The sequence below is a fragment of the Pseudomonas sp. MF6747 genome (assembly GCF_963890955.1).
Taxonomy (GTDB): Bacteria; Pseudomonadota; Gammaproteobacteria; order Pseudomonadales; family Pseudomonadaceae; genus Aquipseudomonas.
Map to the genome: position 1 here is coordinate 1 of NZ_CAWPSZ010000011.1, position 55,507 is coordinate 55,507.

A 55,507-nucleotide genomic window follows, 5' to 3' on the forward strand; every position below is an offset into this window, starting at 1 on the left:
CACCCGCTTGGCCATCGCCGCGTCATGCATCACCACTTCCATTTGAGCTGCCAGGCATCAACTGTGGGAGCGGGCTTGCCCGCGAAGGCGGTGTGTCAGTCAGCGCCTAGGTTGGCTGACACTCCGCCATCGCGGGCAAGCCCGCTCCCACATTGCTTTTTTGCGTAGGAGGAACCGAGTTCAGCTCACGGCTTGCCAGGGTGCGGGTCCGGGTACTGCGCCGCTACATCCAGCGCTTTGGCATACGGCCCCTCCCACAATTGCGCATGCAGCTCGCCCACCCGCTTGGCCATCGCCGCGTCATGCATCACCACTTCCATTTGAGCTGCCAGGCATCAACTGTGGGAGCGGGCTTGCCCGCGAAGGCGGTGTGTCAGTCAGCGCCTAGGTTGGCTGACACTCCGCTATCGCGGGCAAGCCCGCTCCCACTTTGCTTTTTTGCGTAGGAGGAACCGAGTTCAGCTCACGGCTTGCCAGGATGCGGGTCGGGGTACTGCGCCGCTACATCCAGCGCTTTGGCATACGGCCCATCCCACAATTGCGCATGCAGCTCGCCCACCCGCTTGGCCATCGCTGCGTCATGCATCACCACTTCCAGGTTGCGCGAGTTATCCAGGTACCCGCCCAGCCAGTTGCTGGTGCCGACCCATGCTACTTGCCCGTCAATTTCCATGGTCTTGCTGTGGATCACCCGCGCGTAAGGGATAAACCCCTGCTTGGCCTGCGGCAGCGTGACGATTTTGACCTCTACGTTCGGCAGCACGGCGAGGCTTTTGAGGTAGGGCAGTTCCAGCGAGTCGGTGTTCCAGTTGGACACCATCAGCTTGATCGACACCCCACGCGCGGCGGCGGCGCGCACGGCGTTGTCGATCACTGCGTAGTACGGCCGGGTTCGGTCCGGCCCGTAGGACAGCGGTGCGTAGTCGAGCAGTTGCACGCGCACTTCTTTCCTGGCCTCGCTCAACAGGCGCGGCAGTTCCAGCTGTGAATCGCCTACGCCGGGCGGGTTGTAGCGTTGCGGGCTGGCCACCAGATAGTTACCGGTGCGTGCCGGCTCCTGGCCCGCAGCCGGCAGCGGCACGGGTTGCTTATCTGCAAGCGCGGCCTGGGCCTGCCAGTCCTGATTGAAGATCGCCTGCACCTGGCTGACCACGGTGGCATCGCTGATGCGCAAACCGGTCTCGTGGATATGTTCCAGCGAACGCCAATCGAAGTTCTGGCTGCCGACAAACGCCTGCTTGCCGTCCACCACCATGTACTTGGCGTGGATAATCCCGCCGCTCAACTGCCCATAGGCCAGCACACGGAAGGTCAGGTTGGGAATCGCGCGCAGGCGTTCCAGGGTAGAAGCCTCCGACAGCCGAATGCCTTTTTCCTCAAGCAAAAAGCGAATCTTCACACCACGTTTTCCGGCAGCTTCCAGATGCTCAATCACCGTGTCCATCACCGAGCCAGGATGGTCGGCCGCGTAGAACTGGCCGATATCAATGCTGTTTTTTGCGCCATCAAACAACGCGATCCACACCGGCCCCGGCTGGCGCAAATCGGCCGTGCCCAGCGCGGTGTCCACTGGCACGGTGTGCACCAGTTCAAAGCCTGGAATTGAAAAGTCCGCCTGGGCCAGCGGACTGAGGAGCAAGCCGGTGAGGCCGGCAATACGCAACTTCATCGAAAGGGACATAGGCGTCTCATCGGGCAAAAAAACGGCGAGCGCAGGTTGCGCCCGCCGTGGGAGGGTCACGCCGTGCGGCTGTGCAACGGCGTCGGCACCAGGTGCGGCACTTCACTCTGCACGCGGGCACCGGTGGCAGCACGAATCAGCAGGATTTTCAGCTGGTCGTTGATGCGCTCCAGGCTGTCCTGGAAGAAGTTGTGGAACACCACGCAGAACAGCGCGATGGCGATGCCCAACCCGGTGGCGAACAACGCCGTCCCGATGCCACCGGAGATCTGGCCTGGGTCGGACACGCCGGCACTGGCCAGCGCCTTGAAGGTGTCGATGATGCCCAGGATGGTGCCCAGCAGGCCGAGCAGCGGCGCGGCGGTGGTGATGGTCTCGATGATCCACAGGCTGCGCGACAGCGGCGCGCGGGTCTTCAGGTACTGGGTTTCGATTTCGTCGTCCAGGTCCTTGCGCGAACCCTGAGAAGCCTTCTGCGCCAGCACCGGCAGCACCATGTTCAGTGGCAGGCTGTCGCGACGGGTCAAGCCTTGCGGCAAGTCGCGCTCGCTGTGCACGTTGGCGCCCAGCACCTCGGTCAAGGCCCGCGCCTGGCGACGCACGTAGGCGAAGTAAATGCCGCGTTCGATGGTGATGAAAATCGCAATCGCCATGGCGGCGTACATCACATAAAAGGTGATGTCGTGAAGCAGGTTCATGTCCATGATCTATAGCCTCGCAGTTAGAAATTCGCTTCCAGAGAAACAGTGACGGTACGGTCCAGGCCAACGATGTAGGCCGGGTCGCCATCGCGGAAACCGCTGTAGCTCGCCGCGTTGGTTTTGGTGGTGTACACCCCGTCCAGGTACTTCTTGTCGAACAGGTTGTCGACGTTCAGGCGCAGGGTCGCGTCCTTGACGACTTTTTTATCCACGGGCAGGTAGATACCGGCGCCGAGGTTGAAAATGGTGCGCGCCGAGATGGCTTCGTCGTTGGTCAGGTCGCCATACAGCTTGCTGGTGAACTTGCCGCCGAAGGTGCCGTAGAAACGCCCGTCGTCGTAGCCGACGTTGGCCGCCAGCATGTTGGTCGGCACGTTGGCGAACTGCTTGCCACTGGTGGGCAGCACGATGGGTTTGCCGGCGCTGAAGACGGTCAGGTCGTCCTGCTGCTTGGAGCTGGTGTAGGTGTAGGAGGTGTAGTAATTGAAGTGGTGGGGCAGCTTGCCGCTCCACTCCAGTTCCAGGCCTTTGTTGATCACGGTGCCGGCGTTGATGTCGGCCGAATCCCCGTTGCTGTCCAGGGACGTGAGCTGGCGGTTCTTGAACTGCATGTAGAACAAGGTGGCGGCCAGGGTCATGTCTTCGCCGGTGTAGCGCCAGCCCAGTTCCTGGTTCCAGCTCAGTTCCGGTTTGGAGTCCAGCGAGCCGACGCCTTTGTCGTACAGCACGTAGTTCTGCGGAATTCGCATGTTGCGCGACAGGCTGTAGAACAGTTGGTCACGCTCGTCGAGCTGGTACTTCAGGCCGGCATTGGGCAGCAATTTGTTGTAGGTCTGGTCGGCTTTGCCTGGTTGCTCGGTGAGGCTGCCGTGGTTGGTGCCTTCACGCTCGACATTCATGTAGGCAAGGCCGGCGATCAGGGTCCAGTCCGAATTGATGTACCAGGTGTCCTGGGCCCAGACTTTTTGCGCAGGCGTCACGGTGTAGCGGTCGCGGCCTTGTACGGTGTTGCCGTTGGCATCGACCACCGAGTCGCCATCCGGCCAGGTGTCGCTGGGCTTGCCGCTGTTTTTGAGGGCAATGAACGGCTGGGTCTGGCTTTGGCGCGCGCGTTCGTACCAGTAGCCGAACTGCAGGCTGTGGTCGCCCAGGTCCCAGTTGAGTTTGGTGGTGATGCCCGGGCGCCAGGTCTGTGTGCGCGAAGGGCGGTAGTAAACGCCCGTGGTGGACGAACCGTCGGCGTTGTACTGGGCCGCCGTCGGCAGGTTGCCGAGGTCGAAAACGCCGCCCTTGTTCGAGCCGCTGTTGAGCGCATAGGCAGAGGAGCCCACGCCGCTGCCGTTGCCGTAGTAGTAATACGGGATCACCGACAGCGCCAGGTTGTCGCTCAGCTTGTACTGGGTGTTGAGCACGGCGGTAAAGGTCTGGAACGGGTTCTGCGCGAGGTCGTAGTAGCTGCTGATCTTGCCATTGGCGCCCAGCGCCGGCTTGGCCGGGTAGGGGTCATACTTGCGGCCGAACTGCTGGAACTGCGCCTTGGTCAGCTGGCTGTAACTGTTGTTGTCCTGCTCGTGGTACTTGAGGATCAGGTTGGCGGTGTTGCCGTTGCCAGCGTCGAAAAAGCTGTTCCACTCCACCTTGTCCGCCCGCACGGCGCCCGAGCCACGCCACATCTGGCCTTCGGTGTGGGACGCCGACAACCAGTTGCTCAGGCCGTTGACCTCACCGGTGTTGAGGCGCGCAAAGGTCTTGCGCGTGGCGTTGCTGCCGACCACTTGTTTAACGAAGGCCCCGGTTTCCTTGGTCGGGCGAATGGTCACGATGCCGATGTTGCCGCCGCTGGAACCGATATGCGGGCCATCCGCTTCCGACGAACCCTGGGTGACAAAAATCTGCTCGATGTTTTCCGGGTCGCCCAACAGGTTGGAATACAGCGCGTAGTTGCCGGAGTCGTTGATCGGCATGCCGTCGACCGACATACCGACCTGGTCGGAGTTCATGCCGCGCATGGTGAAGCGAAAGCCCGACAGACCGGTATTGTCCTCGCTGGAAATGTTCAGGCCCGGCGTGTACTTGAGCTTGTCGATGGCGTTGCCGGTGGCGGTTTGCTTGTCCAACGCTTCCTTGGTGACGGTCGAGCGGCCCTTGGCGCTCTCTTCCTGGACCATGTAACCGCCCCCCGCAGTTGCCTTGCCCCCCTGTACCCCAATAGTCCCGACGTCACTGTCACTGGTATCTGCCATGACCACTCCGTGGCTCATGCTAGTCGCGGCAACGAGTGCCAGATGAATACGGGTGAACCTCATCACTGTCGTCCTGGTGTCGGGTGCTTATTGCACGCTGTAGTTGAAGGTGGCGGTGAAGCGTTGCTCGTTACGTCCACCGAAGGCTTGTTCGGGGAACGGCTTGACCTGCTTGATGCGACGCAGGCTATTGGTGGCGGCCCGATTGAGCAGCATGCTCGGCGCCGGGGTCTGGATCCCCGCATCGAGCACGCGACCTTGTCGGTCCACCATCAACCAGACCACCACCTCGCCACTGGGGCGTTCGAGAGATGCCTGGCGGCCGGTGGGGTATTGCTTGTACGTATCCAGCTCGTTGCGCAGGCCTTTGAGGTAGCCGCCTTCCAGTGCCTGGCCATCGACTTTGGGCGGCGCCGGCGGGGCGGGTGGCGCAGGTGTCGGCGCTACGGCGGCCTGTACCGGCTTGGCGGCAACCGGCGCCACTGGCGCTGGCGCTGGCGTCGGTTTGGCGGCGACCACCGGCTTGGGCTTGGGCACCGGCTTGGGTTTGGGTTCAGGTTTTGGCAACGGTTTGGGCGGTGGCGGCGGCGGGGCCGGTTCGGCCTCTTCATCCTCGATCACCGGCGGCGGTGGCTCCTGCTCCACCACGGGCTCGGGCACCACTTCTGGCTCGGGCTCGACCAGGGCAAGTTCAACCGCCGACTCGTCATACTGCGGCTGGATTTTCAGGGGTTGGGACTGGATACCCAGTGCAATCAGAACCAGGGCGATCAGGGCCGGGACACTGCCCAGCAGCCGACGCGCACGAAACAGGGCATACATGATCAGGACTTACGCGTGGCGATGGACACGGAGGTAAAGCCACCCAGGCGCAGGGTGTCCATGACTTCCACCAGGCGCGCAACTTCCACGCCTTTGTCGCTGTTGACGATGATGGTCGACTTGGTATCCGGCTTTTCAGCGGCCTTCAGCGCAGGGACCAGAGCGTCGACCGTGAGGTCCTTGCCATCGAGTTGCAGCTGGCCTTGCAGGCCCAGCGTGAGGATGAGTTTGTTCTGCGGCTTGAGTTGCTGCGCGCTGCTGGCGCTGGGCAGTTGAGTCTTCATGCCGAGTGCCGGAATCACGTTCAAACTCACCAGTACGAAAAACACCAGGAGGAACATCATCACGTCGATCATCGGGATCAGCTCGATGTGCGCCTTGCGTTTCTTGGGTTCATCCCAGGTTCTCATTCTGTTGCCCCGTCATTGAATTAGGGGCGACACGCTAACAACCAAAAATGACCGAATGGTTAACTTTAATTGACGTTTTGAAGGCTCTAGGACGCGTCTTTCAGGGGATTTGCCTTGCAGTTTTATGACGTAATGCAATTGACATGAAGGCCATACATTCTTGAAGAATTTATCTCCAGAGCCTGCTCGTATGCCCACTGCATTGCCGCATTTACCCACCTCGCGACTACTATTGCGCGCGCTGCAAATGGACCAGGCCGAGGTGCTTTACAGGCTCGCCAATGGGCCGAAAATTGCTGACAACACGGCCAATATTCCGTCGCCCTATACCTTGCAGACCGCCCAGGACTTTATTGCCGGGATCGCCGAAAAATACCGTGCGGGTGAGGTGCTGAACCTGGGGATGCATGTGCGAGCAACCGGCGAGCTGATCGGCATGGTCAGCCTGCGTCTGAATGCCCGTCATCACGCCGGGCATTTGGGTGGCTGGGTGGCGGCGCACGCTCGCAACCAGGGGTATGCGGCGGAAGCGGCGAGTGCGGTGATGGACTTCGGGTTTGCCACGCTTGGGCTGCAGCGCGTCGGCAGCCAGTGTTTTGGTCGCAACAAGGAGTCGGCGCGGGTCATGCAGAAAATTGGCCTGCACTATGAAGGCTGCCTGCGCGAAGCGTTTTTCAAGAACGGTGTGTACGAGGATTTGCTGACATTCGCCAGCGTGCGCAGCGACTGGGAGCGAGCGTTGTGAGTGGCGCAGTGGATCATGATCGGCGCCGGCTGCTCGCCGGGCTGGCGGTTGCCACTGCGTTTTCGATCCTCAGCCCGTTTGCGCGCAGCGCCGGTGTGGATTACCCGTTCACCCTCGGCGTGGCCTCCGGCGACCCGTTGCCGGATGGCTTTGTGATCTGGACGCGCTTGGCGCCGCTGTTCAATGCTGCGGACGGGCGCGGCGGGTTGAGCCGCGCCGTGCCGGTGCGTTGGCGCGTGGCCAAGGATGCGGCGATGACGCGTATCGTCAAGCAAGGCGAGGTGATGGCAACGCAGCATTTTGCTCACTCGGTGCATGTCGAGGTGGCGGGGCTGGAGGCTGGCAGGCCTTACTGGTACCAATTCGACGGCCTCGGCGCACAGAGCCCGGTGGGCCAGGCACGTACCGCGCCGCCGCTGCACGCGATGGCGGCGGCCACCGTGGGGTTTGTCTCCTGCTCGCACTGGGAGCGCGGTTATTTCAGTGCCTATCGCCACCTGGCGGCGGAGCAACCCGACTTGGTGTTTTTCCTCGGCGACTACATCTACGACAGCTCGTACGCAGCGGACTCAGGCAAGATCATCCGCCCGCACGGCAGCGGCAATGCCGTGAGCCTGAGTGATTACCGTAACCGCTACGCGCTGTATAAAACCGACCCGGACCTGCAGGCTTTGCACGCGGCAGCACCCAGCGTGGCCACGTGGGACGACCATGAGGTGCAGAATGACTACGCCAACCGCTGGTCCCAGGACCCGAAGATTCCGGTTGAGCAGTTTTTAAGGCAACGGGCGGTGGCGTACCAGGCGTTTTACGAACATATGCCACTGCGTGTCAGCAGTGTGCCGAAAGGGCCGGACATGCGTATTTACCGGCGCCTCGATTATGGCCGGCTGGCGCGTTTTCATGTGCTTGATGGCCGCCAATACCGCTCCGAGCAGCCGTGTATTCAGGCTAACGGCAGTCACCAGGGGCATATCGCCGCCAACACCTGCAAGGACCTGCGCGACCCCGGCCGCACGATGCTTGGCTGGCAACAGGAAGCCTGGCTCGACCAGGGTTTTGCCCAGTCGAAAGCGCAGTGGAATGTGATCGCCCAGGACTTGCTGGTGGCGCCGCTGATCCAGCGTGACCTGACCAGCCATCAGGTCGGGCATTGGACGGATGGCTGGGACGGCTACATGGCCAACCGTACTCGGATGCTGGCGTCCATCACGCGCAATCAGGTCAAGAACCCGGTGTTCTGGGGCGGTGATATCCATTCGTTCTGGACCACCGACCTGCATACCGATGGCAATAATCCGGACTCGCCCATTGTCGCAACCGAATTTGTCGGCAGCTCGGTGACCTCCGACGGCCCGCCCTTTGACGCCTTCAGTCAGATCTTGCCGCTCAATCCGCACGTGAAGTTTTTCGACAGTCGCCAGCGTGGGTACGTGTCGGTGAAGCTTGAGGCGTCAAAGATGCTGACGAACTTCCGGGTGATCACTGACCCACGTGACCCGGCGGCGACGGTGTCAACGCTCAAGTCGTTTGTGGTGGAGCCGGGGAGGGCGGGGGCGATTGCGGTTTGATGCACAGTGGGGTGTGTGCAGGTTGGGTGTGGCGAGCGGGCTCGCCACAGGAGGCCCTGTCGCTGGGATTTTAGTCGAGGCTGTAACGCACCGACAGAGCGCCCTTTTTTTCCGACAGGGCCAGGATGGTCACCTGGCCCAGTTCGCTCAACGCTTGCACGTGCGTGCCGCCACAGGCGTAGGCCGGCAATGCGCCGAAACCCACTTCGCGGGTGCCGTCTTCCAGTCTCATGTGGCGCGGGTAGTCGGCGGCGATCCATTGGTCGATTCGGGTTTGAAACGCCTCGGCGTCCACGGCTTGCGCCGCTTGCCCGCGGATAAAGGTGATTTTGCATTCGCCCGGCCAGTGATGGGCTTTGATCGGCATCCAGCCCAAGCTCTCCCCGGCATTGCCAATCAGATGCCCGGCCGAATGCAGGCGCGTGTACAGGGCGCGGCGCTGTTCATCGACCCGTGCGGTGATCGGGCCGGGCGCCACGGGGCGGTCAACATAGTGCACGACGCGATCGGCCTCCTGGGTGACGCGCACCACCTGGCTGTCGCCGAGCCAGCCGGTGTCGAACGGTTGCCCGCCGCCCTGCGGGTGGAAGAGGGTTGACTGCAGCGTGACGGCAAACTGGTCCTCGTGCGGCGTACAGGTCAGCACTTCAAGCTCGGCGGTCAGGTGGTCATGGGTAAAAAACAGGCGCTCGGTCATCATCTACATCCGCATCAGGGTTCTACGGGCAGTATAAATAGTGCGTAGATGGGTGATAATCCGTTCAATTATCAATGGACCTGTGCGTCATGAGCATCAATCTTCCTCTGTCCCTGCTGGGTGAAATGGCGATTTTCGTCAAAGTCGTGGAAACCGGCAGCTTCTCTGAAGCCGCGCGGCAACTGAGCGTTTCACCCTCGGCGGTGAGCCGCAGTATTTCGCGTCTCGAACAGGCCCTGGCCACGCGGTTGCTGCAACGCACTACGCGCAAACTGCGCCTGAGCGAAGGGGGCGAAGAGGTGTTCAAGCGTTGCCAGGAAATGGTCAACGCGGCGCGTTCGGTGATGGAAATCAGCGGCCAGTTTACCCATGAAGCCGAAGGGCTGGTGCGGGTCAGCGTGCCCAAGGCGGTCGGGCGATTCGTGGTGCATCCGCACATGCCGGAGTTCTTGCGCCGCTATCCCAAAGTCGATGTGCAGCTGATTCTTGAAGACCGCCACGTGGACTTGATCGATGACAATGTCGACCTGAGTATCCGCATCACCGACAGCCCACCGCCTGGGTTGGTCGGCCGACAATTGTTGCCCATTGAGCATTTGCTGTGCGCGACGCCACAGTACCTGGCCGAGCACGGCACACCGGGCCATCCGCATGATTTACTCGAGCACAGCTGCATTTACCTGGGTGAAACCCCAGGCGATTCGCGCTGGAAATTCCGCCAGGGCGCCAAGGCGGTGACGGTCGGCGTGCGCGGGCGGTATGCGGCGAATCACACCGGGGTCCGGCTGGATGCGGTGTTGCAGCATGTGGGCATTGGCAGCTTGCCGTACTTCACTGCGCGGCATGCGTTGGAGGAGGGGCGTTTGGTGCAGGTGTTGCCGGCGTGGGATTTTATTGCCTCTTATCATGGCGAGGCGTGGTTGCTGCATTCGCCGACGCGGTATCTGCCGCCGAAGTTGCGGGTGTTTATTGATTATCTGGTCGCGTGTATGGCACGCGAACCGACACTGCGTCGAAGGTAGGGAACGCGGTAGAAAGGTGGGAGCGGGCTTGCCCGCGATGGCGGCGTGTCAGTCAACGTTTTCAGCGACTGATCCGTAGCCTTCGCGAGCAAGCCCGCTCCCACATTCAGAGGGGCAGCGGTCTGAAAAAATCAGTGCTTGCTCTGGTCTTGCGGCATGGCCAGCAGCTGCTTTTCCTGGTTCCAGTCGAACGGTTCGTCGTTCTGTTCGGCCTCGAAGCGCCGCTCTTCCAGGGCCTGGTACAGGTTCAGTTCTTCATCCGGCATGAAATGCAGGCAATCACCGCCAAAAAACCACAGCAGGTCGCGCGGCACCAGGTGGGCGATCTGCGGGTAGCGCAGGATGACTTGGCTCATCAGGTCCTGGCCCAGGTACTGGCTCTCGATCGGGTCGATCGGCAGCAGGGCGCGCAATTCGTCGAAGCGCTCCAGAAACAGGGTGTGGCTTTCCTCGGGCACCTGTTCGGCTTCGCCGACGGCAACCAGGATGCTGCGCAAGTGGTCGAGCAAGACGAGATGATCGGCAACGACGTTGGACACGAGATAAGTCCTCTAAAGCAAAAACGGGCGCGAGAGTATATAGCTCAAGCGCCCGTTTTTATATGACCGCTGGTATCAGCGGACTTTACCCTCAGCCTGGGTCAGCTCTTCCTTGCTGAAATCGTCCACGTCGATCACCTTGCGCCGTGCAGCTTCGGCGTCGCGCAGGGTTTGCGCTTCGCCCGGTTGCAGCACGCCGGCCTGCAGGGCGGCGTCGATGACGTGTTCGCCAGCGGTGGGTTTGACCTGACCGCTTTTGAGCGCCGCGTGGAGTTTTTTCTGCAGCGGATGGCTGGCACCGAGCAGGTCGTAAGCGTGTTGCAGGGCGCCGACCGGGTCTTCTGCCGAACGCGGGCGGTAGCAGCCCGCCAGCAGCTCTTCGAGGGTCGGGTCGCCTTTGGCACGACCAATCACCGCGGCCACCTCGGCGTCCAGTGCATCGGAGGGTCCGGTGTGGCGGCGCCCGAACGGGAACACAATGACCCGCAGCAGGCAACCGAGCAGCCGGTTCGGGAAGTTGCTCAGCAGCTCATCCAGCGCACGCTCCGACTCGCCAAGGCTTTCTTCCATGGCCCAGGCGAACAGCGGTTCCAGATGGTCCGGCGAATCCAGGTCGTGGTAACGCTTGAGCGCCGCCGACGCCAGGTACATATGGCTCAGCACATCGCCCAGGCGCGCCGACAGGCGTTCGCGACGTTTCAACTCGCCGCCCAGCAGCATCATGCTCAAGTCAGCGAGCAGGGCGAACGCGGCAGCCTGGCGGTTCAGTGCTCGGAAGTAACCCTGGCTCAGGCGGTTGCCCGGCGCTTTCTCGAAGTGACCTACGCCCAGGTTCAGCACCAGCGTACTGGCGGCGTTGCTCACGGCAAAGCCGATGTGTTGCATCAGCAGGCCGTCGAATTCCTTCAATGCCTGATCGCGGTCTTCGCGGCCGGCCAGGGCCATTTCCTTGAGCACGAACGGATGGCAGCGAATCGCGCCCTGGCCGAAGATCATCAGGTTGCGCGAAAGAATATTCGCGCCTTCCACGGTGATGAAGATCGGTGCGCCCTGCCAGTTACGGCCCAGGTAGTTGTTGGGGCCCATGATGATGCCCTTGCCGCCGTGCACGTCCATGGCGTGGCTGATGCATTCGCGGCCGCGCTCGGTGAGGTGGTACTTGAGAATGGCCGACAGCACCGAGGGTTTCTCCCCCAGGTCGACTGCATTGGCGGTGAGGATGCGTGCGCTGTCCATCAGCCAGGCGTTGCCGCCAATGCGCGCCAGGGCTTCCTGGATACCTTCGAACGCCGACAGCGGCACGTTGAACTGCTCACGCACCTGGGCGTATTGGCCCGTTACCAGGCTGGTGAACTTGGCCGCACCGGTGCCGACCGCAGGCAGGGAGATCGAGCGGCCCACCGACAGGCAGTTCATCAGCATCATCCAGCCCTTGCCGAGCATTTCCTGGCCACCGATGAGGAACTCCAGGGGGATGAACACGTCTTTGCCGGAGTTGGGGCCGTTCATGAACGCAGCGCCCAGCGGCAAGTGACGACGGCCGATTTCCACGCCGGGGGTATCGGTCGGGATCAGCGCCAGGCTGATGCCCAAGTCTTCCTTGTCGCCCAGCAGGTGGTCCGGGTCATGCGCCTTGAATGCCAGCCCCAGCAGGGTCGCGACCGGGCCGAGGGTGATGTAGCGTTTCTCCCAGTTCAGGCGCAGGCCAAGGGTTTCCTTGCCTTCCCATTCACCTTTGCAGATCACGCCGGTGTCGGGCATGGCGCCGGCGTCGGAGCCAGCCAGCGGGCCTGTCAGCGCAAAGCATGGGATGTCATCGCCACGCGCCAGGCGCGGCAGGTAGTGGTTACGTTGCTCGTCAGTGCCGTAATGCAGCAGCAGCTCGGCCGGGCCGAGGGAGTTGGGCACCATCACGGTGGACGCCAGGTCGCCGCTGCGGGTCGCGAGTTTCATCGCAACCTGGGAGTGGGCATAGGCGGAGAAGCCCTTGCCGCCGTATTCCTTGGGAATGATCAGGGCGAAGAAGCCGTGGGTCTTGATGTGCTCCCAGGCGGCGGGCGGCAGGTCCATGGCCTGGCCGATTTCCCAGTCGCTGACCATCGCGCAGAGTTCTTCGGTGGGGCCGTCGATGAAGGCCTGTTCTTCTTCGGTCAGTTGCGCCTTGGGGTAGGCCAGCAACTTGTCCCAATCAGGGCGGCCGCTGAACAGTTCGCCATCCCACCACACGGTGCCGGCGTCAATCGCGTCGCGCTCGGTCTGGGACATCGGCGGCAGGACTTTCTGGAACCAGCTGAACAGCGGCTTGGTGAAATATTGGCGGCGCAGGTCGGGCAGCAGCAAGGGCAGGGCCACGGCCGCGATCAACACCCAGAAGACCAGCAGCAGCCAACCCGGTGCGTGGCTCCAGGCGCCCATCGCCAGCAGGTAAACGGCGACCACGCCCAGGGCGGGCAGGGGCGCAGTGCGGCGGTGTGCCAGGTAGGCAATGCCGACCACCAGAACCAGTATCCACAACAACAGCATATTCAATCCTCCGTGAAACCAGGGGCGAAACCACCATGGAGCTTAGTCGGCATCCGAAAAAGCGCGGTGATCAGGGTGTAACGAGTTGTACGCGAAGCACCGACCACCAGGCGCCGACATTTGGCCGAATCGTCGTTATCTCTGCGCCAAATCAGTCGTTAGACTCAAGGCTTCCTTCGGAGATAACGCGCATGGATACGTACCTGAGTCCCAGCCGCTTCATCGATAGTGACCACCCTGCGGTGGTGGAGTTCGCCGAAAAACATCGCGGCCCGAGCGCGGATTTACGTGACCAGGCAGTCAGTCTTTATTACGCCGTGCGTGAGGCGATTCGCTACAACCCTTACACCTTCAGCCGCGACCCAGGCACTTTGAGCGCCAGCTTCGCCCTCGCCGCCGGTGAGAGCTACTGCGTGCCCAAGGCCACCCTGCTGGCCGCGTGTGCCCGCCACTGCGGCATCCCGGCACGCATCGGCCTGGCGGATGTGCGCAATCACCTCTCGACACCGCGCCTGATCGCCCTGCTCAAAAGCGATGTGTTCGCCATGCACGGCTACACCGAGTTGTACCTGCGTGGCCGTTGGGTCAAGGCCACGCCGGCGTTCAACCAGCAGCTGTGCGAGGTGTTTGATGTACCGCCGCTGGAATTCGATGGGATCAACGACAGCGTGTTTCATGCCTTCAACCGCCAGGGCCGGCGCTCGATGGAGTACGTGCGGGACCATGGGCAGTTTTCCGACGTGCCGGAGGGTTTTTTCTTCGCGCATATTCAGCAGTGTTACCCGCACCTGTTTGCCGAGGACATGCCGACCCTGCTGGGGGACATGCAGAGCGATTTAAGCCGCGCCTGAACCGGCGTATGCTGCTGCGTTCATCAAGCCATGTTCATCAACGATAAGGCGCGGTCATGCTGAAAATCTGGGGTCGTAAAAATTCATCAAACGTCAGGAAAGCACTGTGGTGCGCCGAGGAACTCGGCCTGGACTATGAAGCAATTGATGCGGGCGGGGCATTTGGTGTGGTCGATACACCGCAATACCGCGCGCTGAACCCCAATGGCCGGGTGCCGATGATCGAAGATGGCGACTTCGTGCTGTGGGAGTCCAACACCATCGTGCGTTATCTCTGCGCCAAGCAGGCGTCGAGCTGGTACCCAAGCGACCTGCAAGCCCGGGCGAATGCCGAAAAGTGGATGGACTGGACCACCTCAACCCTCGCCGAACCGTTCAAGGCGGTGTTCTGGGGCATCCTGCGAACCCCGGCTGAAAAACAGAACTGGGACAGCATCAATGCCGGGCGCCAGGCCTGTATCGACGCATTAGGCACCGTGGATAAAGCCCTGGCAGAGCAGCCTTACCTGTCGGGCAACGAAATCGGCATGGGTGATATCCCACTCGGCAGCTTTATCTATGCCTGGTTCGAAATGCCTATCGAACGGCCTTCGATGCCCCATCTAGAGGCCTGGTATCACCGTCTGCAGCAACGGCCGGCGTACCGCAAAGCGGTCATGACCGCGTTGACGTAATACCCACTATTAATACGGGTGACTGTACTTGTGCGGCGCAGGCAAGCACCATGCCTGTCATGCGCCGCCGTTGAACTACCTGGGCTGCGCCCTCATCTATTGTTTCTATTCCCTTCTTTGGTGCGTATTCCGATATGAGTTCCGCTCTGTCCATCCGGCAGCTAACCAAAACCTACGGCAACGGTTTCCAGGCCCTGAGTGGTATCGATCTGGATGTTGCCGAAGGTGACTTCTTCGCCTTGCTCGGCCCTAACGGCGCCGGCAAATCCACCACCATCGGTATCCTCTCGACGTTGGTCAACAAGACCAGCGGCACGGTGAATATCTTTGGTCATGACCTGGACAAATCCCCGGCGGCGCTCAAGCGTTCCATCGGCGTGGTGCCCCAGGAATTCAACTTCAACCAGTTTGAAAAGACCTTCGACATCGTCGTGACCCAGGCTGGCTACTACGGCATCCCGGCGAAAATCGCCAAGGAGCGCGCCGAGCAGTACCTGACCCAGCTGGGCCTGTGGGACAAGCGCGACGTGCCTTCGCGTTCGCTGTCCGGCGGCATGAAGCGCCGCCTGATGATCGCCCGCGCGCTGGTGCACGAACCGCGCCTGCTGATCCTCGACGAGCCCACCGCAGGTGTGGACATTGAGTTGCGTCGCTCGATGTGGACCTTCCTCACCGAGCTGAACGAGAAGGGCATCACCATCATCCTCACCACCCATTACCTGGAAGAGGCTGAGCAGCTGTGCCGCAACATCGGCATCATCGACCACGGCACCATCGTCGAGAACACCAGCATGCGTAACCTGCTGGGCCAGCTGCATGTGGAAACCTTCCTGCTCGACCTGAAAAACAACCTGTCGGTGGCGCCGCAGCTGCTTGGCTACCCAAGCCGGCTGGTCGATGGTCATACCCTGGAAGTCCAGGTGGACAAGGCCATGGGCATCACCGCGCTGTTCACCCAATTGGCCGCCCAGAACATCGAAGTGCTGAGCCTGCGTAATAAAACCAATCGCCTTGAGGAGTTGTTCGTGTCCCTGGTGGAGAAAAATCTGGCGAAGGTGGCGGTATGAGTTCCGAACTGCAACCCAACATTGTCGCGCTGCAGACCATCGTCTACCGCGAAGTGAAGCGCTTTACCCGGATCTGGCCGCAGACGCTGCTGCCGCCGGCGATCACCATGGTCCTGTACTTCGTGATCTTCGGTAACCTGATCGGCCGTCAGATCGGCGACATGGGTGGCTTCACCTACATGGAGTACATCGTGCCGGGCCTGATCATGATGTCGGTGATCACCAACTCCTACGGCAACGTGGTCTCCAGCTTTTTCGGCAGCAAGTTCCAGCGTTCCATCGAAGAGTTGATGGTGTCGCCGGTGTCGCCGCACACCATCCTGATCGGCTACACCCTCGGCGGCGTGCTGCGGGGCTTGATGGTGGGGGTGATTGTGACCTTGCTGTCGCTGTTCTTCACTCATCTGCAAGTGCATCACCTGGGCGTCACCATTTTGGTGGTGGTGCTGACGGCGACGATCTTTTCGCTGCTGGGCTTTATCAACGCGGTGTTTGCACGCAATTTCGATGATATTTCGATCATCCCGACCTTCGTGCTGACGCCGCTGACGTACTTGGGCGGGGTGTTCTACTCCATCACCTTGCTGCCGCCGTTTTGGCAGACCGTGTCGCTGGCCAACCCGGTGCTGCACATGGTCAATGCCTTCCGCTACGGCATCCTGGGCGTGTCGGATATCAAGATCAGCGTGGCGATCACCTTCATGCTGGTGGCCACCGTGGTGCTGTATGTCGGCTGCGCGCGGTTGCTGGTGAGCGGGCGCGGGATGCGAACGTAAGCAGTCAGTTGCCATAAAAAAAGGCCTCTTTATGAGGCCCTTTTTTTTGGCGTGCAGAAAAGCCCTGTGGGCGCTGGCTTGCCTGCGTTCGGCCACTGGGGTTGACGGGGCCTATCAGATCAAAAGCAAGATCAAAAGCAGAGCACGGCGGCCTGGTAGCCGACCTGAGTGGTAGAAGCGAAAGCAGCACAACACCACATCAACCTGATACACAGAGATCCAAATGTGGGAACGGGCTTGCCCGCGAATACGGTGTGTCAGCTACACATGAGCGACTGACCGACCGCCTTCGCGAGCAAGCCCGCTCCCACAATTTAATCGAGTTCAGCGCTCAAGATCAGTGGGCTGTCAGGCTGCCGAGCTCTGCTTTTCTGTAGGCGCTGGGCCCTTAGTCTTTCAGAGCCAGCTCGATCAGTTCATGCAGTTCTTCAACCGGTAGCGGCGCACTGGCAAACAGGCTGCGGTAAACCGTGGGCGCGGCGATCAGGTTGAGCAACCGGTCCAGGCTCGGCAGTGCGTCGTGGGTGCTCTGGTAGCGGTCGAGAATGACCTGCATCTGGCCCATCAGGATGTTGCTGCAGTAGTCCCGGGGATGGCTGCACTGCACGTCGCGCATCATGTTGCGCCCAAGCTCGGAACTCATTTCGTCCAGGTATTGCTCGCCCCACGCACGCAAATCGCCGCGCAGGCTGCCGGTGTTGGCGGGTTCACTGTCTGGGCGCAGGCGTTCCAGCGCCACGTCGGCGAGCAGCGCAGACAAGTCACCCCAGCGGCGGTAGATGGTCGACGGCGTGACGCCCGCGCGCGCAGCGATCATCGGCACGGTGACGCTGGAACGCTCATGGGCTTCTAGCAGTTCGCGCGCGGCGTTATGCACTGATTCTTGAACCCGGGCACTGCGGCCCCCCGGGCGAAGGCCTTCTTTAATCGCCATGCGTAAAACCTTAACACAAAGAATTTGCTTTAAGCGCTTGCGGGTAGCACACTCTGCAAAAGCAAAATATTAGCTTTAGCGGAGTGTGCACATGTCTAGCGTCATTTCTCAACGTTCCAGCCTGGCGTTCCTGGTCATCACGATGTTGACCTTTCTGGCTGCGTCCAGCGCGCCGACGCCGTTGTATCAGGTGTATCAGGACAACCTGCATTTCTCCGCAGCAATGCTCACGGTGATCTTCGGCGTGTACGCCGTGAGCTTGCTGGCGGCGCTGTTGAGCGTCGGTTCGCTGTCGGACCACGTGGGGCGCAAGCCGGTGATTTTCGCCGCGTTGCTGCTGAATATTGTGGCGATGCTGCTGTTTATCAATGCTGACAGCACCGCCTGCCTGATTGCCGCTCGGGCGCTGCAAGGTTTCGCCACCGGCACGGCAACTGCAGTGTTGGCGGCAACGCTGCTGGACACCGACCGCCTGCGCGGGCCGATGCTCAATAGCCTCGCGCCGCTGTTGGGCATGGCCAGCGGCGCCTTGGGCAGTGGCTTGCTGGTGGAATACGCGCCACGCCCGACCCAATTGATCTACTTCACGCTGCTAGGCCTGATGGTGCTGCAGGCGCTTTACGTGTGGCGCATGCCTGAAACCGTCAGCCGCATTCCGGGTGCCTTGAGGTCGTTGGCGCCCACCCTGCATGTGCCTGCGCAGGCGCGCCGGGCCTTGTGGCTGGCGATGCCGCTGAATGTGGCAGTGTGGGCGCTGGGCGGGTTCTTTTCATCGCTGGCGCCTTCGCTGGTGCGAGCGGCGACGGGCTCGACCTCGCATTTGATCGGCGGCGGCCTGGTCGCAGTCGTGACCTTGAGCGGTGCGGTGATGATTTACAGCCTGCGCGATCACCCGGCACACAAGGTCATGCGTCTGTCGGCGGTCCTGCTGGCGGTGGGCGTGGCGTTGTTACTGGTCGCGGTGCAGAGCGCCAGCCTGTGGCTGTTCTTTGTTGCCAGTGTGATAGCAGGCTTTGGCTTCGGCGGTGGGTTCATGGGCAGTGTGCGCAGCATCGTCAGCTTGGCGTTGCCCCATGAGCGGGCCGGGTTGATGTCAGCTTTTTATGTGCTGAGCTACCTGGCGTTCTGCGTGCCGTCACTGCTGGCGGGCAACCTGAGCCGCGTGTTTGGCCTGATCGCCACCACCGATGGTTATGGCGCAGTGCTCATCGTGTTGGCGCTCGGCGCGCTGGCAGGCTTGCTGATGCAAGGGGCGGCGCGGGCCAAGGCTACGGTTTAGCCGACCTCCCTATATTGGCAAAGTAGATAACAGATAGAGATATTACCCGTTATATAGATATTCAATCCGGCTCTATGATGGTCTCAACCTCATGCGAGGAAGAGGATTGCCATCATGACCTGCTCAACTGCCATTACTTACAAACCCTTCAGTCACCTGGCCCGTCCACGGGAAGTGATTCGCCAGTTCACGCCCAACTGGTTTGCCGCCACCATGGGCACCGGCGTGCTGGCCCTTGCGCTGGCCCAAGTGCCGGCCCACTTGCCCGGCCTGCACACCATTGCCGAAGGGCTGTGGATGTTCACCGTCGGCCTGTTCGTGCTGTTCAGCGTGTTGTACGCGGCCCGTTGGCTGATGTTTTTCCACGAGGCGCGGCGGATTTTCGGGCACTCCACCGTCTCGATGTTCTTTGGCACCATCCCCATGGGCCTGGCGACGATTATCAATGGTTTGCTGTTGTTTGGGCTGCCGCGCTGGGGCGCCAATGTGGTGCCGTTGGCCGAAGCCTTATGGTGGCTGGACGTGGCGATGGCCCTGGCCTGCGGCGTGCTGATCCCATTCATGATGTTCACGCGTCAGCAGCACAGCATCGACCAGATGACCGCCGTGTGGCTGTTGCCGGTGGTCGCCGCTGAAGTCGCTGCCGCCAGCGGTGGCCTGCTGGCGCCGCACCTGGCCGACGCTCACTCGCAACTGGTGATGCTGGTGACCAGCTATGTGCTGTGGGCGTTTTCCCTGCCGGTAGCCTTCAGCATCCTGACCATCCTGATGCTGCGCATGGCCTTGCACAAACTGCCTCACGCCAACATGGCCGCGTCCAGCTGGCTGGCCCTCGGCCCTATCGGCACCGGTGCATTGGGTATGTTGTTGCTGGGCGGCGACGCACCGACGATCTTCGCGGCCAACGGTTTGCCAGGCGTAGGGGAGATGGCCAACGGCCTCGGCCTGGTGGCCGGCATTACCCTGTGGGGCTTTGGCCTGTGGTGGATGCTGATCGCCGTGTTGATCACCCTGCGTTACCTGCGCGCCGGCATTCCGTTCAACCTGGGCTGGTGGGGTTTTACGTTCCCGCTGGGGGTTTATGCCTTGGCCACACTGAAGCTTGCGAGCCTGCTGCACCTGGGGTTCTTCAGTGTGTTCGGGTGCGTGCTGGTGGTGGCGTTGGCGCTGATGTGGCTGATCGTTGCCACGCGCACTGTGCAGGGCGCCTACAAAGGTGAGCTTTTTGTATCGCCCTGCATTGCAGGACTAGGGAATAAGTAAGCGGGATTAGGTAAAGTCGTGGCCTGTCTTTTTATAAAAAACCGGCAATCAAGCCTACCAGGCCACGCAGGAACACGGACGATGAGCCACCCCTCACAATTTACCTTGCTGCGCACACGGCGTTTCCTGCCGTTTTTCATCACCCAGTTGCTGGGCGCCTTCAACGACAACATCTTCAAGCAATCGCTGATCCTGGCCATTCTCTACAAGCTCACCATCGACGGTGACCGCTCGATCTGGGTCAACCTGTGCGCATTGTTGTTTATCCTGCCGTTCTTCCTGTTCTCGGCGCTGGCGGGGCAATTCGGCGAGAAATTCAACAAGGACGCACTGATCCGCGCGATCAAGATCGGTGAGATCGTGATCATGAGCGTCGGCGCCACCGGGTTCCTGTTCAACCACCTGGAGCTGATGCTGCTGGCGCTGTTTGCCATGGGCACGCATTCGGCGCTGTTCGGGCCGGTGAAGTATTCGATCATGCCCCAAGCCCTGCACGACGATGAATTGGTGGGCGGTAACGGCCTGGTGGAAATGGGCACGTTTCTGGCGATCCTGGCCGGCACCATTGGCGCCGGGATCATGATGTCTTCGACCCATTACGCACCGATCGTGGCCGTGGCAATTGTCGGTGTGGCGGTGCTGGGTTATTTGGCCAGCCGCAGTATTCCGCGCGCGGCGGCGTCTACCCCAGGGCTGCGCCTGAACTGGAACATATTCAGCGAATCGTGGGCCACCTTGCGCCTGGGCTTGGGGCAGACCCCGGCGGTGTCGCGTTCGATTGTCGGCAACTCGTGGTTCTGGTTTGTCGGCGCGATTTACCTGACGCAAATCCCGGCCTACGCCAAGGAGTGGTTGTACGGCGATGAAACTGTAGTGACCTTGATCCTCACGGTGTTCTCGGTCGGTATCGCCCTGGGCTCGATGCTCTGTGAAAAGCTCTCCGGGCGTAAAGTGGAAATCGGCCTGGTGCCCTTTGGCTCATTTGGCCTGACAGTGTTCGGGCTGCTGCTGTGGTGGCACTCCGGCGGCTTCCCGCAAAGTGCTCAGGAACATGACTGGCTCGGCGTACTCGGCTACGGCCAGGCCTGGTGGGTGTTGTTCGATATCCTCGGGCTAGGCGTGTTCGGCGGCTTCTATATCGTGCCGCTGTATGCGCTGATCCAGTCGCGCACCGCTGAAAACGAGCGTGCGCGGGTGATCGCGGCCAACAACATTCTCAATGCGCTGTTCATGGTGGTGTCGGCCATCGTGTCGATCCTGCTGCTGAGCGTGGCCAAGCTGTCGATTCCCGAATTGTTCCTGGTGGTGTCGCTGCTCAATATCGCGGTCAACACCTACATCTTCAGGATCGTCCCCGAGTTCACCATGCGTTTCATGATCTGGCTGCTCAGCCATTCCATGTACCGCGTGGAGCACCGCAACCTTGAGCTGATTCCAGACGAGGGCGCGGCGTTGCTGGTGTGCAACCACGTGTCGTTTGTCGATGCGCTGTTGATCGGCGGCGCAGTGCGTCGGCCGATTCGCTTTGTCATGTACTACAAAATCTACCGTTTGCCGGTGCTCAATTTTATCTTCCGCACTGCGGGGGCGATTCCGATTGCCGGGCGTCACGAGGATATCCAGATCTACGAAAAGGCCTTCGCGCGAATTGCCCAGTACTTGAAGGAAGGCGAGTTGGTGTGCATTTTTCCGGAAGGCAAGCTCACCGGGGACGGTGAGATGAATGAGTTCCGCGGGGGCGTGACGCGCATTCTGGAAGAAACGCCGGTGCCGGTGATTCCAATGGCGTTGCAGGGCTTGTGGGGGAGTTTTTTCAGTCGCGATCCGAACAAGGGGTTCTTCCACCGGATCTGGTCGCGGGTGGTGCTGGTGGCGGGTGAGCCGGTGACGGTCGAGGCGGCGACGCCTGCGCAGTTGCAGGAACAGGTGGGGGTATTGCGGGGGAGTGTCAGGTAGTTTTTTACTGACTGTTCGGGCCTCTTCGCGAGCAAGCCCGCTCCCACCGTTGACCGAGTTGTTCAAGCGAACGCGGTTTACTGTGGGAGCTGGCTTGCTGCGACAGCGACAGTGAATTAGGCGCTGATTTTAAGGCCAATCAGCCCGCAGATAATCAACGCCACACTCGCCAACCGGAACAACGCCATGGACTCGCCAAACAGGATGATCCCGGCGATCACCGTGCCCACCGCGCCGACACCGGTCCAGATGGCATAGGCGGTGCCCAGCGGCAGTTCTTTCATGGCAAGGCCCAGCAGGCCGAGGCTGATGGCCATGGCGGCAATCGTCAGGGCGGTGGGCAATGGCTTGCTGAAACCATCGGTGTACTTCAAACCGACCGCCCAGCCCACTTCAAACAGCCCGGCAAAAAACAGGATGATCCAGGACATGATGACCTCTCTTCTAAAAGTGGGGTCGTCCCCTGGAATAGCGCTCGACAGCGTCGCGGGGTCGTCCCCGCGAAGCTCGGTAGAGTGCCGAATATCGATCAGGCGATCAAGTTTTCGGCGTGTTTTCCAATACCCGGCGGTCTTCCTTTTCGCTCATGCGGCGGAAGTAGGTTGACAGCAACGCCCCGGAAATATTGTGCCAGACGCTGAACAGCGCGCTGGGTACCGCCGCCAATGGCGAAAAATGCGCACTGGCCAACGCGGCGCCCAGCCCGGAGTTCTGCATGCCGACTTCCAGCGCCAGCGACTTGCGCTGGGCCAGTGGCAGTTTGAACAACCGGCCGGTGAAGTAACCCAGTAAGTAGCCGAAGCTGTTGTGCAGCATCACCACGGCCATGATCAACAGGCCCGATTCGGCGATCTTGGCCTGACTCGCCGCCACCACGGCCGCAACGATGATCACGATGCTCACCACCGACACCAGCGGCAGTACTTGCACCGCATGGCGCACGCGCTCGCCGAGCACACGTTGCGCGATCACGCCGAGCACAATCGGTAGCAGCACCACTTGCAGGATCGACCAGAACAACTCCATGAACGACACCGGCAGCCAGGCCGACGCCAACAGCCAGATCAGCGCCGGCGTGAGGAGCGGGGCGAGAAGGGTGGTAACGGCGGCAATCGCCACCGACAGCGCCAGGTCACCACGGGCAAGCCAGGTCATCACGTTGGACGAGGTGCCGCTTGGGCAGCACCCGACAAGGATCACGCCGACGGCAATTTCCGGCGGCAGGTGGAAGGCCTGGCACAGCAACCACGCCATGCCCGGCATGATCACAAAGTGCGCGACCACACCCAGGGCCACGCGCCACGGATGGCGGGCAACCTCGGCGAAGTCTTCAAGTTTCAAGGTCAGCCCCATGCCGAACATCACCAGGCCCAGCAGCGGCACAATGGCGCCTTTCAGGCCAATGAACCAGCCGGGCTCAAGGAAGGCGAGCACCGCGAAAATCAACACCCAGTAGGCGAAGGTATTGCCGACGAAACGGCTCAAGGCGGCGAGTGCGCGCATGGGGATGTCCTTGTTATTAGTTAAGTTCGGTAACGCGGATGTCTGCTTGGAAACCCAATCAAATGTGGGAGCGGGCTTGCTCGCGAATGTTGTGGATCAGTCAACCTATCCAGTGACTGACCCACCGCATTCGCGAGCAAGCCCGCTCCCACATTTTTGACCTTGAGTCGACTTAGATGCCCTGTGGGGTTTCTTCGCCGCCCAGTGCCTCAACCAGCGCCGGCAGAAATTCGCCGAACGTCAGCATCATCAGGGTAAAGCTGGCGTCCAGTTGGCCCAGGGCTTCGTCGCCGCCGTCCTGTTCGGCCTGGTCTTGCAGCAGGTCTTCGAACTTCAGGCGCTTGACGGTCATTTTGTCGTCGAGCATGAAGGACAACTTGTCCTGCCAGGCCAGTGACAGTTGGGTCACGACTTTGCCCGTGGTCAAGTGCAGCTGGATTTCTTCACCGGTCAGGTCCTGGCGCTTGCAGCGCACAATGCCGCCGTCTTCATGGGTGTCGCGCAGTTCGCATTCGTCGAGGACGAAGAAGTCATCGGCCGGTTTTTGCGTGGTGACCCAATCGGTCATGATCGCGGTTGGCGCGGTTTTTACCGTGAGCGGGCGAACCGGCAGGGTGCCGATCACTTCACGCAGGGTCGACAGCAGGTCTTCGGCGCGCTTGGGGCTTGCCGAGTTGACCAGGATCAGGCCCTGTTTCGGCGCAATGGCGGCGAAGGTCGACGAGCGACGGATAAAGGCGCGCGGCAGGAAGGCCTGGATGATTTCATCCTTGATCTGGTCGCGTTCCTTTTTATAGACCTTGCGCATTTGCTCGGCTTCGATCTCTTCGACTTTCTCTTTGACTGCGTCGCGCACCACGCTACCCGGCAGGATGCGTTCTTCCTTGCGCGCGGCGATCAGCAGGAAGTCACCGCTGACGTGAACCAGGGGAGCGTCTTCACCTTTACCAAAAGGGGCGACGAAACCGTAAGTGGTCAACTCCTGGCTTGCACAAGGGCGCGCCAGTTTGGTGGCCATGGCCGCTTCCAACGCCTCGGCATCAACAGGCAGATCTTGGGTCAGGCGATAGATAAGCAGGTTCTTGAACCACATGGGGTGAGTCTCTCCTTTATACAAAGGGGGGCATTATTCTCTTGATAGCGCTCGAGGCCAACCCTGCCTAAGCCATTGGAAGGGCTGAAAAAAAAGATTTAAGAAAGTGCTTGCCAGACCTAGGGTCGCTCCGTAGAATGCGCGCCACACCGAAACGAAGGGTGATTAGCTCAGCTGGGAGAGCATCTGCCTTACAAGCAGAGGGTCGGCGGTTCGATCCCGTCATCACCCACCATTCGCTTCATGTGTTACGCGCAGCGGTAGTTCAGTCGGTTAGAATACCGGCCTGTCACGCCGGGGGTCGCGGGTTCGAGTCCCGTCCGCTGCGCCATATTCGGTCACCTGGAACGCTGAACGCCAGGTCACCACAGGAAGCCCGCTCATCGAGCGGGCTTTTTGCTGTCTGGGGTGTGCGAAACCTCAAAAAACGCCGCCGATCATTTCCGATGATCGGCGGCGTTTTTTATTGGCCGGTTAGCAATCCCAGCGCGTGGTAACCATGACATTGCGTGGTTCGCCTTACCCGGCGCAGTTATAGAAACCGATGTCGGTGCAGTAGGACTTGTCGAAGCTGTGGTTGACGTTCAGCGTCGCCGAAATGTCTTTGGTGATCTGGTAGCGCGTCATCAGGTTCGCCAACCAGTAAGCGTTCTGGGAAAACGCTTCATATTTGCCGTGGGGGCTGTTGTGGATGTCCTGCCAGCCCGGCGCCAGTTTGCCGGTCATTTGCAGTTCATAACCCTTGGTCACCGCCTTGGTGCCTTTGCAGGCATAGCGGGTTGGGGTCGGCGTCTGGTTGTTGTAATCGTCGTCGGACACCGAGCGATTGTTTTCGTGGATTTCAAAATAGGCCGCGCTGGCGTTCAGGCGTCGGTCGAAGAATCTGCCTTGAGGCCCAGCTCGTAGTTCTGGCGCAATTTGTTTCGCGGTCGTGGTTGTAGCTTCTCTGGGGCCTGAAGAGGTCGGTGTAGCTGGCGTACACCGAGTAGGTTTCGTTGAGGTCGTGGATCGCGCCAATGTACGGTACGAAGCGCCCGGTAACCGCAATAGACTCGCGTTTGCGGGCCAGAGGCCCGGTTTTCCGGGGGCGTGCGCTGCGCTTATGAAAATATTTCAAATAAAGTGCATTTAAATCAAGACATTGCAGATTTTTGGTGTATGATGCCGCCCACACCGAAAGTGAAGGGTGATTAGCTCAGCTGGGAGAGCATCTGCCTTACAAGCAGAGGGTCGGCGGTTCGATCCCGTCATCACCCACCATTCGCTTCAACGTGTTACGCGCAGCGGTAGTTCAGTCGGTTAGAATACCGGCCTGTCACGCCGGGGGTCGCGGGTTCGAGTCCCGTCCGCTGCGCCATATTTGCTTCCACTAAGGCCCACTGAACGCCTGGAAGCTACGGAAATAGCGGCCTTGAGCCGCTTTTTTCGTTTTCTGAATTCCACTGGAATCCATCTCCAGCCACGGTTTTTAAGTACACATTTAAGTACACCGCTGGCACAGCCTTTTACGATTCCTTACGCATCAATTTTCGTATTGGTCCGTCTACCGCTGGGTTGTATTCCCCTCCTTGATGCAAAAGGAGGTGTCTGATGGCTCTGACAGATACAGCGATCAAGCAAGCCAAGCCCGCCAGCAAGCCTTATACGTTAACTGATGGGGATGGCTTATCTCTGCAAGTGCCCACGACGGGTTCGAAGCGCTGGCATTTCCGTTTCTATTGGCATGACAAGCAATTGCGTATTTCCCTTGGCATCTATCCCGACGTCAGTCTCAAGGAGGCTCGCCAGCGGAGAGAGGCTGCACGTGCGCTGGTGGCCAACAATATCGATCCCCGCTCACATCGTCGCGCCGAGCGCCAAAAAGCCTCTCACGCCGCCAACAACACGTTTGAAGCGGTTGCTGGTCGCTGGCATGAGTTCCGAAGTAAAAAGCTGACGAAAAGTAAGAAGGGCAGTGCAGGGCAAGCGAGCAAATACCTGAAGAAGGACATGCTGCCGTGTTTGGGCGATCTTCCGATCTCAGATATTTCTCGTGGTGACGTGCTGGAGCTCATTAGGCGAATTGAGCGCAGAGGGGCGCTGGTCTCTGCTCGGAAGGTGCGCACCTGGCTCAACCAGATCTTCCGTTTTGCCATGGCGGAAGGGCTCGTTGATGTGAACCCAGCAGCAGATCTTGATATCGTTGCCGAGACGCCGCGGCCAGTTCGCCATAATCCCTTCCTCCAGGTAAATGAACTTCCAGGACTGCTCAGGACCGTAACCCACTATGGGTGTGCAGAAGCGACACGGCTTGGTATTCGTCTATTGCTGTTGACAGGGGTACGTACAGGAGAGCTACGGGCGGCGACGCCAGACCAATTCGACCTCGACAAGGGGATCTGGCTGGTGCCGCCGGAGGGTGTCAAGCAACTCCGGAGTCGTGTTCGAACCCAGGGGAATGAGATCCCACCTTATGTGGTTCCGCTGTCTACCCAAGCAATTGCAATTGTGCAGCGGCTGATGCAGTTAAGGGCGCGCGGTGCGCGGTATCTGCTGGTTCACCGATACGAACCGCAGGAAATGATCAGTGAAAATACCCTTAACACCGCGATTAGCCGTATGGGTTACAAAGGAAGGCTCACCGGTCATGGCATCAGGGCTACCATCTCCACGGCGCTTAACGAGGTTGGCTTTGTAGAAGAGTGGATTGAGGCGCAGCTTTCACACGCTGATACCAACCAAATTCGGGCTGCATACAATCATGCAGAATACGTCGAGCCGAGACGTAGGATGATGCAATATTGGGCGGATTTATTAGATGCCCTAGAGGTCGGCTTTGCTCCACCTAGGCCAGAAGCATACATGGCGCAGAGCGGTCGACGTTCAATGGATTTTCTGAACGCGCAGCAGGAGTCTGCCGGTGATGGTATGGGGTGCTAGGGGTAGAGTGTTCGAATCACTCCGTCCCGACCATATTTTTCAATGACTTAGCCCAATCTGCGAAGGTTGGGCTTTTTCATGTCTGAAAAATTACTCCCGCATTTACTCCCACAAATTTTTTTGGTCATTTTTTGTGATGCATATTGTACGTGGACTCAGGTAGGCAGCGTCAACGAGGTGTGTGTGGAGGGAAGTTGCGCGCGTGCTGGGAGACACCAACATCGATCCTTTATCCCGCCCCTGGGAGTTGAAACCTGGTTTTTGGTATGCGGGTGCACTCCGGATGATGACTGGCCTTCAATTGGAGGTTGCGTCTGGGATAGCCCATCGGGTTGCCGAGTACACAGCGCAGGATTGCAGGTGGGGGGCTGGAGTGGCTGTTGAATAGTGCTTAGCGTATCTAGGTCAGCAGACTGTTTCTTGCCTTGTCTACGAGGTAAGCATAGATAACAGTAATTTAAGTGGGTATGATGCCCGCTTGGATGTATGGCGGAGCGAAGGGGCAACTGATGCGACTCATCAAGGCGGCTGCAGTTCAAGCGCTCACAGGGCTGACATCAGACCAGCTGAGGGAGTGGACATCTCGTCGACACCTTATCGTGCCCGATGAGAAGCCGTCTGGACCAGGTTCTCGCGCATTGTATTCATGGCAGACAGTGCTTTTGCTTCGACTGGCAGTTGTGTTGAGAGAAAAGTTCCATGTTGAGCTGACATCTCAGAAAAATTTGTTTCTGGGACTGGCGCAAAAGCTCAAAAATCATTCCTTCCCCGCTTTATATGACTCGGTGCTTGTGATTAAGCCTGGCGGTGAATTTACACTGTATCAGTATCGAGAATATTCAAGTTTTAACGGTGATGCATTAGTAATTAATATGAATCCACATTTAGAAATCCTTTCATCTGAGTTTGAGCCTTCAGATGAGTCGCACCAATTTCATCTTTTTCCAGCCATTGCAGTTAAGTAGATACGACATGAGTGGGATATTGCTATTTTGGTCTATGGACAACAATCATGCTGCTTGAGCAATGGCTTAGCGATCTAGCCTATATAAAGTTCCCGCACGAGCTGTACCGGGCCGGCGACAGTATTGGAACTAGGCCCTACGCATCTGAAATTGAGGAAATGCTGGAGATTGGCGGAGGAATTTCCGCGTCTGCAGTCTTCTGTGTAGGGGAAGTACCTACAGTTTGCTTTATAGACTCCCAAACATTACAGCTGCCGCGTCAGAAAAGAGTCGAGCAAATATGTCAGCGGGTCTGGAATCAGAACTTAGCATCGGTGGTTCTTGTTCTTGATCCTGATGGGTTGGTGGCGTATTCGGTAAACGATAGAGAAGCTGAGCCCGAGGTTCTATCACGTGAGGCTGTTGTTGCCCAAGGGTATTGGTCGGCCTACGAAGTGCAGTCTGGATTTATTAAGGATCGCCTCTCGCATTGGTTTTTGCCGGAGGAAAGGGTAGATCAACGTTTGCTTGCTAATTTAAGACAAGTTGTCAAGCAGTTGGCAAAAGAAGGACTTGGTAGTAGTCAAGCAGAAGCATTAATGGCTCAAGTCATTTTCTTATGTTACCTCGAACAAAGAGGTATTGTTGGTGAGGGATATCGTGCAACTCATAATCTTGAAAGGTTAGAAGATTATGTGGCTAAGTCAGATGGTGAGGGTGTTGACAGTCTGTTACGCCAACTAAAATTTGATTTCAATGGTGACTTTCTCAGCTCTAGAGATGGTGGCGCCCCAGATTGGGTTGTGCTCAATGAGCAATGTTTCAGATGTATAAAGCGCTTCTTAGAGGCTGTAGATTTTGAAACTGGGCAGGGGGCGTTCTGGCAGTATGATTTTAGTCATATTCCAGTTGAGCTTATTTCAGGTATATATGAGACGCTGTTGAAAGATCGACAGGGAGCGCTAGGAGCTTATTATACTCCTCGGCACTTGGCTAGCCTAGTTACTGAGCAAGCATTTGAGAGCTTTGATAATCCGGCTGGTTGCACCGTATATGACGGAGCATGTGGTTCTGGTATTCTTCTAACAAGTGCATTTAGGAAGATGCTCAGGCATGCGGAAGTAAGTGGAGGGAGACGACTTACATTTTCAGAACGCGTAGCTCTGATGGAATCAAATCTTTTCGGAAACGACATAGATGAAACGGCTTGCTGGATAACTGCGTTCAGTTTATACCTTTCTCTACTTGAAGGCTTAGATTCTGAAGAGGTAATGCGCCTTCAGACAGATAATAGCTTAAAACTTCCTCGTCTAGTTGGCTCTGGTCTAAATATTCAAAAAGGAGAGCTGTACGGAGATTTTTTCTCGGAAGATAATCCATTTTCAGGTAAGCGTAAGTTTGATATTCTTTTATCTAATCCGCCTTGGCGTGAGTCTGATAATAGTGAAAAGCCAGTCTGGGAGGAGTGGTGTCGTAAACATGTACCTCCTTACCCAGTTGGGCGTCGTCAAATTGCAGCTGGATACGCTTTTAAAGCCACGAGTTGCGTTAAAGTAAATAGTGTTATTGTTTTGATCATGCCTTTAAATCTTGTAATTGGTGCTAGTGATCAATCAGGTGATTTTAGACGGCGTTGGCTAGAAGATGTAAGAATCGAAAGGATAATAAACTTTGCTGATGTGAGGCGGCTACTTTTTCCGGCAGCTAAACATCCATGCGCTGTCGTCCGGGCTCGGCCGAGAAGCTTTGAAGACGAAATCATCTCACTTGGAAGTGAGTACGTCGAGTATTGGGCCCCTAAGACCGATGTAACACTGGCGTTGGGGCGGCTGGCATTACACGAGGCCGATAAAAAGATAATTTCAGCCAAAGAAATATATCAAGATAACTACTTGCTTATTTCAAGTTATTGGGGGGAAAAGCGCGATCAAAAATTACTTCGACGGCTTCAGCGTTTTGGGAGTGTCAAAGAAACTATGGAGTCACGTGAAAGTCCTTGGCTTTCTGGAAAAGGATTTCATGCTGCCAATCACAGTAATCGAGATCGCGAACTAGGTGTGCTAGCTGATCTCTCGTTGATGCCGGCAGATAGATTGCCTAGAGTCTATCCAATAGTTTCTGCTGATGCGCAACTTGCTCGGCTTGCAGATTTTTATCCTATAGTTGCAAGTCCTGGTGGAAAAAATGCGAAGCTTTACTCGGGGCCTAGAGTAATATTTCCAGATGGCTTGTCTGAATCTTATGTTATTAGGGCGATCTATTCAGAAGTCCCCTTTGCTTTTACCTCATCTATTGGGGCAATAGGCGGGGCATCAGTTGATGCTAATCTTCTTAAGTTTCTTATGATTTATCTTAGATCTCCGATAGCGACGTATATGTTGATAATGACAGGTTACTCGGTGATCGGTGAGCGTCCTCGTGTTGCGATTGATGATGTTGAGCGTTTTCCATTTTGCTCGCCGGAGGCGCACAAAAAACCAGAGCTTGCAAAGGAAATAATATTTAAGTCCTGTCAGCTGCTGGATAAGATTTCGGCGGAGTCTGAGTTGCATCGTGAATCAGCATATGATGCAGTAAAAGTTCAGCTTGATAATTTGGTTTTTGATTATTTCATGCTTGCTGAGGCTGAGCGTGTACTAATAACCGACACTGTCGACGTTATTGCTTCTTCAATTCAACCTTCAAACTATCAAGGTCTTACGACCCCTTTGCTTGATAGACCGTCGAACGATGAGATTGATCGTTATTTAACTGTTTTTAAAACAGAGCTTGCGCTTTGGCGCAGTCGTAGCAGAGGCGCGGGAGAGCTGACAGTGGAAGCTGTTATAGATGGAGCTAAGGGCTTTTTTGGGGCAGTTAGAGTTTCTGTTGGGGAGTCCAGCACCGGTGGGCTTAATGTTGCCGATTCTGCTTATCAACGACTGATCGGTGATCTCTATGCAGGGCTAGAAGCTAACCATTCGGTAGAGTCCGAGGGCAAATTATTCAATGTCCCCAATATTTTGGTTGCTGCAGGAGAAGCATTTTACTTTGTAAAGCCGTTAAGGCGTCGGTTTTGGCTTGCTAGAACCGCTCTTGCTGATGCTGACTTGATTGTTCAGACAGTTCAGGCCGCAGCTTGGGGGCGCAATTAGTTATGAGTTCCTCAATCTCAGCAGCTTGGTTTCGCCTATTTCCTGGGCCGAAGATACCTGATGTCCTCGTTTATATGAGTGATACTTGGTCTTCTCTATTGCAAACCTCGCCATCAGCAATTTCATTTGAGAAAGATGAGCCGACGTTAACTGATAATCTATGCGAGGCCCTAAGCGACGAAGACCGTCGTTTCGATTGGGGAATGGATTGTGACTTCCAGGCTGAAACTTGGGAGTTGCGCCGCGCCGCCAATGGTGATGTCTCTCGAATCGCCAGGGCAGATATTCGCGTAATTTTAGGCGCTCCAGGTACTCCGCACTTAGTTCTTGAATTCAAAAAACTAGATGGTTCAGCAAGTAGTAAATGGAAATATTGCTTTGACGGTTTGAATCGTTTTATTGACGGAAAATATGCTGTCGGTCATGAATATGGAATTATGTGCGCTTTTAGTCCATTGGATTTGATAAAGGAGGCAGGTGATTTGGCCCGATATATTGCTAGCGCCGATTATCCAAAAAGGCTGAATTGCATTCCAGCTCCCAACGGGGATGTAGCTGTTTCCCCTTCTATGATGGGAGGGCAGGTACATTTTGATACCAGTCATTTTAGAATAACGCAGAATCCGTCTCTTCCTATAGTTATTCTACATACGTTGCTCCCTTGCCCAGTTGTTTAGATTTTATGTGCTGAGCGAAAGTGTTGTTGCTGGTTGGTGGCGTTTCACTAATGCATAAATATATGTTTAAAGTTGTATATATTTGTTGGGCAGAAGGAGGATTGTTGTTAGTGACCCGTGGAGGCAATATCGTCGATTTTTAGAAAGGGGTTATCTGGGGGAGTCAGTTCAAAAAATAGCTTTGGTTCCTCAATCACATACCCCTTCAGAGTGGTTCTCTTCCTAGGGCCCTGCACTTGGCATGCCCAGATGTTCAGGCCGTTGTCTCGCTTCCTGTGGACCTTCAGATTCTCGAACTGCTTCTGTACCCAACGCCATTCTTCAATCTCTTGATCGACCCTCTTGGCTATGCCAGGAAACTCCTGGACATAACGTTGGAAGAGACCAGGAGTTACCAGAAATACAGTACCACTCACCGTGTGGATTTTGGCCTTGCTGTCATTGATGATCAGCTTATGGCTGAGGATCCCTTCCTTGACCCAATTCAGGAATGTCTGACCAGGGTTGTCCGATGAAGGATTTGAGATTTCGAGGGTGCCTGCTGACGATACATTGCTGACCTCAGACTCTTCCAGCTCGAACATATCCAACAACGTGCCGAGATAGTCGGCATTTTCCATCGTCATTGGATCGGGCTGCGATGGGCTTTGACGCGATCCTGCACTGACGGTCTCCGGCGCTGCTGGTGATGCCGGAGCGTCAGTCGGGTGGTCATCGACTGCCACGCTCACCGTTCCGCTAAAAGTTTCGGGGCGGTCTTCGCTCCCCCAAATCAACGCCGGTTGAAGGCGAAGAAATGTAAAGGTCTGCTCCCAGCTTCCCTGTGCGACAAGCGCGGTCCAGATGGCTTTGCCTTCTGGGGTGGACTCAACCAACCCATGTGACTGGAGTTCGTCGAACACCGCGAGGTTGGAGGAGGGAATGCCTTCTATCGCTTGCGACAGCAGATAAGCTCGCAGCTTGTCGGTGACCGTCTTGCTGACCAGCCACAGCGCGTCCTGAGTCAACCAACCCGCGGCCCCCGGCTGATTAAGTTTCAGCTCGTGCTGAACCAGATGACGTAGTCCGCTGATCAAGTGATGTTGCAGCGAATGAATCGGTGCTTGCAGCGCCTTGCTCGGGTTACCACCGATGTTCTGTGCGGTGGAAACACGGTCGGCCTGCATCACCAACTCACCGAGCACGCCGGCACGTTCGTACTGGCCCGCCAGGACATACAGCAGACTGGCCCACAGTGGCGGAAATCCACTGAGCCAATCGAGGATTGGGCGGTCGAGAATTTGGGTGTAGAGCAAGCCTGCGGCGGCGCCGTGCAGGTGGTAGTCACGACCCTTGATGTAACGAAAACGGTAGGGCTGATCCAGGGAGCCCTGCCAAGGATGCCAAACACGGCCATCCTGGCGTTCGACCAGCAGGTCCACGGCGATCTTGCCGATGTCATGCAGCAGGGCGCCATAGGCGATGCCAGCCGACCAGGCATCGGTCTGGGCGGCTTGGTCTTCGGGCGCGGCGCCGGTGGGAAGTAGATACGACTGACGCAGTTTCAAACTGCAAGCTACCAGCTCCAGGCCATGGTCAAGCATGCCACCGAGATACGCATGGTGGTGCGTCTCGCTGGCCGGGAGTTGCTGGACCTGCTCGGCGTAGCGATGAATCGGATTTAAATAAAGCTGGATGAACTGCGCGTGGGAGAGGGCGGTGTACTGCCAGATGCGATCGAGCAACTGGCGGCGGTGCTCCGCGGCTAACAAGCTGTGGGCCGACTCGATGGGCAGGTAACCTTCGGTGGCGCTCTGTGTCGGTGGCGGAGGGGGCTTCTGACTTTTGTGGCGAAACAGACTGAGCATCGTGACCTCCGGGAAGTGGCTGGGTCAGTGGCCTTTTAGCCTTTTCGGATAGCGCTCTTACCCTTGAGTGCCCATTCCCTTCCAACCCTTACCCGTCCTTTTTGGCTCGTGTCCCTTTGTGCGGCAATCGGAATATGGATTCTCCTAGGCATCATTTTTTGGGGCTAGTACGGAAAAGAAAAGAATCGATACACTGCGGTGCATATTTTTTAGGTCTTGCCATGAACCTCACTGACGCCACGCTTGTGCTGCTGCTCGCGGCACGTATCCATGGGACCGACGAAGCCGTCCGGGCCTCGGCGAAGAGCGTGGTCAAGAAGTTGCCGCGCAGTAAACGTGATCTGATCTACAAGGTAATCGATAGCCGAAGTCCGCTCGAGCTGGTGGATTTTCTGGCGCAGAACCTGGATGCGGAATGACAGGCTGCGAGTGTGTGCCCATCCCTGACTCTTTGCATTAGAGCACCGCGGCATGGGATTTTTCTGGGCGCATCACAGGGCCCAACTCGCGTTGGGCCCTGTGATGCGATTGCAACGGTGAGTTAACGCTCAAACTCCATCGTTCATGCATCGTGAGTCATCCATTACCATCTGCTTCAGTTGCTGCTCCAGGTTGAGTACATACTCCGAGGCGCTTCGGGCCTGACCACTGGCGCGAAAGATCGCGCGTTTGTCAGCCTTGAGCAGGCCGAGCCAGGAGTCGATGTAGCCCTCGTGCCGTAGCTCTCCCTGTATACCGGCGTAGGCACATAAAAAAGCTGCGCCCATCTCGGCGATCAACTCCTCAAACGCGTAGCCTGGCGAGCCGAACGGACAGGCTGACGTCACGCCTTCGCGCTGCAACCGAGAGTGATGCCCGGTCCAGTGCGTCAGCTCATGAAGTGCCGTGGCGTAGTACCCGCTTTCATCGTGAAATTGTGCCTTTGTCGGCAGTTGGATGAGATCCCTGATCGGATGGTAAAAGGCTTCGTCGGCAGGCCGATGAACGATGCGTGCACCTGAACTTAAAAGCAGATTTTCCGCGGCGCTGTTGGGCTGGAAGGGATCACTCTGTTCCGTCTCGAGCAGGGTGCCATTGAGCATTTCGAGCCCTTCCGTTTGCTCGATGTTGAACAGAAAATGTGTCCTGAGAATGCCGAAGTGAGCGACCTTAGGCTGACCGTTTTCATCGAGTACGGGTTGGCCTGACTCAGTCTGTTCCTCGCGCTCCCTAGGCTTGTAGAGCACAGCCAGAGTGCTGTGTTCACCCTTACGGATGTGCCCACCGGCCTTTTTAGCTTGGTTGAAGGTCAGCCAACGATCTTGAGTGAACCCCTGCAATCTGGCCTCGGCCCAGAGCAGCGGTAAATTGATGCCCGAATACGGACGTCGCGTGATGGCATTGATGGGGTAGGGTTGATGGCCGATGTAAGCGGAGCCACTTGAGGACCAGGGTTTGATCCAGGGAGCAACGCCTTGGTCTAACGCGGTAACGATCTTGTCTGTCACGTCTTGGTAGATATCGCGCATGGCAATTTCCTCGAGAGAAAAATGGAGGAACGCCTTGCCCGCCGGGGGAGGGTTCCCCGGTGGGTGATGGGCTGGATTGATGCAGGCCTGCATACCATCCGAATGTGGAGGTGGGCGCCGCCCATTGCGCTTAGCGCTGGTGTTCTCCTGCAAGCGCTATCAGTAAGGCGCCAGGCTGACCCGGTTCTTGGAGTAGGCTGAGACTCAACTGCAGCAACGGGTCGTGGTCGAATTGATCGGTTGGTTCAATGTGGACTACCTCGAACAGCACATAGGGCTTTTGTGGATAGGCCAGGTGGGCTTCGAAGGCTGCGCGCAATACGTGGCTCAACCGATCGACCTGCAGCTTCTCAGCGTGATCGGATTGCTCGAGCATTACTGCGTGCTGCCACGCGCCAGGGGTGAACACGATGGGCAACCGGAGGGTGTTCAGTGTTTCCGGTGTAAGTGAGTCGGGCATGGTATGTCTCCGTTGAGAACGCGAAGAAACCTTTCCCGTGCGGAGAAAGATTTCCCCGCAGTGGGTTGAAGAAAATCAAGAGGGCTTACCTCACGGGCAGAGCTCGAAAGGCGCTCATAAGAGCAGTAGGCGTTCATTACCGTAGAAACGGTCATCGTGCGAGCCACCGAACGCTAATCGCACTTGGGGGGAACCACCATCGAAGTGACGTAGCCTTGAAGGTTCTGGCTACCTGGGAAAGTGCTGTCGATAACAGCGATCCGCACCTTGTATTTAGCCGGACGATTTATCTGGGTCAATCGCTGTAGAGACGATGTTTCGCAGAGCTTGTCTTCTGGCTTCCAATGAGGATTTTTCGGCCGGGGAAACTGATAAACGGTCAGGTATGGGCCGTTTTCAGTAGTAGCCTATTCCTCCAGGCTCAACCATGAAAACGCTCAGAAGAGGACGAGACCATGCCGACTCAGCAACCTGTTCAGAATTCACGTGCCCACCGCTGGGCGTATGCCTGTGGTCTGTCGGTGAAGCGTAGCTACCGTAGGTTGAAAACTTTTGAATCCCGCGTGGTTGAGCGTGCCGAGACCGCAGGTGTGCCCGCAGGTAAATTTCTTGTTCGCGGGAGTTTTCTGACTGCTAAGTTCGCTCTGTTCGGAGCATTTCTTTTTGTCAGCTTCTGGTTGTTTGTGCTGATGTGCACAATTGTCGTATTTGCAGCTGTCCCATTTCAGGGGTCAGACACTCCAGATAGTGACGATCTCGATGATCCAATGCATAGAACTTCTTGGCCTGAGCGTTACGATAAATGGGGTTCTCTGAAGTAGGCTCTTGGTTACTTTGAGCTCGATTTACCCGAAACAATTCTTGCACCGCTCATCAACTGAGAGGTCCCGTTAGAGCTCGCTGTCTGTGCTGCGTGGGTTCCCCTGCTGAGCATTCCTTCTACGCCTGAACCTACGCTATATCCGGCCCAACTCATTGCCCCGAGAAAAAGCATCGGTAGCACGATGAACATCGCCCCCATTACATACTCGATCACCTGCGCCGTGACGGTTCCATCCATGAGGCCTGATGTGGGCAGCGACAACAGCACCTGATTTGACGCTGACACTTGGTTGTACAACGTATCGAGCATGCTGGAGTCGACCCAGCGCGCCAGTTCCCACCAGAAGCTCAGCATGTGTAAGGTGAACATGGCAAACGTCACCGTCATGACGGTCTTCAGCTGGTAGGTACTGACCAGCAGGATCAGCGGCAAGCTGATGATGACGCCCATGATCAGGAATGCCTGCACCATCGGCAAGGCTGCGCGTAGTGCATTCATTGCCGGGAAGTTGCTGAAGGAACCGAGGGCCAACCCGGTATTGGTGGCCAGGTTATTGAGCCCCTGATTGATCGAACCGCCACGAGCGCTGGAGCCGTAGTCCTGATACACCTGTCCGGGCGACATGGACATCGATTGCTGGCGCGGACTAACCAGCTCGCGAAGGGTGGCATCTTCGATCTCGTTGCTCGAACGCCCAGTCAACCAACCTTTCAACTGAGTCAGCAACGAGGGATTAACCTGCTCGATCAAGCGTTCGCGTAGACCGACACCGCTGTCGCTCCACCACTGTTTACAGGTGGGGTAGCCCGCGCCATTCTCCAGCCGCGGTAAGGAAACATCGCGGTTGTCGTCATACGGCCAGCTGACTCTCGGTGTACGTGAGCGATCCGTATCGTAGTAGCCGGGTGTGTCGAGAAAAAAGCTTGACCCGATCCACGCTGCGTCGTGACTTTGTGCTTTGTCCAACTGCGGACGGTTGGTGAACAGCCGAGAACGGGAATAGCCGTAGCAGTCGCGGGTGAAGTCGGCGACTTCCTGCAGTAGGACCTGATTATCGATGCGCGAGCTGTCGATCTCCATGCGCATTTGTCGGATATCCGGTGCGCAAGGGATGGAGGCGGTGGCTGCCGCAGTCACGCCTTTGCTCAAAGCATGCACCAGAAACCACCAGATCGGCACATTGGCGGAGCGCCCGCCGATGGTATTGAAGGTCGTCCCCCAGGCGGTTTCTGCTGGTTTGGCCACACTTACGCCGCAGCGCTGACTCGCCGCATCATCGAACGCCATAGAGGCGAGACTCAACGGAAAGACAGGCGCGCAACCGAACAAGACGACGATGTAGGCCAGCCACAACCGGTTCTCGATCCGTGGCACCGAGAGCAGCCCCTTGTTGCCTTCGTCCGCGCCTTGCTGACGGGCAGATAACCATTCCTGCAAGATGATTGCACCAAAGGGCGCGGCGAACAGTCCTGTGTCGGACAGGACACTCCAGAGGCCGTTGTTGATGATCCAGGCCAGGAGAGAGAGGTAAAACTCCAAGTAACTGTTGGTGCTCATGAGCATGGTAATGACCTCACAGTCGGGTGAGCTCGACGCAGATAAAGAGCAGGAGTCCTAATGTCCCGATGCGTTTTATGCGCCGTCGATCCTGTGGTCGATGTTGGTAGCGCCGAAGCAGGTCCCACCAGAGTGCAAAGAGAGCGCCGTAAAGCAGCGCACGCCACCACCGCAGATAAGGCTGTGCGGATTCGAATGCCTGCTGCCAGGCGTCGAAACTACCCAGCGCGGTACGACCGATCCAGGCGGCCAGTGAGGCGGTCAAGATCATCACCGCAACAATCCCCAGACTTGAAAGCAAAGTGAATAGCGGTGAGCGTTTCATGGCTCACTTGCGCCTGGCGTCAGCATCATTGAGTCGACCCGGCTCAGGGTCACCTTGCTCGACGGTGCGCGAAGCCTCGGCACCACCCGCATGTCGATCGAGCACGAGGCTGGCGGTGTTGGTAGCCAGCATTTGTCGAACCTGCAGTTCGGTCTGCAGCAGGCGTATTTCACGCTCCAAAGCGTCGATGTTTTTCGTCAAGGCGGTCTGGGCCGGCTCGGCGGAGGCGATGTTGGGTTCGTGACTGCCTGCCAGTAGTGTGCGCAGTAGCAGCAGTGCCTTGTCCAGGACGCTGGACAGGGCCGTCTCACTAGCCAGGCGTCGTGCCAGCAGATCCTGATCGGGATCGTCGCGCAGGGCTTCGATCACACCACGGCTCACCGGCAGCATCGGGCTGGAGGCTTTCGCCAGGTTGTCAGGGATAGGGGGCAGAGAGCCAGACAACAGCCCTTGCAAGGCCTTAAGGCGCTCGTTATAGGCCTCCTGGATCAGCGGCGTCAGTCCACTGCCTGCGGTCGCACGCAGGGTTTCGCAGCTATCGCAGGTCGCGACTTCGCTCTCACCCAACACTCGAACGGCCCATTCGGATTCCTCTTGGGGCGAGGTCCATGTCTGGCAAATAGCGCCACCCAGGCAATCGCTGCTACTGATCGAGGCACTGTCGTCCACCGTCCGGTTATGCAGCAAGTTGTAGCCCGCACGCACCACGTCGGAGGTCACCCGAATGGGCGTCTGCCCATCACCACCAGCCTTCGAACCGCCGACCCAGGTCACTCCATTGTTGCCGTTATGGGCCTCGGTATTTTTCACCGCGGCCACTGCATCGCCGCCGGTTTGCTCCAGGTTGCCTTGCATTTCTTGGTTCTTGGCCAGTGCACCCCAGCCGGCTTGACCTACTTTGTCCGCCATCTTTTCGGCCATGGCCTGACAGGTCAGCTTGGAACGGTCGAAGTCGATACGACCTTGCATCACTCCGTTGCTGAGCAACTCATAGAGTCCTGGATTGGCGCGCTGGATGATCAACGCCGGCAGCGACATCACCGCTTGGGTCGCGTTCTGCACGACGCTACCCATGATCTGCTGAAAACCTTCGGTGACGCCGTTCAGCTGGTTTTGCAGGGTGTTGGTGAGGCTCATGTTTCCGCACATCATGTTCGCTCGCCAAGAACCACCGACACCGAGACCACTGGGTCGATAGAGCGAACTCGGTGAACCGACTGCCGAGCCGCCACCAATGGTGTACATCACGCGGTCATCGAGCACTTCGCCTTGAGTGCCCAGGCGGTAATCGTCTTCGGCGGAGTGGGCATGCGTGGCCATGGCAAGCAGTCCACAGAACAACAGACTCATCGCGCCCAACCATGGTCGTGCGAGAAGCCGGCTCATGAAGCACCTCCTTCGAAGTCGATACTGAACAGAAAGGTCTGCCCCTCACGTTTGCAGCAGCTATAGGGACGCCAAAGCGACCAGGCGTATCCGCCATCCGCGCTCTGGACTGGATTGCTGGGGAAGATGGCGCACGTGGGCTGAATTTGGGGGGAGAGCAATTGCCATTTGTGGGTCGAAGCGTCGTTTTCGACGATCGGGCCAGGTGGCCAGTAGCCGTCGTGTCTGGCTGGTGTGAGTGGTAAGTACACATGCGGCTGCCAGTTTCGGGTAACTACATCACCGGCCCGTTGTGCCATGACTGCGGCTGCCTTGAAATCGTCGGGCTGTACCAGAAAACCCTGCCGGGGATAAACGTTGCCCCACATGTTTCCTAAAACTTGACTACCGACTTCGCGGACCCCTGGCACAAGTGACTCGGGGTAGAAATTTTCCGGGATGCCATGGCGCCAGGCCAGTGAGTCCAAGGTACTCAAATAGTAGGGCATGAATGCAGTTGCGCCGCTGGCGCAGGCGTAGCCGGATTGTGAAGCCAGTTGCGTGGCTGCCCATCCGCCAGGGTGGCCTATACCATCGACGTTTTTGAACCGGGGCAGGTTGTTGCGGTGGGGGTTCGGGGTGATAAGGTTGCCGCCACCTTCCGCACCGCTGACGGGAGAGGAAAGGGTGGCCATCTCGATCCAGGGGTTATTGCCCGTGGCGGTGTAGCTTGAGACCACCAGTTCAGGAATGAAATGACGAACCTTGGTCGAGGTTTTGACTGTGCAGCCGAACGGTGTGCAGAGCAGCCAGAAGCAAATGCCGACGACCCTGTATTCGAGGCAGTCTGGCGAAAGCACGGAGGACGTGATGCTTCCGGTGTCCAGCGCCATGCTTGGACCGCATGCCAGCAGGATGCTCAGTGCCAAGGGTCTTAGCTTTGCGGGAGATATTGACGAGCAGACGGCAGTCATAATCCAGGCTCAATATGTATGGCCTGGGCAGATTCGGTGAGGGGCTGGAGATTGTCAGCGGAAATTATGGAAGCGGGTGTATCGGGTTTGCGAGACGTGAGACTATTATTTGACGTGAAGGAAGCTGCGCAGGATGTCGGGTTCCACAAGTAACTGATCTGCCGTAATTTCCAAAATATTGGCGAGCTTGCACAGAACCAACAGCGACGGATTGCCCGTGCATCGTTCGATTTGACTGACGTAGGTGCGATCCACCTCGGCCATGAGCGCGAGCTGCTCCTGGCTAAGGTTTTTCACGCGTCGCATCAAGCGGATATTTTCCGCCAGCCGCAGACGAAGCTGTTCGTAGTCTTGAGTCATGCGCGCAAATTGCGCCTTGAGGGACTCTCAATCCACGGGATATAGTCTGCATTAGCATTGCTCTATGCGATTTGAATGCTTATGGCTGGTACCTAGAGCCTATATGTTTTCGAAGCTGGCCTTTGCGTCTGAAAATAAATCAGAAATTTAGGGTGTATATGGACGAAAACTACATTTCAATTCCGCCGGCGGATGGTTGTCCAAGTCTTTTGACGCCGTGGGGTAGCGAATTTTCCTCAATGATTGAGCGTGGCGTGCAATGCGCCCAGGCTTGGCTTGATGCGCCTGGCGAAATTCCGCTGTGGTGGGAGCTGGCGCAAACCCGCAAGTCCTTCCCTGTCGGTGACTGTCAGGATGCCTTTGAAGCCGGATTTTTGTTGAGGGTTCAGCAGCGTCTCCGGGGAGTACGGCAATAACCGTTATCTCGTTTTAGAGCGCTGAATAGATTTACCTATACAGGGTCTATTCCTCGCGCTCTATCGATTCGTTCCGCTACCCGAAATGCCGCTTCCAGCTCGGAGCAGACGTTCTCCTGCATCAATGTCCAGCGCTCGGCTTTTTCCTCGGGCTCAGTCATGGCCAGGGCGAGATAAAGACTGGGTGGTACGGCCCGAAACAGCGTCTCAATTTTTTTCGATAGCACGACCCCTTCGGTGTACTTCCCCGGCTCCTTGCCAGCGGACAGCAGCAAGGCTTTTTGCGCAGACGTGAGCTTTTTGAACCGTGCGATTTCCTCAATCTCCGCGGGCGGCATATTCAAGCAAATCCACCATTCGATCATGTTGAGCATGGTCTGCGCAGCCGTTGGAAAGTCGGCAAGGTTTTGCGTCGCCAGCCAGAACCAGGCGCCGAGCTTGCGCCACATCTTCGTGCCCTTGACCACGAAGGGCGCCAGCAGCGGGTTCTTGGTAATGATGTGCCCCTCGTCGGTGACCATGATGATTGGTCGGCCCAAGTACTGGTCGCGCTCGGCGAGGTTGTTTACGGTGTTCATCAGGCTGATGTAGCTAATGGACATCTGAGCCTCATAGCCTTCGCGAGCGTAAGTGGCGAGGTCGACGATGGTCACATCGCTTTCCGGCCACGGGGTGCCTTCACGGTCGAAGAGCTCACCCTCGAAGCCCTGGCAAAAGAGATCGATGGACTCGCCCATTTCCTGTGCACGTTCGCGACGTTTTTCCGGTAAGCGCGAGTCTGTGGCGACGCGCAGTAAAGCGTTGCGCACATCGCGGGTCAGTACCTGACGGTTCGTTGCGACACAGATTTGCGCCGCATCGAGAATACACTCGCGGATCAAGCTGCGATCAGCTCGACTCAGTCGCGCCTCTTCCTTAGCCTCGCCACCGGTGATCATCAGGCGAGCGGTGATTTCCAACTCGCCGAGCACATCGCGCTGGTCCTCGCGACTGGCTACTGCTTCATCGTCCCACTCATCAATGGAAAGGCTCGCCACCTGATCTGGTTGTTCGACCAAGCGCCAGGCATCGCCGAATGGGGCAAGACTGACCGGGGCGCCAGGTTTTAATTGGACCTTGTTGATCGACAAGCCCTGTGTGGCGAAGTAGTCACCCTGCAGGCCGAACGAGTTGCCAGCCTCTACGATAAATAGGCGAGGGCGGTATATAGCCATGATCTGCATCAACAAGGTGACTAGGGTCGCTGACTTGCCGGCGCCGGTGGGGCCGAATAACAGCAGATGGCCGTTCATTGCCCGGTCTAAACGTGACAACGGATCAAAGCTCAGAGGCGACCCACCACGATTAAACAGCGTGATACCCGGGTGGCCGGTGCCAATGCTGCGGCCCCAGACTGGAACGAGGTTTGCCAGGTGTTGGGCGAACATCAGGCGTGTGTACCAGTTACGTGTGTCGCGGGCTGGGCTGTAAGCCATCGGTAACCAACGCAGGTAGCTGTTGCAGGCGGCGACTTCATCGCCCTCACGCACCGGTTGTAGCCCCGCACCCAGCAGCGCGTTCGTTAGGCCGACTGAGCGTTGGTGCAACTGCTGTTCATCGTGACCGCGCACGTAAAACGCCATCGTGCCACGGTAAAGCTTGTGCTGACGGCCGATGATCGCACGAGCCTCTTCAACATCCTGACGGGCCTGGGTCGAGGCAAGGTTCTCACCGATCGCTTTGCGGGCTAGACGGTTCAACTGATCCTCGAGTACATCCTGCGGTTTGACCACCAAGGTCAGACTCATCACCGTGCCCTCGGGTAACTGGTCGAACAGGGCATTCACCGCGTCTCCCTTGCGGATTTCGCCAGTGAGTTGACCAATCAATGGCGCCCGGCGCAGTTTATCTACCACCATGACCCGGTGGGGCTGATCATCAAAAAACCAGAGTCCATGCTGCACGTCCGAACGCGGTTCGTTGAAGAACAACCGTTCGGCAAAGTCGTGATCGAAGGGCAGTTCCAGCGACTCGCTCTCGCCAGACTCCGGATAGGCCACGCGGCGGTAGAAATGTTCGGGCGATTCATCTGTGAGCTTGGGGGCTGGATTGAACCAGGGCAGCAACCATGCATACAAACCTCGGCCATCGACTCGCGTCGATTGCACCCCGCACGCCTGCAACGAAACAGCGACACGTTCGCAAGTTTGTTGTAGCGATTGCACTGGGTTGAGTCCCGCCTCCTCACCCTCAGACTCAAGCCAGCGATAGATCACTAATCGCACCCGACGGCTGTTTCCTCGCCAGGGCAGGCGCGTGACTGCCTTATCCTCGAACAGGCCGCCGGGCTTGGAGATGGCTTTCAGATGTCTGTGAATTAGTTCTAGGTACGCTTCGGTGAAAACCGTGCCCCGGGCGTTGTCCTGAATATAGTCGGTGAGCCTGGTCAGGTAGGGGGTGAAGTCGTTGTCGTCCTGGCAGAAAAACTGCGCCACCCATGGCGCTTGATCCAGCTCGTCAAAGCTATCCTGCAGGGCATCTTCTATGGCATCGCGGGTTGCCATTAGCCAATCGGGTTCGCGCCCTTCTGTGCCGATGGGCAGTAACTCGAACACCGCCCCCACAGATTGATTGTCATCTAGTAGAAAACACTGCTCGGTGTCGAGGTATTCGACCCACGGCAGATGATCGGTGAAGCTGGGGTTGTGCGCATATAACGCAGCTTCATCGGCAAATGTGGCGCGTGGGCGCAATGGGTTGCGCCAGGCTTTCCATGCAGAAGAGCGGTTTCCCGCATCGTCGCTACACATTACAGATCTTCCTGGCGTTCACCCGGCATTGCGTACTGCACCCGTTGATAGAATGGAAAGACGGTCGAGTACCCCGGCACTGGTGCTTGCTCGGTACCACTCAGATGCGGATACACGTACATCACCAAATCAGGATTGGGTAGACGAGGGAACAGGTTGCGAATTTCATTCACTGCTGTACGCGTATACGGTTCCTGGAGCGCAGCGGAGAGATCTGTTTGAGCCAACGGGCGGCGCAACTGTTGCCGAGCATCCAACAGTAGCTGTTGAGTACCCTGTGAGCCGGCACCGTTCCAGATGTCCAGCATGGTTTGCTCGCCATGCGGCAAAAGTGTGTCCTTGTCTGTGGAACACCCCGTCAGGACCCAGCAGAGCAAGCTAATCCAGGTCAGATAGAGAGGTAGGATCTTTTTCATGGCGAACGCTCCGGCCCTTAGGCTCGTAGTCGATGGTGATCTCATGGTCGAGGTGCAGTGCTACTTCTGCTGCCGGTGGCACGTACACGGCCGCAAAGGCTTCGCCATACAGTTTGTTGACCCACTCTCGGATGTCGCTGACCCCACCACTGAGAATTGAATTCAGTGCGCTATTGCCACTGCTGCTGGTGACCCCGAAGGCACTGCCGCCCGAGCTGATCACGCTGCTGTTGTTTTGCTCATTCCCGAGCAATGCAGCGACGCCCGCGCCGGCAGCAGTGATCAGGCTCTGGCTACCGAGGTACTGCTGGGCGTTCGAGCGGCGCTCGCCGACGATGCAGGGAATGCCATACGGATCGGACAGGTAACCGAGTCCGCCGCGGATCTTGTCGGTGTTTGAGCTCTGGGTGGTGGAGGCATTGCGGCTGGCTACCGCTTTCGGCTGAGGCACCGTGCGGATGGTGCCATCGGTAAATACAAAAGTGATCGACTCGACCTGTCCGCGTACGCAAGACAGGGTCCAGTCACCGGACGCCGTGCCGCTCATCACAGCACCCGCGACGTCTGGCAGGTCGATGCCGTTGGCCGTCAGGTTCTCCGGACCGACCAGCACCTTGAAGGGATAGGGATCATTCACGGTGCCATCCACCGGGACTCGGCCAATCAGCGCGGTCATGGCGACCGAGCCCATTAATGTCGCATTTTCGGGAATGGTGTAGACCGGCTTCGCACCTTCGGTACGATCACCGGATCGCGTCAGGTCACGCTCACCCTTGGTGACCTCGCGTAACTGCTTCTGGCTGCGGTCGATGGCATTGTCCTTCAAACCCTCCAGTGAGTTGAAGGCAGTAGGCAGACTCGGTGCGGAGGAGGTCTTGGTTTTGCCTCGGGCTTCGGTGGAGGGAGCATCCGAAGGTTCAATCCACTGCAGCGCATCGTTGGCAGAATGCAGCCCTTCGAACTGGTCCCCATCGCCCGGCTCAAGCCCCAATCCGATCGGCATGTCCTTGCCTTTGCCGGCCAGCCCCGACAACTGCTCCTGCAATTGCGTTAGTAGACCGCGAGCCTGACGACTGTCTAGTTCTGCTTTAAGTCGGGCCTCGTTGGCTTGTCGACGGCCTTCGTCGACCTGCTGTGTCACGCTGCCAAGCGCCGTCTGGATACGCGAATCGACACTGTTTTCCCGTTCGCGCAGGCGGTTGTTCTCTGTTTGTAGTGAATCGTTATGCTTCTTCAAACCGAGCATGTCGCTGCGCATGGCCTTCACCTGGCCGACCAGGGTGGCGACGGTATCGCGTGGGGTATCGCCCGCAATGCCGAGCGACTTGGCTTGCTCGGCAGATAATTGAATATCGCCCTGATCAACTGGGTGCTCTGGAGAAGGTGTGCTGCCTCCCGCGACCCAGCTTTTCATGATGATCAGCACCACGCCCAGCAGCGCAGCCGGTACCAGCCATTTGAGCAAGGCGTTAGCCTTCATCGTAAGCACCTCGCGCAACGGGCGGAAGCATCACGGCGTGTTCGAGGCCGGCACCGCGAGTGATGAGGTACGCAATCGTGGTGTCTTCCGCACTGCCGACCGGCCCGAGGAAAGCATGCTGGAAGGTCGCGGCGAACAGCTTTGCCTGAAGCTGACGCGGATCTAGTTGCACCGTCGCTGTACCTCGATTGCGCAACTTCACGGCCGTCACCCAATAGTCACCGAGCCGCCAGGCGGCGATGGGTGTGCTGGAAACGTTTTCGCTCGGCAGCAGGGTCGGCAGTTCGGTGCGCAGCTTGAGCGGGACGCGGCGTACGCCGGGCAGGGACTCCACGGTGCGCAGCGGGCCGTACAGGCTTTGCGCGGCGTAGCGCGTCAAAGCGGCCGGGATCGGCGTACGTTCTGGAACAGGGACGGTGCTCGATTCAGACTCGATAGCTTGCATCGGAGCATTCTTGAGAATACGCACGGGCTCCAGGGGTTGATCGCCAGGCGTGGCCGCGATATCCAAGAGGATGATCTCGCCCGTCTTGACCGATTGCAGTTGCAGTCGTGTCGGTGCAATGGCTTCCGACGCGCGCAGGTACAGCGTGCCTCCGGTTGATTGCACGCGCAGTTTATCCTTCAGAGTGGGAGGCACGCCGACACGAACAGCTTCATCGACAAAGACCACTCGTTCCTGATTGATCACCAGTGGGACCGCGAGCGGTAGGCGTTCCCAGTGCATCAGTTCGACGGCCTGCGCTGCAGCGCCCGATAGCATCAGTGTGAGGGTGAGTCCCAGGGTAGAAATCCGCTTCATGGATCACCTTCAGGCAGTGAGATTTTTTGCGGCGTACCCTGATAGCAATCCAGTGCAAGGCCCCACTTATTGCGTTCGGGGTCCAGATCGAAACGCACCACCCGTAACGGATAACGCACGACCACCCGTTTCACCGGTTCGGCGGCGTAATACTCATCAGCGTTAAGGTCGAGTGTGACCAACCAACTGTCGCGATCGAGTTGCTTGACCCGCAGTTCCGGATCTTCACTGTAGCCTCGGCCTAGAATTTCGTAGACGCCACGCACCCGTTGACGCAGTTCGCCGGCGGCCTTGCGATACTCGTAGTCGCCGTCGAGGAAGGCCTTGCAGGCGGGTGTCAGGTAGGACTGCAAGCCATAGATGGCGCGGCGATAATCCTGCTCGCCATCCGAGGGCCAGCGGTTGAGTTGGCCAAAGATGTAAAGGGCAAAGGCATACACATTCTCTGGGGGAACATCCCACCACTTGCGCGTGCTGCCCGAGCGCAGATCAGGGGGGACGTGCACGGTCAGATCGGTTGGTGCTGAGCGCCAGCCATACCATAGTCCGGCGCTGAGCAGGGCGAGCATCACTATCGCCAGACGCAGGCTGAAGATATGGGCCTGTTGGGCATCGACCTTGTTTCGAAATCGACTCATGGCTGCCACCGGGACAGGGCAGGGCGCAGTCGACGTGAACGGCGAACCGTCCAGGCACCGGAGTGGAGAATCAAACTTCCACGCCCCAGGCGCCAACGGCTGGCGAGTATCCATTCGAGCTTGCGGTACAACCAGGTCTCCGGACGAGCCCGTTTGGCCCGACGCAGTAGCGTGCCCCCGATCAATAAGACCACTGTCATGCCTGCGATCATGCTGGTCGGCGCCACGGCAATCGAGGCGGTGACGATCGCCAGAGGAATGCCCACCAGCAGGCCAATGACGGCGCCGGAGCCTAGGGCTACCCACATTTCATCATTGGTTAAACCGCGCAATACGGCTGGATCACGATTGAGTCGCTCTGGCAGAAAGACCAAAGTGCCGTCGGCAAGGCGTTCGATAGTGTCGTTCATGCCAACCTCACAGAATCGCGGCAGCTTTGGTGAGGAACCAGATGATGATCACTACCAACAGGGCGCCGATACCAACTACCGCGCCAAGGTCTTTCCAGGTCTTGCGCTGGTTTTGGACATCGGCGAATACGGTCAGGGAGTGCCAGGCCACGCCGAGAAACGCGAGCAGGGCAATCAGTAGACCGAGCAAAATGCCGCCGTCGTAGGCGTAGTTTTTGATCGTCTCGATCAGCCCGGAACCTTCGCCTCGGGAAGGCGCCTCCATGGTCGGTAGTTCGGCAAAAGCTAGGCCTGGACCAAGGACCAGCAGCAGACCGATCAAGCGTTGGCTTGTACGATCACGCAGGTTGTTTTTGATAGGGACAAGGCACTTGAGCATGATCGCGATCTCCGATATTAGGACAGGGTGAAGAACATCAAAATCAGCAAGGCGAGCAGTACGCGCGCAGCACTGCCGCCAAAGGCACCAAAGCGCATGCTTCCTGTCGCCCAGCCCCGGTAAGCCGTCCACATCACCCAGGCACACCACAGCAAAGCCAGGACGAGAACCAAGGACAGCCACAGTTTCGAGCTGCTCTGTGCCGAGAAGCCGGAAGCGTTTTGAAAGGCGGCGGTCTGGGCGTCAGTCATGCTCACGGCGAGGACTCTGCGGATGGGGTGTCGAGACGGTATTCTCCGACCAACTCAGTGGAGTCGCGGGGTTGAGCGCGAGAGGGGGAGAGATAGTCCTGCACACCCTGGCGGATGCGCTGGATGTCTTGAGTTAGGCGGGGATAGTCAAAGCGGTAACGTGTATTTGACTCTGGTGCTTCGTCACGCGAGACCCGTAGTACCAACGTGTCGAGAGTATCTAGCTGTCGGATGAGTAGACTGAGTTGCTGCTCATGCTCGCCCGCAGCAAAGCAGTCGCTGTGAAATGCGATCACAGTGAGCATGAGAACACGAATAGGAAAAACGGACATTGTGGTGGTCCCGACGTTGGTCTGGAATTAAGATCTCCGAGGGAAGAGTGAACGTCAGCAAATTAATCGAGCTGGCTACGATCGGTTTTTATTCAGTTGTCGTTAAGGATGATAGTGGTGGAAGGAGTTAAAGAAAAATTGATAGTTGAGGTCGCAGAGTGTCTGCGTGGCCGCACTGACCACGAAATTCTTGAGTTTTATATATCGACTGAGAAATTCGCAAGAAAATACGCTGTCAGTTACGAGCTAGAAGGACCAATGCATTTGGTTCTTGATAACAGCATAATTCAGTCTTTTAAACATAGAGCAACTAAGCCGAATCGTGATTTGCAGGCGTTATCATATACTGCGTTCACCAGATTTGTAACAGGCTGGAGCGACCGAGAAACCTACTTGGCTGTGACTCCTGTAGCCTTATATGAGCATATGGGGCGTCGTGGAAATATTAAATCTGCTGACGCATTAAGTGCCCTCGAAGAGCTTCGGTTGTTTTTCGCTGATACAGGTCTGCGTATGACTTGGATCGGCTTTAAGTCGATTGAGCATTTGGTGAGCGTTCTGGAGGCGGTGCATGATGACGATGTATACCTCACTCAATATTTTAAAAGAATAGAAGAGCTGAGTTGGAAAAAAGATCTCGAGGCTCCTTTTGGTGTGCTAATTCCTCTAGGTATTGCATATCGGGAAATACCTGATGACTTGCCATTGAAATATTTTGATCCCTGGTATGTTAAGTTTGTGCTCACTAGTCGAGTTGAGCGCGCGATAATTAAGCAGTCACAGCATAACCCTGATGCCCTTCCGATTGGGAGTGGTCCAATGGCGGATGCTCTAGCGGATCTTAATAACTTCAATAAGAAGGGGACTTTGTTAGGCCTAGGGGATGTCGATATGTTGCAGGTATGTGACGGTTCCCGGCAATATAAGCAGAAAGCCGGTTATGTTTTAGTAGGGCAAACGCTGGACGATACGCTCTCTGATGTCCTGCGGCATCGACATTCATATGTCGAGAGTGCGGGGGTGGAGTTTGGGACAGCTGATACGGAGCATCAAATCAAAGGCATGGTTAATTTCATGTTTTCGAAACCCTTCTCTGAACATCAGAAGCGAGGTGACTGGATTCAGCCTAAGTACCAGGATTTTATGAGTGCAATCGTCACGGCCTGCAAAAAAGCGAGTACGAACTCCAGTCATATCTAATGCTTTGAAAAAAAGGGGCGTCAAATTTTAAAGATATTTCTTGAATGTTGCGGCGGTGATCGCCGTTGTTATCCCCAACATTGCGGCGCACGGTAAAAAAATAGCGAGTGGATTGAGCGAAAAGGGGAGAGACAGATAAATGATCCAGGGCACGAGCAGCACTGTTGTCACGGCTCGTTTAGCACGATGGTAGACAAAACTGCTTTCGCGACCTGCCCCAAACTTGCGCAGGTCGCGTCGCATCAACCCATCGACAAAACCAGTAAACGTGGTCATTAGAAACAGTGGGGCGGCCAGGACCAGAATGGTCAGGCGTACCACGAAGGTAAAGGTCACGTAAACTGCGGCCAGCACGAAATCCTCAATGCTCACGTAAAGCTGGTTGATCCAGCCCCAAGGGCCGTTGCCTTGGCTTGACACTCGCGCCTGCTGGGTAAAATCCGCAAAGCCAGCTTTGACCAGAAGCCACTGATTGAGGAAATCCAGCCACCGGCCAATCGTCTGTCCAGGTTGTTGGAGGATGAGTGAATCTTTGAAGTGCTCGCTGAGCCATCCCAATTCACTATTCAACATTGCCTGGCTGTGATGCCAACCCTGATCGCCCCAGACCAGCAGCAGGCCGGCGAACTCGATGAGGATCGAAAACACCAACGACGCCATTAGCGCACCGATGATGCGCAGGACTAGGCTGATTGCCGAGATAATCAACCCCGGGCGGTGGATCGGTTGTGGTGGCTGTTTGTGGGCGAAAGTCGCCATCGTTCACTCCATTACGCTCTGCAGATTTTGATTTAGGCATGACTCCTGCCGAGTGCGTATTCGGTTGATCGAAACCTGTGGTGGGGCCGGGCTATCCCACCTGATCTAAATCGAAGTTGGTAGTTGGGCCGCCACCACTGGCGCTCCACCATTGTCCCGCCTGCGCGTTGTAGGCCGCTCGCATCCGTTGAGTTAGTTCCTGCAGGTCTTTGGGCATGGCATCGTCGTTGGAGGGTTTTGGCAACGGCATGCGGACTTTCCAGAGCTGACCACCGGCCTGGAAGGAGAACATTTGCCCCTTGGGCAAACTGACGATGTGAGCAGGCTCGATCAGCGGAACGCTGGTGCTGCTGACACGGTCCTGTGAGGACGAGGTGAAGTCCGTATTGGCCTCCGGATCGGAGGTGTCGGTCGCACCCGAGACCAATGTTTTGGTCAGCACATTAACCTTGGGCAACTGCTGGGTGAGTAGTTCCGCGGTTGCGGTTTCGCGCACCCGCAGCATCTGTAGGGTGTTGAAATTGCCCACCACCTGGCCGGCCTTGGCGCGGTTGCCTATACGTGCTTCGATATCGCTGAGGGTTTGGGTATAGGCGGTTACCTGGATACCGGCACCGCCCCCCTTGTTGATCAGCGGAATGAACTCATCGCCCATCAACTCGTTGAACTCATCGGCATGTAGGTTGATTGGCAGTTTGTCACCAGCGTTGCCAGATTGAGGCAGCCCATGGTCAATGCCATGTTTGTAGATATGTCCCGCTACCGAGACCAAGTCGGCGAACATTGAATTGCCCACGGCGGCGGCCACTTCGGCATCAGTCAGCGCATCCAGGCCAACGTAGACGATGCCGCGTTTTCGGATGATCTGCATCCAGTCGAATATCGGCCGCGGGTCATCCAGGTCGGTGTAGTTGGGAGCCAGTAACTGAGCGGTCTTGCCGGTAGTGAGTTTCTCCAGCAGCGGCAGTAGCGAGGCCACGATTTTGTCGAAGTAAGTGCGGTCGTAGCGCACCGCTGAACGCAGTCCGTCCATTACGGGATCAAATACACGCTTCACCGCCAGGTATTGCTCGATGGCCACCACCCGCTTTTCGCGTCCTATCATATGCCGGGGAATGTTCTTCTCTGTGAGCTTACCTTCGAGCTGGACGATCACTTCCCACGCCTTCGGGTCGGTCTTGGCGAAAAACTGCTGGGCGTATTCGATGAACAGCGCATCGATGTTGACCACATGCCGCTGGATCTGCAGGTAGTCCGGACGCCGGCCCAATTCGATCAAAGCCCGGGCAATGATGTTGACGAAACGCCATGCGAACTCACGGAAGGCCGCAGAGTTACCTTCACCACTGAGCTGCCCAGCGATGCGAGATGCCACTTCAGAAATACGTCCGAAACGTCCCACCGCGTTGTAGCGGGCGGAGATTTCTGGCCAGCCCAGATGGAAGACATAAAACTCTTTCTCCCGGCCGGCGCGTTTGGCTTCGACGTACATGCGCTTGAGCAAGTCGGCATCGCCCTTCGGGTCGAAGACAATCACTACCTCATGTTCAATGCGATGAATGTCCTGGGTGATGTACACCTCAGCGAGTCGCGTCTTGCCGACGCGGGTTGTGCCCAGCACCAGCGTGTGACCGACCCGTTCGCCCAGTGGCAGACTGACTTGCGTCTCATCGGGCTCGACCCCATGCAGCAATGGCGAGCCTCCTACCGGTGGTAAAGGGCGCAACGGATTGACGGCACTGTCCCAGGCGGTGACACGAGCCAATGTCGATAGCGGAAACGGTGCATGCTCAAGGGACCGTTCGAGTCCACGGGCCAGGCGATAGCAGGTCGGTTGGTCGACATAATGTGCGACCGCTGGATCCTGAGCCTCGACCAAGCGCTGGGTATGCAGGCGGGTCCAGCGAAACCCGCGGCCCATGAACAGACGCTTACAACTGACCGGAATCTGCCGACTGGTCAGCTCGTAGCGGGATAGCCGACGGATATTGCGCCGATAGCGCAACACCTCCCATGCTTGTCGCAGGCGGATCAGGCCGAATAGGGTATAGGCCAGCGCCGCAACCAGCCCGATCTCGGGTGACAGGGCCACAGCCCAGGGCGAGTACACGCACAGTACTGCGGCAGCGATGCAAATTGCTACCGTGTAAAGCTCCACCGCGGGACGGAGCTTGGACTCCATCGCATGCTCGGCCATGACCTTACTCACTGCTCCAATGATGTGGCAGTGATCAAGACAGGGTAATGCTCAATCTGCAGGCGGGTGGCGATGTCGTTACCGTTGACCGGTAGGATGGTGACACTAGGAGCGGCTGCTCGGATCCGAGCCAAGGCTCCGGTATCGGCCACTTCGACGGCAAGGCCAGCCGCGCCGATTTCCTGCAGCTCAGTCGCGCGTTGACGCAACCAAGCCAGTGATTGGGTATCCTCACCCACCAGGAAAAATGGCCGTAAGCCCGGCATGTTTAGGGCGCGAGACGTGATTTGGCCGGGGCTCAAGAGGGAGCTGCGAACGGGTAATATCCAGGTTTCATCGGCAAATGTGGACAAGTCCGTATGCATGGCGCGACCAGGCTGGAGATTGTTGTTTATGGGCGGCCTAGCAACTTGAAGATGGGGACGGGTGAAGCCGCCAAACTGGTCCTCTGCAACGGATTGTTTCGACTGGGCGAAAGCAGCCAAGAGCAGGGAGAAGTAATAGGCAGTAGGAATTCGTTTCATGGTGGTGTGCCTTGTTCAGCGGAAGCCTGTAGCCGTGCGAGTTGCCGGGAGAATCCATCGCGGTAGCGCGCGGCGGGTAAACCTCCCGCAGGGCGGTGATAACGCCCAGCGGCTGAAACCCAGTCACCGGTGACGGCGTGATGCTCTTGCAGCAGGGCGGCAGTCACAGCTAGATTGCGGTAGGGTTCGAGAGCTTCGCAGGGACTGGAAAAACGTTGTCCGTGATAACCCAGGTTGGTTTGCCCAAGTCCGGCGTCGACCCGTTTAGCGTCATATTGTGTGAGCGCCTGGAGCAAGGCGTGACATGCGGCCTGGCGAGTGGGGAAACGGTAGGGTGTTCCGGCGATATTTAGGGTCCAAGGCCACGGCAGCAGTCGACCACGGACGCGAATACCGCTCTCCTGTAAGGCAATCGCGAACAACACCGTAGAAGGGATGTTGGCGTCATGCGCCGCCAGTTGATAAGCCGGAGGCGGAAGTTCGTTAGCCCGAACCGTGTGCACCGTCAGCAGGAGCGCAATAGCAATCAATCGAGACGTTGCCATTGTCCATTCACCTGTTGAAATGTGGCGGGCAATGGCCCCGGAGCCCCCAGGCTGAACCATCGACCACGGTCATGGTTCAGGGTGATCTGCCCGCGTTGAACCTTAGCCGGATCGATGTCCGCTTGCCGAGCCCAACTGCGGACGCGTTCATCTTGGCCTTGGCTGCCCACTAGGTAGATATCGAACGCCGTGTCACTGTTCTGCAAACGTTGTGCTTCAGCGGTGCATGCAGGGCAGTGGTCCTCTACAAAAAGGGCTGGGCGCGGGGCGACTGATGAGCTGGTAGGGGAAGAAGATGCCATGCCCTGGATCGGTAGCTGACCAGGAAACAGCTTGGTCCAGGCCGCGGTGTAAGCGTTTTGGTAGGCCAATTCACGCTCGGCGCGTTTGGCTTCCAGTGCTACCTGTAATTCAGCATAGCGCTGGCGCTCTTGGTCGGTCTGGGCCTCAACCCCTAGGGCGGTCAAGGGATCGAGCTTCGGGCTCCAGAAACCACGTGGGCCGGTTTGGATCTGCTCGAAGCGCGTCCACTCCTGCTCCGTCAGACCCCAGCTTGCAGCCTGTTCAGCGTGCAAGCGTCCCAGCGGAATGGATTGTGTGTCCTGGATCCGCGACGGTGTCGTGACAGGCGTGCCCATCGCAGCGCCTATGGCCAGCAGCGACGCGAGACAGACGACGGGGAGTAGTGGCGCTCTGTTCATGATCGCTTCTCAAGGGAGTTGCACGGTCTGGTCTGGCTGAGCGACCACCGAGAAGATGGCTGAGTGCGGCTCCAGCACTTTCAGGTGCCAGGCTCCGAACTGCTCGCCGGCATGCAGCAGCCGAACATCTATGAGAGAGCTACTGTCATGAGGTGCGACTGCCAAAAAGCGCTCACCTCCGCGGGACTCGACACCCAACACCGAGAACGGTGGCGATAGCGGGACGGGTTTTGGGGGAGCCGTCTTTTTCGGCTTGTTCGCGGAAGAGGTTGGCGGTGGTAGGGAAGGCTGAGTCTTGAGCTCCAGTAGCTGCTGTTCGACGTGCTCAAAGCGTCCGCTTAGAGCTGTCAGATCTTTCACGGTGGCGCGCTCTGCCAGACCGTCGCGCATCTCCTGTATCTCTTGCGCCCACTGATCCAGCATCG

General features: G+C 57.7%; 53 protein-coding genes, 4 tRNA genes and 2 pseudogenes (1 of these 59 cut by a window edge). 22 read left to right on the forward strand and 37 right to left on the reverse strand.

The genetic code is table 11. The annotated features are described in order from the left end of the window. Positions 1 to 185 precede the first annotated feature (185 nt). From AACW30_RS11965 to AACW30_RS11990, 6 genes and pseudogenes are all read right to left on the reverse strand, one after another. Positions 186 to 320, reverse strand: a pseudogene (locus AACW30_RS11965) (phospholipase D-like domain-containing protein); the annotation flags it as partial. Positions 321 to 463: 143 nt separating this feature from the next. Further along, entirely contained in the window at positions 464 to 1,681 is a 1,218-nt protein-coding gene (locus tag AACW30_RS11970) for a phospholipase D-like domain-containing protein (protein ID WP_200625082.1), read from the reverse strand. A 56-nt stretch (positions 1,682 to 1,737) separates the two neighbouring features. After that, a complete protein-coding gene (locus AACW30_RS11975) occupies positions 1,738 to 2,385 on the reverse strand; it encodes a MotA/TolQ/ExbB proton channel family protein (RefSeq protein ID WP_106580659.1) in 648 nt (215 codons plus the stop codon). 17 nt (positions 2,386 to 2,402) lie between these two features. Further along, entirely contained in the window at positions 2,403 to 4,688 is a 2,286-nt protein-coding gene (locus AACW30_RS11980) for a TonB-dependent receptor (protein ID WP_179677939.1), read from the reverse strand. Between the two features lie 24 nt (positions 4,689 to 4,712). Beyond that, the gene (locus AACW30_RS11985; protein ID WP_200625083.1) at positions 4,713 to 5,447 is read right to left on the reverse strand and encodes an energy transducer TonB family protein; all 735 of its coding nucleotides are present in this window, start codon (positions 5,445 to 5,447) and stop codon (positions 4,713 to 4,715) included. A 2-nt stretch (positions 5,448 to 5,449) separates the two neighbouring features. Then, positions 5,450 to 5,857, reverse strand: coding sequence for an ExbD/TolR family protein (locus AACW30_RS11990; RefSeq protein WP_200625084.1), 408 nt, complete (start codon positions 5,855 to 5,857; stop codon positions 5,450 to 5,452). 190 nt (positions 5,858 to 6,047) lie between these two features. Here AACW30_RS11990 and AACW30_RS11995 point away from each other — a divergent pair, with 190 nt between their 5' ends. Continuing rightward, complete coding sequence (locus AACW30_RS11995; RefSeq protein WP_124416889.1) at positions 6,048 to 6,602, forward strand: GNAT family N-acetyltransferase; 555 nt, start codon at positions 6,048 to 6,050, stop codon at positions 6,600 to 6,602. Next, the gene (locus AACW30_RS12000; protein WP_200625085.1) at positions 6,599 to 8,173 is read left to right on the forward strand and encodes an alkaline phosphatase D family protein; all 1,575 of its coding nucleotides are present in this window, start codon (positions 6,599 to 6,601) and stop codon (positions 8,171 to 8,173) included. Before AACW30_RS11995 ends, AACW30_RS12000 begins: the two co-directional genes overlap by 4 nt. A 70-nt stretch (positions 8,174 to 8,243) precedes the next feature. Here AACW30_RS12000 and AACW30_RS12005 read toward each other — a convergent pair whose 3' ends face one another. Continuing rightward, on the reverse strand, positions 8,244 to 8,870 hold the full coding sequence (locus tag AACW30_RS12005; RefSeq protein ID WP_106580705.1) for a hypothetical protein: 627 nt from the start codon (positions 8,868 to 8,870) through the stop codon (positions 8,244 to 8,246). 89 nt (positions 8,871 to 8,959) lie between these two features. Here AACW30_RS12005 and AACW30_RS12010 point away from each other — a divergent pair, with 89 nt between their 5' ends. Continuing rightward, positions 8,960 to 9,892: a LysR family transcriptional regulator gene (locus AACW30_RS12010; protein WP_200625086.1), complete on the forward strand. Its 933-nt coding sequence runs from the start codon at positions 8,960 to 8,962 to the stop codon at positions 9,890 to 9,892. A gap of 131 nt (positions 9,893 to 10,023) precedes the next feature. Here AACW30_RS12010 and AACW30_RS12015 read toward each other — a convergent pair whose 3' ends face one another. Both AACW30_RS12015 and AACW30_RS12020 read right to left on the reverse strand, forming a co-directional pair. Then, positions 10,024 to 10,431, reverse strand: a complete 408-nt coding sequence (locus tag AACW30_RS12015) for a PA2817 family protein (protein ID WP_200625087.1) — start codon at positions 10,429 to 10,431, stop codon at positions 10,024 to 10,026. Between the two features lie 75 nt (positions 10,432 to 10,506). Further along, complete coding sequence (locus AACW30_RS12020) at positions 10,507 to 12,954, reverse strand: acyl-CoA dehydrogenase (RefSeq protein WP_200625088.1); 2,448 nt, start codon at positions 12,952 to 12,954, stop codon at positions 10,507 to 10,509. A 191-nt stretch (positions 12,955 to 13,145) separates the two neighbouring features. On the opposite strand from AACW30_RS12020, the gene AACW30_RS12025 reads away from it, so the two are divergent. From AACW30_RS12025 to AACW30_RS12040, 4 genes are all read left to right on the forward strand, one after another. Further along, on the forward strand, positions 13,146 to 13,805 hold the full coding sequence (locus AACW30_RS12025) for a transglutaminase-like domain-containing protein (RefSeq protein WP_119735554.1): 660 nt from the start codon (positions 13,146 to 13,148) through the stop codon (positions 13,803 to 13,805). Positions 13,806 to 13,861: 56 nt separating this feature from the next. Beyond that, positions 13,862 to 14,479, forward strand: coding sequence for a glutathione S-transferase family protein (locus AACW30_RS12030; RefSeq protein WP_106580689.1), 618 nt, complete (start codon positions 13,862 to 13,864; stop codon positions 14,477 to 14,479). A 134-nt stretch (positions 14,480 to 14,613) separates the two neighbouring features. After that, the gene (locus tag AACW30_RS12035; RefSeq protein WP_106580690.1) at positions 14,614 to 15,546 is read left to right on the forward strand and encodes an ABC transporter ATP-binding protein; all 933 of its coding nucleotides are present in this window, start codon (positions 14,614 to 14,616) and stop codon (positions 15,544 to 15,546) included. Beyond that, positions 15,543 to 16,322, forward strand: a complete 780-nt coding sequence (locus AACW30_RS12040) for an ABC transporter permease (protein ID WP_106580691.1) — start codon at positions 15,543 to 15,545, stop codon at positions 16,320 to 16,322. Before AACW30_RS12035 ends, AACW30_RS12040 begins: the two co-directional genes overlap by 4 nt. A gap of 388 nt (positions 16,323 to 16,710) precedes the next feature. Here AACW30_RS12040 and AACW30_RS12045 read toward each other — a convergent pair whose 3' ends face one another. Beyond that, positions 16,711 to 17,256: a TetR/AcrR family transcriptional regulator gene (locus AACW30_RS12045; RefSeq protein WP_106580692.1), complete on the reverse strand. Its 546-nt coding sequence runs from the start codon at positions 17,254 to 17,256 to the stop codon at positions 16,711 to 16,713. 91 nt (positions 17,257 to 17,347) lie between these two features. On the opposite strand from AACW30_RS12045, the gene AACW30_RS12050 reads away from it, so the two are divergent. The 3 genes from AACW30_RS12050 to AACW30_RS12060 all read left to right on the forward strand — a co-directional run bounded on the left by AACW30_RS12050 (position 17,348) and on the right by AACW30_RS12060 (position 21,754). Beyond that, a complete protein-coding gene (locus tag AACW30_RS12050) occupies positions 17,348 to 18,535 on the forward strand; it encodes an MFS transporter (RefSeq protein ID WP_200625089.1) in 1,188 nt (395 codons plus the stop codon). 114 nt (positions 18,536 to 18,649) lie between these two features. Continuing rightward, positions 18,650 to 19,798 (forward strand): TDT family transporter, encoded by a 1,149-nt coding sequence (locus tag AACW30_RS12055; protein WP_200625090.1) that lies wholly within the window; start codon positions 18,650 to 18,652, stop codon positions 19,796 to 19,798. 81 nt (positions 19,799 to 19,879) lie between these two features. Then, complete coding sequence (locus AACW30_RS12060; protein WP_200625091.1) at positions 19,880 to 21,754, forward strand: MFS transporter; 1,875 nt, start codon at positions 19,880 to 19,882, stop codon at positions 21,752 to 21,754. Positions 21,755 to 21,870: 116 nt separating this feature from the next. Here AACW30_RS12060 and sugE read toward each other — a convergent pair whose 3' ends face one another. The 3 genes from sugE to rdgC all read right to left on the reverse strand — a co-directional run bounded on the left by sugE (position 21,871) and on the right by rdgC (position 24,350). Then, positions 21,871 to 22,185, reverse strand: a complete 315-nt coding sequence (sugE, locus tag AACW30_RS12065) for a quaternary ammonium compound efflux SMR transporter SugE (protein WP_010166396.1) — start codon at positions 22,183 to 22,185, stop codon at positions 21,871 to 21,873. Positions 22,186 to 22,291: 106 nt separating this feature from the next. Then, positions 22,292 to 23,257, reverse strand: a complete 966-nt coding sequence (locus AACW30_RS12070) for a bile acid:sodium symporter family protein (protein ID WP_106580696.1) — start codon at positions 23,255 to 23,257, stop codon at positions 22,292 to 22,294. A gap of 172 nt (positions 23,258 to 23,429) precedes the next feature. Beyond that, positions 23,430 to 24,350 (reverse strand): recombination-associated protein RdgC, encoded by a 921-nt coding sequence (gene rdgC, locus AACW30_RS12075; RefSeq protein ID WP_119735561.1) that lies wholly within the window; start codon positions 24,348 to 24,350, stop codon positions 23,430 to 23,432. Positions 24,351 to 24,509: 159 nt separating this feature from the next. Between rdgC and AACW30_RS12080 the strand changes: the two genes are divergently transcribed. Together AACW30_RS12080 and AACW30_RS12085 are read left to right on the forward strand one after the other, a co-directional pair. After that, positions 24,510 to 24,585 (forward strand) — tRNA-Val (locus tag AACW30_RS12080). A gap of 19 nt (positions 24,586 to 24,604) precedes the next feature. Continuing rightward, positions 24,605 to 24,681: transfer RNA gene (locus AACW30_RS12085), tRNA-Asp, on the forward strand. A gap of 188 nt (positions 24,682 to 24,869) precedes the next feature. Here the strand turns inward: AACW30_RS12085 and AACW30_RS12090 are convergent. Then, a pseudogene (locus AACW30_RS12090) lies at positions 24,870 to 25,389 on the reverse strand (TonB-dependent receptor domain-containing protein); the annotation flags it as partial. Between the two features lie 145 nt (positions 25,390 to 25,534). Between AACW30_RS12090 and AACW30_RS12095 the strand changes: the two are divergent. The 6 genes from AACW30_RS12095 (at position 25,535) to AACW30_RS12120 (ending at position 32,024) form a co-directional block, all read left to right on the forward strand. Continuing rightward, positions 25,535 to 25,610, forward strand: a tRNA-Val gene (locus tag AACW30_RS12095). 20 nt (positions 25,611 to 25,630) lie between these two features. Beyond that, a tRNA-Asp gene (locus AACW30_RS12100) sits at positions 25,631 to 25,707 on the forward strand. A 233-nt stretch (positions 25,708 to 25,940) separates the two neighbouring features. Continuing rightward, on the forward strand, positions 25,941 to 27,269 hold the full coding sequence (locus tag AACW30_RS12105; protein ID WP_042558340.1) for a tyrosine-type recombinase/integrase: 1,329 nt from the start codon (positions 25,941 to 25,943) through the stop codon (positions 27,267 to 27,269). Between the two features lie 509 nt (positions 27,270 to 27,778). Beyond that, positions 27,779 to 28,234: a hypothetical protein gene (locus AACW30_RS12110; protein WP_042561996.1), complete on the forward strand. Its 456-nt coding sequence runs from the start codon at positions 27,779 to 27,781 to the stop codon at positions 28,232 to 28,234. 47 nt (positions 28,235 to 28,281) lie between these two features. Beyond that, on the forward strand, positions 28,282 to 31,347 hold the full coding sequence (locus tag AACW30_RS12115; protein ID WP_042558341.1) for an HsdM family class I SAM-dependent methyltransferase: 3,066 nt from the start codon (positions 28,282 to 28,284) through the stop codon (positions 31,345 to 31,347). A 2-nt stretch (positions 31,348 to 31,349) separates the two neighbouring features. Beyond that, complete coding sequence (locus tag AACW30_RS12120; protein WP_131672193.1) at positions 31,350 to 32,024, forward strand: hypothetical protein; 675 nt, start codon at positions 31,350 to 31,352, stop codon at positions 32,022 to 32,024. Positions 32,025 to 32,131: 107 nt separating this feature from the next. Here AACW30_RS12120 and mobH read toward each other — a convergent pair whose 3' ends face one another. Next, a complete protein-coding gene (mobH, locus tag AACW30_RS12125; protein WP_042558342.1) occupies positions 32,132 to 33,871 on the reverse strand; it encodes a MobH family relaxase in 1,740 nt (579 codons plus the stop codon). Between the two features lie 221 nt (positions 33,872 to 34,092). Between mobH and AACW30_RS12130 the strand changes: the two genes are divergently transcribed. Next, entirely contained in the window at positions 34,093 to 34,290 is a 198-nt protein-coding gene (locus AACW30_RS12130) for a DUF7740 domain-containing protein (RefSeq protein WP_007901093.1), read from the forward strand. Between the two features lie 129 nt (positions 34,291 to 34,419). Here AACW30_RS12130 and AACW30_RS12135 read toward each other — a convergent pair whose 3' ends face one another. Together AACW30_RS12135 and AACW30_RS12140 are read right to left on the reverse strand one after the other, a co-directional pair. Further along, on the reverse strand, positions 34,420 to 35,379 hold the full coding sequence (locus tag AACW30_RS12135; RefSeq protein WP_042558343.1) for an ArdC family protein: 960 nt from the start codon (positions 35,377 to 35,379) through the stop codon (positions 34,420 to 34,422). Positions 35,380 to 35,509: 130 nt separating this feature from the next. Next, positions 35,510 to 35,839 (reverse strand): hypothetical protein, encoded by a 330-nt coding sequence (locus AACW30_RS12140; protein ID WP_042558344.1) that lies wholly within the window; start codon positions 35,837 to 35,839, stop codon positions 35,510 to 35,512. A 455-nt stretch (positions 35,840 to 36,294) separates the two neighbouring features. On the opposite strand from AACW30_RS12140, the gene AACW30_RS12145 reads away from it, so the two are divergent. Beyond that, positions 36,295 to 36,660 carry a DUF3742 family protein gene (locus AACW30_RS12145; RefSeq protein ID WP_080896003.1) on the forward strand — a complete coding sequence of 122 codons (366 nt, stop codon included), beginning with the start codon at positions 36,295 to 36,297 and terminating at the stop codon, positions 36,658 to 36,660. A gap of 8 nt (positions 36,661 to 36,668) precedes the next feature. Here the strand turns inward: AACW30_RS12145 and AACW30_RS12150 are convergent, their stop codons facing one another. The 5 genes from AACW30_RS12150 to AACW30_RS12170 form a co-directional block, all read right to left on the reverse strand. Next, positions 36,669 to 38,225: a conjugal transfer protein TraG N-terminal domain-containing protein gene (locus tag AACW30_RS12150; RefSeq protein ID WP_042558345.1), complete on the reverse strand. Its 1,557-nt coding sequence runs from the start codon at positions 38,223 to 38,225 to the stop codon at positions 36,669 to 36,671. A gap of 10 nt (positions 38,226 to 38,235) precedes the next feature. Next, positions 38,236 to 38,544, reverse strand: a complete 309-nt coding sequence (locus AACW30_RS12155; RefSeq protein ID WP_042558346.1) for a hypothetical protein — start codon at positions 38,542 to 38,544, stop codon at positions 38,236 to 38,238. Positions 38,545 to 38,547: 3 nt separating this feature from the next. Then, on the reverse strand, positions 38,548 to 39,930 hold the full coding sequence (locus AACW30_RS12160) for an integrating conjugative element protein (protein ID WP_042558347.1): 1,383 nt from the start codon (positions 39,928 to 39,930) through the stop codon (positions 38,548 to 38,550). Further along, positions 39,927 to 40,883, reverse strand: coding sequence for a TIGR03756 family integrating conjugative element protein (locus AACW30_RS12165; protein WP_042558348.1), 957 nt, complete (start codon positions 40,881 to 40,883; stop codon positions 39,927 to 39,929). Before AACW30_RS12165 ends, AACW30_RS12160 begins: the two co-directional genes overlap by 4 nt. 105 nt (positions 40,884 to 40,988) lie before the next feature. After that, the gene (locus tag AACW30_RS12170) at positions 40,989 to 41,243 is read right to left on the reverse strand and encodes a helix-turn-helix domain-containing protein (protein ID WP_042558349.1); all 255 of its coding nucleotides are present in this window, start codon (positions 41,241 to 41,243) and stop codon (positions 40,989 to 40,991) included. 158 nt (positions 41,244 to 41,401) lie between these two features. Between AACW30_RS12170 and AACW30_RS12175 the strand changes: the two genes are divergently transcribed. Beyond that, positions 41,402 to 41,659, forward strand: coding sequence for a LasR-specific antiactivator QslA (locus AACW30_RS12175; RefSeq protein ID WP_042558350.1), 258 nt, complete (start codon positions 41,402 to 41,404; stop codon positions 41,657 to 41,659). A gap of 35 nt (positions 41,660 to 41,694) precedes the next feature. Here AACW30_RS12175 and AACW30_RS12180 read toward each other — a convergent pair whose 3' ends face one another. The 9 genes from AACW30_RS12180 to AACW30_RS12220 are packed head-to-tail and all read right to left on the reverse strand — an operon-like array spanning position 41,695 to position 49,156. Next, positions 41,695 to 44,448, reverse strand: a complete 2,754-nt coding sequence (locus AACW30_RS12180; protein ID WP_042558351.1) for a conjugative transfer ATPase — start codon at positions 44,446 to 44,448, stop codon at positions 41,695 to 41,697. Next, positions 44,448 to 44,864 carry a TIGR03751 family conjugal transfer lipoprotein gene (locus AACW30_RS12185; RefSeq protein WP_042558352.1) on the reverse strand — a complete coding sequence of 139 codons (417 nt, stop codon included), beginning with the start codon at positions 44,862 to 44,864 and terminating at the stop codon, positions 44,448 to 44,450. Before AACW30_RS12185 ends, AACW30_RS12180 begins: the two co-directional genes overlap by 1 nt. Beyond that, positions 44,827 to 46,344: a TIGR03752 family integrating conjugative element protein gene (locus tag AACW30_RS12190; RefSeq protein WP_042558353.1), complete on the reverse strand. Its 1,518-nt coding sequence runs from the start codon at positions 46,342 to 46,344 to the stop codon at positions 44,827 to 44,829. The genes AACW30_RS12185 and AACW30_RS12190 overlap by 38 nt, the downstream gene beginning before the upstream one ends. Further along, positions 46,334 to 47,146, reverse strand: a complete 813-nt coding sequence (locus AACW30_RS12195) for a TIGR03749 family integrating conjugative element protein (RefSeq protein WP_042558354.1) — start codon at positions 47,144 to 47,146, stop codon at positions 46,334 to 46,336. Before AACW30_RS12195 ends, AACW30_RS12190 begins: the two co-directional genes overlap by 11 nt. Then, complete coding sequence (locus AACW30_RS12200) at positions 47,143 to 47,784, reverse strand: PFL_4703 family integrating conjugative element protein (protein WP_042558355.1); 642 nt, start codon at positions 47,782 to 47,784, stop codon at positions 47,143 to 47,145. Before AACW30_RS12200 ends, AACW30_RS12195 begins: the two co-directional genes overlap by 4 nt. Beyond that, entirely contained in the window at positions 47,781 to 48,194 is a 414-nt protein-coding gene (locus tag AACW30_RS12205) for a TIGR03750 family conjugal transfer protein (protein ID WP_042558356.1), read from the reverse strand. Before AACW30_RS12205 ends, AACW30_RS12200 begins: the two co-directional genes overlap by 4 nt. A 7-nt stretch (positions 48,195 to 48,201) precedes the next feature. Next, a complete protein-coding gene (locus AACW30_RS12210; protein WP_042558357.1) occupies positions 48,202 to 48,573 on the reverse strand; it encodes a TIGR03745 family integrating conjugative element membrane protein in 372 nt (123 codons plus the stop codon). 17 nt (positions 48,574 to 48,590) lie between these two features. Beyond that, positions 48,591 to 48,830, reverse strand: a complete 240-nt coding sequence (locus AACW30_RS12215; protein WP_042558358.1) for a TIGR03758 family integrating conjugative element protein — start codon at positions 48,828 to 48,830, stop codon at positions 48,591 to 48,593. Beyond that, on the reverse strand, positions 48,827 to 49,156 hold the full coding sequence (locus tag AACW30_RS12220) for an integrative conjugative element protein, RAQPRD family (RefSeq protein ID WP_042558359.1): 330 nt from the start codon (positions 49,154 to 49,156) through the stop codon (positions 48,827 to 48,829). The genes AACW30_RS12215 and AACW30_RS12220 overlap by 4 nt, the downstream gene beginning before the upstream one ends. 117 nt (positions 49,157 to 49,273) lie before the next feature. On the opposite strand from AACW30_RS12220, the gene AACW30_RS12225 reads away from it, so the two are divergent. After that, a complete protein-coding gene (locus tag AACW30_RS12225; RefSeq protein WP_042558360.1) occupies positions 49,274 to 50,356 on the forward strand; it encodes a hypothetical protein in 1,083 nt (360 codons plus the stop codon). Positions 50,357 to 50,383: 27 nt separating this feature from the next. Here the strand turns inward: AACW30_RS12225 and AACW30_RS12230 are convergent, their stop codons facing one another. The 6 genes from AACW30_RS12230 to AACW30_RS12255 all read right to left on the reverse strand — a co-directional run. Next, positions 50,384 to 51,115: a TIGR03747 family integrating conjugative element membrane protein gene (locus tag AACW30_RS12230; protein WP_042558361.1), complete on the reverse strand. Its 732-nt coding sequence runs from the start codon at positions 51,113 to 51,115 to the stop codon at positions 50,384 to 50,386. Between the two features lie 91 nt (positions 51,116 to 51,206). Then, complete coding sequence (traD, locus tag AACW30_RS12235; RefSeq protein WP_042558362.1) at positions 51,207 to 53,312, reverse strand: type IV conjugative transfer system coupling protein TraD; 2,106 nt, start codon at positions 53,310 to 53,312, stop codon at positions 51,207 to 51,209. Positions 53,313 to 53,320: 8 nt separating this feature from the next. Beyond that, positions 53,321 to 53,836 (reverse strand): integrating conjugative element protein, encoded by a 516-nt coding sequence (locus tag AACW30_RS12240; RefSeq protein ID WP_042558363.1) that lies wholly within the window; start codon positions 53,834 to 53,836, stop codon positions 53,321 to 53,323. Further along, entirely contained in the window at positions 53,833 to 54,381 is a 549-nt protein-coding gene (locus tag AACW30_RS12245; protein WP_042558364.1) for a lytic transglycosylase, read from the reverse strand. The genes AACW30_RS12240 and AACW30_RS12245 overlap by 4 nt, the downstream gene beginning before the upstream one ends. Further along, positions 54,363 to 55,082, reverse strand: a complete 720-nt coding sequence (locus AACW30_RS12250) for a TIGR03759 family integrating conjugative element protein (protein WP_042558365.1) — start codon at positions 55,080 to 55,082, stop codon at positions 54,363 to 54,365. The genes AACW30_RS12245 and AACW30_RS12250 overlap by 19 nt, the downstream gene beginning before the upstream one ends. Before the next feature lie 9 nt (positions 55,083 to 55,091). After that, a protein-coding gene (locus AACW30_RS12255) for a chemotaxis protein (RefSeq protein WP_042558366.1) crosses the window boundary here: on the reverse strand, positions 55,092 to 55,507 show its 3' portion. Its footprint extends 256 nt past the window's final position; 416 of the gene's 672 nt are visible here — the last part of the coding sequence; the start codon falls outside the window, past its right edge — the gene reads right to left on this strand; its stop codon occupies positions 55,092 to 55,094.

Bases quoted from the DNA above. Each gene is read 5' to 3' on its own strand.
- AACW30_RS12040 (WP_106580691.1), top strand. From the start codon at position 15,543: ATGAGTTCCGAACTGCAACCCAACATTGTCGCGCTGCAGACCATCGTC.
- AACW30_RS12070 (WP_106580696.1), bottom strand. From the start codon at position 23,257: ATGCGCGCACTCGCCGCCTTGAGCCGTTTCGTCGGCAATACCTTCGCC.
- sugE (WP_010166396.1), bottom strand. From the start codon at position 22,185: ATGTCCTGGATCATCCTGTTTTTTGCCGGGCTGTTTGAAGTGGGCTGG.
- AACW30_RS12130 (WP_007901093.1), top strand. From the start codon at position 34,093: ATGAACCTCACTGACGCCACGCTTGTGCTGCTGCTCGCGGCACGTATC.
- AACW30_RS11975 (WP_106580659.1), bottom strand. From the start codon at position 2,385: ATGGACATGAACCTGCTTCACGACATCACCTTTTATGTGATGTACGCC.
- AACW30_RS12170 (WP_042558349.1), bottom strand. From the start codon at position 41,243: ATGACTCAAGACTACGAACAGCTTCGTCTGCGGCTGGCGGAAAATATC.
- AACW30_RS12035 (WP_106580690.1), top strand. From the start codon at position 14,614: ATGAGTTCCGCTCTGTCCATCCGGCAGCTAACCAAAACCTACGGCAAC.
- AACW30_RS11970 (WP_200625082.1), bottom strand. From the start codon at position 1,681: ATGTCCCTTTCGATGAAGTTGCGTATTGCCGGCCTCACCGGCTTGCTC.
- AACW30_RS12205 (WP_042558356.1), bottom strand. From the start codon at position 48,194: ATGAACGACACTATCGAACGCCTTGCCGACGGCACTTTGGTCTTTCTG.
- AACW30_RS12245 (WP_042558364.1), bottom strand. From the start codon at position 54,381: ATGGCAACGTCTCGATTGATTGCTATTGCGCTCCTGCTGACGGTGCAC.
- mobH (WP_042558342.1), bottom strand. From the start codon at position 33,871: ATGCTCAGTCTGTTTCGCCACAAAAGTCAGAAGCCCCCTCCGCCACCG.
- AACW30_RS12250 (WP_042558365.1), bottom strand. From the start codon at position 55,082: ATGAACAGAGCGCCACTACTCCCCGTCGTCTGTCTCGCGTCGCTGCTG.
- AACW30_RS12020 (WP_200625088.1), bottom strand. From the start codon at position 12,954: ATGCTGTTGTTGTGGATACTGGTTCTGGTGGTCGGCATTGCCTACCTG.
- AACW30_RS12160 (WP_042558347.1), bottom strand. From the start codon at position 39,930: ATGAGCCGGCTTCTCGCACGACCATGGTTGGGCGCGATGAGTCTGTTG.
- AACW30_RS12005 (WP_106580705.1), bottom strand. From the start codon at position 8,870: ATGACCGAGCGCCTGTTTTTTACCCATGACCACCTGACCGCCGAGCTT.
- AACW30_RS12025 (WP_119735554.1), top strand. From the start codon at position 13,146: ATGGATACGTACCTGAGTCCCAGCCGCTTCATCGATAGTGACCACCCT.
- AACW30_RS11980 (WP_179677939.1), bottom strand. From the start codon at position 4,688: ATGAGGTTCACCCGTATTCATCTGGCACTCGTTGCCGCGACTAGCATG.
- AACW30_RS11985 (WP_200625083.1), bottom strand. From the start codon at position 5,447: ATGTATGCCCTGTTTCGTGCGCGTCGGCTGCTGGGCAGTGTCCCGGCC.
- AACW30_RS12200 (WP_042558355.1), bottom strand. From the start codon at position 47,784: ATGAGTCGATTTCGAAACAAGGTCGATGCCCAACAGGCCCATATCTTC.
- traD (WP_042558362.1), bottom strand. From the start codon at position 53,312: ATGGCCGAGCATGCGATGGAGTCCAAGCTCCGTCCCGCGGTGGAGCTT.
- AACW30_RS12060 (WP_200625091.1), top strand. From the start codon at position 19,880: ATGAGCCACCCCTCACAATTTACCTTGCTGCGCACACGGCGTTTCCTG.
- AACW30_RS12115 (WP_042558341.1), top strand. From the start codon at position 28,282: ATGCTGCTTGAGCAATGGCTTAGCGATCTAGCCTATATAAAGTTCCCG.
- AACW30_RS12010 (WP_200625086.1), top strand. From the start codon at position 8,960: ATGAGCATCAATCTTCCTCTGTCCCTGCTGGGTGAAATGGCGATTTTC.
- AACW30_RS12150 (WP_042558345.1), bottom strand. From the start codon at position 38,225: ATGCTCATGAGCACCAACAGTTACTTGGAGTTTTACCTCTCTCTCCTG.
- AACW30_RS12135 (WP_042558343.1), bottom strand. From the start codon at position 35,379: ATGCGCGATATCTACCAAGACGTGACAGACAAGATCGTTACCGCGTTA.
- AACW30_RS12175 (WP_042558350.1), top strand. From the start codon at position 41,402: ATGGACGAAAACTACATTTCAATTCCGCCGGCGGATGGTTGTCCAAGT.
- AACW30_RS12180 (WP_042558351.1), bottom strand. From the start codon at position 44,448: ATGTGTAGCGACGATGCGGGAAACCGCTCTTCTGCATGGAAAGCCTGG.
- AACW30_RS11990 (WP_200625084.1), bottom strand. From the start codon at position 5,857: ATGAGAACCTGGGATGAACCCAAGAAACGCAAGGCGCACATCGAGCTG.
- rdgC (WP_119735561.1), bottom strand. From the start codon at position 24,350: ATGTGGTTCAAGAACCTGCTTATCTATCGCCTGACCCAAGATCTGCCT.
- AACW30_RS12185 (WP_042558352.1), bottom strand. From the start codon at position 44,864: ATGAAAAAGATCCTACCTCTCTATCTGACCTGGATTAGCTTGCTCTGC.
- AACW30_RS12050 (WP_200625089.1), top strand. From the start codon at position 17,348: ATGTCTAGCGTCATTTCTCAACGTTCCAGCCTGGCGTTCCTGGTCATC.
- AACW30_RS12030 (WP_106580689.1), top strand. From the start codon at position 13,862: ATGCTGAAAATCTGGGGTCGTAAAAATTCATCAAACGTCAGGAAAGCA.
- AACW30_RS12210 (WP_042558357.1), bottom strand. From the start codon at position 48,573: ATGCTCAAGTGCCTTGTCCCTATCAAAAACAACCTGCGTGATCGTACA.
- AACW30_RS12145 (WP_080896003.1), top strand. From the start codon at position 36,295: ATGCCGACTCAGCAACCTGTTCAGAATTCACGTGCCCACCGCTGGGCG.
- AACW30_RS11995 (WP_124416889.1), top strand. From the start codon at position 6,048: ATGCCCACTGCATTGCCGCATTTACCCACCTCGCGACTACTATTGCGC.
- AACW30_RS12045 (WP_106580692.1), bottom strand. From the start codon at position 17,256: ATGGCGATTAAAGAAGGCCTTCGCCCGGGGGGCCGCAGTGCCCGGGTT.
- AACW30_RS12055 (WP_200625090.1), top strand. From the start codon at position 18,650: ATGACCTGCTCAACTGCCATTACTTACAAACCCTTCAGTCACCTGGCC.
- AACW30_RS12120 (WP_131672193.1), top strand. From the start codon at position 31,350: ATGAGTTCCTCAATCTCAGCAGCTTGGTTTCGCCTATTTCCTGGGCCG.
- AACW30_RS12105 (WP_042558340.1), top strand. From the start codon at position 25,941: ATGGCTCTGACAGATACAGCGATCAAGCAAGCCAAGCCCGCCAGCAAG.
- AACW30_RS12155 (WP_042558346.1), bottom strand. From the start codon at position 38,544: ATGAAACGCTCACCGCTATTCACTTTGCTTTCAAGTCTGGGGATTGTT.
- AACW30_RS12230 (WP_042558361.1), bottom strand. From the start codon at position 51,115: ATGGCGACTTTCGCCCACAAACAGCCACCACAACCGATCCACCGCCCG.
- AACW30_RS12195 (WP_042558354.1), bottom strand. From the start codon at position 47,146: ATGAAGCGGATTTCTACCCTGGGACTCACCCTCACACTGATGCTATCG.
- AACW30_RS12165 (WP_042558348.1), bottom strand. From the start codon at position 40,883: ATGACTGCCGTCTGCTCGTCAATATCTCCCGCAAAGCTAAGACCCTTG.
- AACW30_RS12190 (WP_042558353.1), bottom strand. From the start codon at position 46,344: ATGAAGGCTAACGCCTTGCTCAAATGGCTGGTACCGGCTGCGCTGCTG.
- AACW30_RS12110 (WP_042561996.1), top strand. From the start codon at position 27,779: ATGCGACTCATCAAGGCGGCTGCAGTTCAAGCGCTCACAGGGCTGACA.
- AACW30_RS12240 (WP_042558363.1), bottom strand. From the start codon at position 53,836: ATGAAACGAATTCCTACTGCCTATTACTTCTCCCTGCTCTTGGCTGCT.
- AACW30_RS12140 (WP_042558344.1), bottom strand. From the start codon at position 35,839: ATGCCCGACTCACTTACACCGGAAACACTGAACACCCTCCGGTTGCCC.
- AACW30_RS12220 (WP_042558359.1), bottom strand. From the start codon at position 49,156: ATGTCCGTTTTTCCTATTCGTGTTCTCATGCTCACTGTGATCGCATTT.